Below are 56,347 nucleotides of genomic sequence, written 5' to 3'. Positions count from 1 at the left end.
CCGCTCGCGATCGCCATCGTCCGCCGCCCCTTCGCCGGGGTGATCGCCGAGGTCATCGCCTCCGTGGTGGAGGTGGTGTTCCTCGGCTCGCCGGTGGGGCCGCTGCTGTTCGTCGCCGCCGCGATCCAGGGCGCCGGCAGCGAGATCCCGTTCGCGCTGACCCGCTACCGACGGTTCGGCTGGGGCGTCTTCGCCCTCTCCGGTCTGCTCGGCGCCGGGCTGGTGTTCTTCTGGTCCGCGTTCCGTTTCGGCTGGTACGGGCAGGACATCTTCGTCCTCCGCCTGGTGATCCAGTGCCTGTCCGGCATCGTGCTCGGCGGGCTGCTCGGCAAGGTGATCGTGAACGCCCTGGCGCGCACCGGCGTCGTCGACAACTTCGCCATCGGCCGCGCGGACCGGCCGTGAGTGCCGCACGGGCGGCGGACGTCCTCGCGCAGCCCGCGCCCGCCCGTGCCGGTGCGGTCGTCGAGCTGCGCGACGTCAGCGTCTCCTTTCCCCGCCGCGCGGAGCCGGTGCTGCGCGGCGTCTCGCTCCACCTCGCGCCGGGCGAGCAGGTGGTCGTGCTCGGCGCCTCCGGCTCGGGAAAGTCCACGGTGCTCCACGCGATCACCGGCGTGGTCCCGCACACCGTCGCCGCGACCCTCGCCGGGGAGGTCCGGGTGGGGACGACGACGCACGCGACCCCCGTCGTCGACCGCTCCCGCCACCTCGGCGTGCTCGCCCAGGACCCGTCGGCAGCCGTGTGCCTGCCCGGCGTGGAGCAGGAGCTCGCCCTGCCGCTGGAGAACCACGGCGCCGACCCGGCGACCATCGGCCCGCGCATCGGCGCGGCGCTCGAGGCCGCGGGGGCAGGAGACCTGCGGGGCAGGGCCACCGCCACGCTCTCGGGCGGGGAGTCGCAGCGGGTCGCGCTCGCCGCGGCGATGGTCACCGAGCCCGACGTGCTGCTCCTGGACGAGCCGACGTCGATGCTCGACCCGGCGGGCATCGCCTCCGTCCGCGGCGCCGTGGCCGGGGCGGTGAGGGCGTACGGGCCGGCGGTGGTACTGGTGGAGCACCGCCTCGACGAGTGGGCCGGGCCCGACGGCATCGCCGGTCTGCCCTCCCGGGCGCTCGCGCTCTCCGAGACCGGCGAGGTCCTCGCCGACGGGCCCACCGCCGTCGTCCTGCGCGACCACGCCCGCGAGCTCCACGCCGCCGGGTGCTGGCTGCCGCTGGACGCCGAGCTCCTCGCGCTCACCGGCGCGGAGGGTGGCCTGGCGGCGACGGCGAACACCGCCTTCCTGCGCTCCCTCGCCTGCGCGGCACCGACGGGCGGCACGTCAGCCGACGCCGGGCCCGCGCTCGTCCCGGCACACGGCTCCGCCCCTGCCGACGAGTGCCCGGCACTGCTGACCGCCCGTGGGCTGGCCGTCGGTCGGGAGTCGCCGGCCTCGGCACGACGTCGCGCACCGTGGTGGCGGCGCCGCAGGCCGAGTGGGCGATGGGCGCCCGACGTGGCGAGCACGCCTGGGGATCACCAGGCGCTGCTCTCGGGGATCGACCTGGAGGTGCGGCCCGGTGAGGTGGTCGCGCTGCTGGGGGCGAACGGCGTCGGGAAGTCCACGCTGCTGCTCACCCTCGCGGGGCTGCTCGAGCCGCTCGCCGGGCAGGTCGAGGGCGCACGGCCCGGCCTGGTGTTCCAGAACGCCGAGCACCAGTTCGTCGCCAGCACCGTGCGGGAGGAGATCGCTCACGGGCTGCCGGCCGACGTCGCCGAGCGGGTGGCGGCACGGCAGCTGCGCCGGCACCGGCTCGAGCACCTGGCGGAGCAGAACCCCTTCCGCCTCTCCGGCGGGGAAAAACGGCGGCTCAGCCTCGCCGCCATGCTCGCGCACGACCGGCCGGTGCTCCTCGCCGACGAGCCCACCCTCGGCCTCGACCGGCGCGACACCATCGCCACCGCGGCCACCCTGGGGGAGGTTGCCGAGGCCGGGGGAGCGGTGGTGCTCGTCAGCCATGACCTGCGCACCGTGGCGGCGCTCGCGACGCGGGTGGTCGTGCTCGGGTGCCGGGGTCGGCCGGCCGCGGGGGTGCTCGCGGACGGGCCGACGGCGGAGGTGCTCGGTGACGCCGACGTCCTCACGCAGGCGGGGCTCACCCTCCCGCCCCTCGTGGCCTGGCTGCTCGAGCACGTGCCGGGCTCGGCCGTCGGGCACGTGCTGCGTGAGCTCGACGCGGCTGTGGCGGCCGGGGCCCCAGCGCGAGCGGGGGCGGACCGGTGAGGGCGCTGACGGCCGCGCCGGTCGCGGACTCCCCGCTCGCCCGGCGCAACCCCACGGTGAAGCTGGCGCTGCTGACGGCGATCTCGCTCGTCGTCGTCCTCGTCCTCGACCCGGTGACCCCGGCGGTGCTGTACCTCCTCGCGCTCACGGCGGTCGCGGCGTCGGCCCGGGTGCCTGCGCGCACGCTGCTGGTGGCGCACGTGCCCTTCGTGGCCTTCGCGCTCGGGGTGCTCGTGGTCAACGCGCTCGCCCGCCCCGGCACGGTGCTCTGGCAGGCCGGCCTCCTCCGCGTGACGGAGGAGGGGCTCGCCGTGGGCGGGGCGCTGGCGGCCCGCACCCTGCTGATCGGGGTGCTGGCCATCGGGTTCCTGCTGACCACCGACGGCGTCGCGCTGATGACGAGCCTGCACCAGAACGCCCGGCTCGGGGCACGCGTCACGTACGCGATCCTCGCCGGCTACCGGATGCTGCAGGAGATGCCGCGCGAGTGGGCGACCATCCGGCACGCCCGCACGGTGCGCGCGGATCCGCGCCACGGCCGGCCCCCGCGCGGCCCCCGGCACCTCGCCGGCGCGGTGTTCACGCTGCTCGTCGTCTCGGTGCGCAAGGGCGAGCGGATGGCGCAGGCGCTCGAGTCGCGCGGCCTGGGGCTGGAGCCGCGGACCACCTGGCGCCCGGTGCGGGTGACCCGCGGCGACTGGGCTCTCGCGGCCGGGGTGCTCGCCGTCGTCGCCTGCGTGCTCGCGGCCGGCGCGGCCCTCGGAATCCTGGAGGGGCCTAGTGCGCTCGGCGGCTGACCAGATGAGCCTCGTGGCCATGGTGCAGGCACCGACCAGCCAGTACGCGGAGAACTGGCGCCACCCGCTGGCCCGGACCGACTGGCTCGACGCAGGGTTCTACACCGATCTCGCCCGCACCCTCGAGCGGGGCTGCTTCGACATGATGTTCCTCCCCGACGCGCTCGCCGTGCCCGAGGACCACGCCGGCGACTACGCCACCACCGTCCGCACCGGCGGCAAGGGCGCCATCTACCTCGACCCCGTGGTGGTGGCGTCCGCGGCCGCGGCCGTGACGACCCACCTCGGGCTCGGGGCCACGATGTCGACGACGTTCGTGCCGCCGTACGCCATCGCGCGGACGATGCTCAGCCTCGACCACCTCTCCGGCGGTCGGACGGCGTGGAACATCGTCACCTCCACCACGGACGCGGAGGCCCGCAACCTCGGGCTGCCCGCGATGCCGCCGAAGGGCGAGCGCTACGACCACGCCGACCGCGTGGTCCGGACCGTGCTGGACCTGTGGGAGACCTGGGCGCCGGACGCCCTTGTGCTCGACGCCGACGCCCGCCTCTTCGCCGACCCGTCCAGGATCCGCCGCGTGCCCGTACCGAGTGACGGCCCCCCGCTGAGCCGCGGTCCGATCACGCTGCCCAGCAGCCCGCAGGGGCGGCCGGTGCTCATGCAGGCCGGGGCGTCGGAGCGCGGGCGGGCCTTCGCCGCGCGCTGGGCGGAGGTCGTCTTCGTCGTCGCCGACGGTCCCGAGGCGATGCGGGAGGTGCGGACGGACCTGCGCCGGCGGGCGGCCGCGCTCGGGCGGGACCCGGACGCGCTGCGCGTGCTGCCGGCCGTGCAGCCCGTGGTGGGCGCGACCGACGCCGGTGCGCGCGACCGGCTGGCCGAGCTGGAGTCCTTCCTTGACGAGGCCCAGATCCTCACCGTCCTCGGCCGGCTCCTGCACGCCGACCCGACCGGGCTCGACCCGGACGGCTCCGCCGTCGCCCTGGTCGAGGCGCATCGCGGGGCCACGGGCAGCGACGGGTTCGAGGAGATGCTGCTGCGTGCCGCACGCGCGGAGGACCTCACTGTCCGCGAGCTCGCGGCCCGCCAGGCGATGAGTCAGCTCAAGCCGCAGCCGACCGGCTCACCGGCCACCGTGGCCGACTACCTGTGCGAGCTGTTCGAGTCCGGGGCGGCAGACGGGTTCGTGGTGATGTCGGCGCTGTACCCCTCCTCGCTGGAGGAGTTCGTCGACGCCGTGGTGCCGGAGCTGCAGCGGCGCGGCCGTTTCCGGCGCGCGTACGAGCACCGCACGCTGCGGGGGCGGCTCACCGCGTCAGGGCTTTGACCCGGGCGTGCGGGCGGCTGAGCCTCTCCGTCGGGGCGTCGACGGCGGAGTGGCGCCCGCCGACCCTCTCACCAGTGGTGGTGGTACTCCGGCGGGCACGTGTGGTGGTGCGTCTGTCCGGGGGTGGACGTGCGGCGGGGATGTGGGTGCCGTGGGTGAGGATGACGTCTCCGCGACCGCCTGGAGGGCACCCGAGAAGATGATGAGCCATGCGCACGCCACCACCGGAGCCGCGGCCTGGCTGGCGGTGACCGCCACGGTGCCGTGGGCCGCCGGCTGGGTGCCGCTCCCGCCGGCCGAGGTCCTCTCCGGTGCGGTGGCCACGGCGGGCGCCGCGCTGCTGCTCGACGCCGACCACCACGCCGGCACGATCGCGCGCTCGCTGCCGCCGGTGTCGCGGTGGGTCGCGCGCGGTCTCGGCTTCCTCTCCGGCGGTCATCGGCACGCCACCCACTCCCTGCTCGGCGTGCTGGGGGCCGGCCTGATCGCCCGGGCGCTCTCGGCCCTGCGCGTCCCGGTGGCGGGGGAGGACTTCCAGCTCGGGGCGTGGCTGATGATCGTGCTGCTCGTCGCGTTCGCCGCCAAGGCGCTGCGTGTCACCCGCGGGTGGCTCTCGTCGTGGGCGGTGTCCCTGACGGTCGCGACGGCGACCACCTGGTTCGCGCCCGAGACCACGTGGTGGCTGCCTGCCGCGGTGGTCCTCGGCTGCCTGTGCCACCTGGCCGGCGACGCGCTCACCTCCCAGGGGGTGCCGCTGCTGTGGCCGCTGCGGCCGTCGCCCGCGGTGGTGACACCGCTGTGGCGCCGCAACGGTCACTTCGCCCTGCCGCTGCTCGGCAACGCCGGCTCGAGGCGCGAGCTCGTCTTCGTCGCCGTGGTGGACGTGTACATCTTCTGCGTGGCGGCCATGACGGCCGTGCAGGGCGCGTCCGGTGCGCTCACCGGCGGCGTCCCGTCCTGGCTCGCCGCGACGGTCTGATCCCGCGTCCTCGGGTGCGTGGCCCCACCGCGGCCCGGCGTCCTGGGCGAGCCCACGGCGGTTGAAAGATCAACTAACCGTTGTTACGGTGGCATGCGTCGGCCGATGCGGGTCCTGGAGCGAGCGTGGATTCCGCGGTCCGGCCCGGGGCGCGCTCACGGTGGGCGGCGGCCTCGCCGTCCGTCGTCGGTCGGCCCCCTCGGCGGTCACCTCCCGCCGACGCACATGCCGCGCCGGGACAGCCGGCTACGACAACGCGAAGGACCCCTCATGAACCTCTCCACCCTCCTCAAGCCTGCCTCCGGAACCGCGAAGGACGTCCTGCTCCTGGTGGCGCGCGTCGCCCTCGGCGTGGTCTTCCTCGCCCACGGCCTGCAGAAGTTCCTCACCTGGGGGATGGCCGGGACTGCGGCCGCCTTCGAGGGCATGGGCGTGCCCGCCCCGACGGCGTCCGCCTGGTTCGCCGCCCTCGTCGAGACCGTCGGCGGCGCGGCCCTCATCCTCGGCGCCTTCACCTCGCTGTTCGCCGCGCTCGTGACGATCAACATGCTCGGCGCGATGTTCATCGTCCACCTGCCGTTCGGCATCTGGGTCGCCGAGAACGGCTACGAGCTCGTGCTCGCCCTCGCCGCGGGCGCGCTGGCCCTCATCGCCGCCGGCCCCGGGCGCCTGAGCGTGGACGCCATGCTCACCCGCCGCTCGACGGCGCAGGCCGAGAACAAGGACGCGGTCGCCGTCGGCGCTCGCTGATCTACGGCGCGTGGTGCCGCAGCAACGCGGTACCGCACAGACCGGCACCGCAGCACGCGGTGCCACCGCACCGGCCGACGCCCCGGAGCCCGCTACGGGCCCGGGGCGTCGTCGGCGCAGGAGGCCGGTTCTGCACAGGACGACCGCCCGGGCACCGGGTGATCCCCAGGACTTTCCGTCGTCGCGGCACCACAATGGCCGGGCATGGGGACACGCACTCCGAGAACCGTCGCTGTGGTCGGTGCCGGGATGGTCGGGCTGTCGACGGCCTGGTTCCTGCAGGAGCACGGGACCGAGGTCACGGTTCTCGAGCGGAGGACCGTCGCCGCCGGGGCCTCGTGGGGGAACGCCGGCTGGATCACGCCAGGGATCAGCACGCCGCTGCCGGAGCCGGCCGTCCTGCGCTACGGCGTGCGGGCGGTGCTCAGTCCCGCCTCGCCGGTCTACGTGCCGCCCACGACCAACCCTCGCCTGATCCGGTTCCTGCTCCGGTTCGCCCGCAGCAGCACGGCACGACGCTGGCGCACCGCGATGGAGTCGCTCGTGCCGATCAACGGCCGGGCGCTGGCCGCCTTCGACCAGCTGGCCGCAGGTGGCGTCGCGGGCCGCACGCGGGAGGCGGAGTCCTTCCTCGCCGCCTACCGCACGACGGCGGAGCGCGAGGTGCTGCTGGAGGAGCTCCGGCACATCCGTGCGGCGGGCCAGGACATCGAGTTCGACGTGCTCACCGGGAGCGAGGCCCGGGCCGTCGAGCCCGCCCTGTCCGACGAGATCGGCGCCGCGATCCGGCTCCGCGGGCAGCGGTTCCTCAACCCCGGCGAGTTCGTCGCCCGCCTGGCGGAGTCCGTCCGGGCCCGCGGCGGGGTGATCCGCGAGCAGACTCGCGTCGTCCGGCTCGCCGACACCGGCGACGGCGTGGCCGTGACCGCCGCGGACGCTGGGGCTGACCGCTTCGACGCGGTCGTCGTCGCCACCGGCGCCTGGCTCGGCGACCTGGCCCGCGGCCTCGGGGTGCGCACCCCGGTGCAGGCGGGCCGCGGGTACAGCTTCAGCGTCCCGGTCGACCACCTCCCCGCCGGCCCGGTCTACCTCCCGGCGCAGCGGGTCGCCTGCACGCCGGTCGGCGACCGGCTGCGGGTAGCCGGGATGATGGAGTTCCGCGCGCCGGACGCACCGCTGGACCCGCGCCGGATCGACGCCATCGTCGCCGCCGCCCGACCGCTGCTCCGCGGCGCGGACCTCGACGACCGGCGCGACGAGTGGGTCGGGGCGCGCCCGTGCACGCCGGACGGCCTGCCGCTCGTGGGCCCGACGCGTTCACCGCGCGTGCACGTGGCCGGCGGTCACGGGATGTGGGGCATCACCCTCGGACCGGTGACCGGCCAGCTCCTGGCCGACGCGCTCGTCACCGGTCACCGGCCGCGCGAGCTCGCACCGTTCGACCCGTTGCGCTGAGCCTCGCTTCCGCCGTCGGAAAGAACAGACGGGGGCGGTTCCTGTCCGGAACCGCACCCGTCGGTCGTGCGCAGCGAGCGTGCGCTGCTGAGATCAGAGAGTGGTGACGACCTCGTCGAAGCCGAGGCGCGGCAGACGGTCGTGCCACGCGTTCTCAGCGGGCTTGCCCATGTTGATGGCGACGAGCACGCGGTGGCGGCCGTCGGGGAAGAACTCCTGGGAGATGGCGTCGGCGTCGAAGCCGGTCATGGGACCGGCCGCGAGGCCCGCGGCGCGGATGCCGAGGATCGCGTAGCCGACCTGGAGTCCGGTGTTGAGCTCGGCCGTGCGGGCGCGCGACTCCTCGTCGCCGGCGAACAGGTCGCGGGCGCCGGGGAAGTGGGGGAAGGTGCGCGGGAGCTCGTCATGGAAGTCGATGTCGGCGGCCAGGAGCGCGGTCGCGGGCGCGGCCTTCGTCTTGGCGCGGTTGCCCTCGGCCATGTGCGGCAGGAGGCGCTGCTTGGCCTCCTCCGAGCGCACGACGACGACGCGGAGCGGCTGCGTGTTCATCGACGTGGGCGCCCACTTGACGAGCTCGAAGATGGCGGCGATCTGCTCGTCGGTCACGGGCTCGTCGGTGAAGGCGTTCGCCGTCCGGGCCTCGCGGAAGAGCAGGTCCTGCGCGTGCTCGTCGAGGAGGATCGCGTCCGAGGTCTGGAGGTCAACAGCTGTGGTCATGACAAGTTGAACCGTTGAGCATATGGCGTTGTTTCCGGACGGGCAGTGGGGCCGGCCACAGACAACGCGGTTCGGGCCGACGCGCCCCGCGGTCGGCGACGTGCCGCCCGGCCGGCGACCTTCCTACGCTGGTGGGCATGACGAACCTCGAGGTCCGCCCGCAGGAGCAGGTGTGCCTGACCGGTCCCGCCCCGTCCGCCGTCGAGCTGATCGAGCCGCGGGACGTGCCGCTGGGCGGACCGCGGGCGATGACGGTGCGGCGCACGCTGCCGTCGAAGAAGCGGTCGCTGATCGGGCCGTTCTGCTTCGCCGACCACTACGGGCCCGACGACATCTCGGTCTCCGGCGGGATGGACGTCCCGCCCCACCCGCACACCGGGCTGCAGACGGTGACGTGGCTGTTCGAGGGACAGGTGCTCCACCAGGACGCGCTCGGCTCCGTGCAGACGGTCCGCCCGGGCCAGCTCAACCTCATGACCGCCGGGAACGGGATCTGTCACTCCGAGGAGGGCACGCTCAGGCGCTTCCCCACGCAGGGGCGACTGCACGGCGTGCAGCTGTGGACGGCGCTGCCCGACGCCGACCGCGCCGGCGAGCGCGCGTTCGAGCACGTGGCCGACGTGCCGACCTTCGAGGTCGACGGCGCCGAGGTCCGGGTGTTCATGGGCACGCTCGGCGGGGTGACGTCACCGGCGCGGGCGTACTCCCCGCTGGTCGCCGCACAGATCGACATCCCCGCCGGGGCCAGCGTCCGGCTGCCGGTCGAGCGGAGCTTCGAGCACGGCGTGCTGCTGGACGCCGGGGAGCTCGTGGTCGCGGGCACCGTGGTGCCCGAGGCGTGGCTGGCCTACCTCGCACCCGGTTCCGACGAGATCCTCCTCGAGGCCGGGGCGGCCCCGGTGCGCGCGGTGCTCATGGGCGGTGCCCCGTTCACGGAGCAGGTGCTCATGTGGTGGAACTTCGTGACGCGTACGCACGAGGAGGTCGTGCAGGCGCGGGCCCAGTGGCAGGCCGCGATCGCCGGCGAGCCCGAGGGGGTCGCCCGCTTCGGCGAGGTCACGGGTTACGACGGCGCACCCCTGCCCGCCCCCGAGCTCCCCCAGGTGCGGCTCAAGCCCCGGACGCGCTGACCGCCCGGACGGGCTACTCGGCCGCGGCCTCGCGCAGCATCTCGAGCTGCTCCGCCAGGAACTCCACCAGGGCGGTGGCCTGCTCGAGCGTCAGGCCGTCCTCCGTGCGTGCGTCCAGGTGGAGGCGGGGGCCGTCGCCGTCGTCGACGATGACCGTACGCACCTGGCCCGTCCCGAAACGCTCGGCCCTGATCGGCGAGCGCCGCATGCCGGCGGCGCGGTCCGCAGGGTCGGTGATCTGGGCCGGGTCGGCCCAGCTGGGAGCGGAGATCGTGGTCTGCACGGGGTGTCCTTCCGGAACTGCTCGTGGTGAGGTTACGAGCCGCACCGTACCCGTTTCCGGGGACCCCACGTAACCGAGGGTTTTCGGCGGAATTCGGCGGCAAACCGGACACCGGAGCGTCGGGTGAGGTGCGGGGCGCGGCCCCTGTCGGCCGAGGCCTGCGGCGGTGGTGCGTCTCACACCTGTGGGGTGGCCGGGCGGCCCTGCGGCGGGGTGGGCGTCGCCCCGTTGGGGGCGCCGGTGTGCGGGACGCCTGGATTCCTGCCGGCTCTTGACGGTTACCAGGTCGCTCTGACTCAATGTGACCCGCAACGCCCACCGCCTACCAAAACCGAACTGGTTCGGACATGGCGATGACGCCTGGCGGTGGTTCACGACGTCCAACGGGGGAGAAGTGTCCGTGAACATGCGATCGCGCTCAGCGCGCACCTTGAGAACCACGATGGGCGGTGCGGCCGCGATCCTTGCCGCGCTCGCCGTCGCCACGCCGGCGGTAGCGGGGCCGACCGCGCCGGCACCGAGCACCAAAGAGGGCGGGGCCGGCACGAGCACGCCCGGCGCGGCCGTCGGCGGTGCCGCCGGTGTGTCCGGCGCCGCACAGGCGCCGGAGGTCTACCCCGTGCCGCAGGAGCTCACCGCCGGCGGGGACCCGGTGCCGCTCGCCGGGAGGGTGACGCTCGTCGTCGGCGAGGAGACCGACGCCGCTGCGATCGCCGCCGCCGAGGAGATCATCGCGGGGGCCGGCGGCAAGGTGACCACCACGACGGAGGCACGGGGCAAGGGGAAGGAGGTCTACCTCGGCACCGTGGCGGACAACCCGGCGCTCGCAGAGGTGCTCGCGGGCATGGGCGTCGAGAACGCCACCGACCTCCCCGAGGAGGGGTACGTCCTGGCGAGCGGCCGGCACGAGGGCCGCCCCGTCGTCGTCCTCAACGGCGCCGACGCCCGAGGGACGTTCTACGCCACCCAGACTCTCCGCCAGGTCGTGGAAGGCAAGAAGGTGCCCGGACTGGAGATCCGCGACTGGCCGCTGATGTCCATCCGCGGCGCGATCGAGGGGTTCTACGGCATCCCGTGGTCGCACCAGTCCCGCCTGGACCACATGGAGTTCTACGGCGAGCACAAGATGAACACCTACATCTACACGCCCAAGGACGACCTGCTGCTGCGCTACCAGTGGCGCGAGCTCTACAGCGGTGACGACCTGGCCCGGATGGAGGAGCTGGTCGACGCCGCCAACGCCAACCACGTCGACTTCACGTTCGCACTCTCGCCCGGCAACGACATCTGCTACTCCTCGCAGGAGGACTTCGACGCGACCATCGCCAAGTTCGAGCAGCTGCGCGAGCTCGGCGTCGACTCGTTCTACGTGGCCCTGGACGACATCCCGCTCCGGCTGCACTGCGACGCCGACCGGGCCAAGTACCCCAACCAGGGCAACTGGTACTGGCTCGCCGACGCCCAGACCGACTACCTCAACCGCATCCAGACCGAGTACATCGAGCCGAACGGCCTCGAGCCGCTGCAGACCGTGCCGACCAACTACGCCGGGTCCGGTGAGGACCCGTACAAGGGGCGGTTCGGCGACCGCCTCGACGACGACGTCCGCGTCCAGTGGACCGGTGAGGGCGTCTTCTCCGACACCATCACCGAGGCGTCGGTGCGGCGGGCGTCGCAGTCCTACCGCACCGAGCACCTGTACATCTGGGACAACTTCCCGGTGAACGACGGTCGCCGCAGCCGCCTGTTCCTCAACCCGCTCACCGGCCGCGACCCGGGGCTGTACCAGCACATCGAGGGCTTCACCTCGAACCCGATGATCCAGCCGTACGCGTCGCTGCCGGCGCTCGGCAACTACGCGGACTACACCTGGAACGGCCCGGCCTACGACGCCGACACCTCCATGGCCGCCGTCCTCGCCGAGCTGGCCGGGGACGACCCCGTCGTGCGTGACGCGCTGGTGACCTTCGCCGACCTCAACCAGAGCTGGCCGTACCGCGACGACGTGGTCCACGCGCCGGCGCTGAGCGCGGACGTCGAGGCGTTCTGGGCGGCCTACGAGGCCGGGGACGCCTCGGGTGCGACGGCGTTGCGTGAGCGGCTGTCGGTCATCCGCTCCCTGCCGGAGGTCCTGCCCACCATGGCGGAGCCGGGCTTCGCCGCCGACGCGCAGCCCTGGGTCGACGCCGCCGCCCAGTGGGCCACCGCGCTCGAGCACGAGATCGCGATGCTCGAGGCGATCGCGGCCGACGACGGCGCCACCGCAACCGCCGAGCTGCTCGCCGCCCGTGAGTGGATCGCGAGGACCGCTGAGCCGACTCTCGACGACCAGGGTGGTGACGGCGTCCGGCGCGAGAACGTCCTCGTCCCGTCCGTCGGCGACGGTGTCTTCGAGGACTTCTCCGACCGGGCCATGGCCGCCTACGCCGACTGGCTCGGCGCCGAGCCTGCCGGGCCGGCCCAGGGCTACCCGGCTGCCCCGTCGAGCTCGATGGGGACCTACCAGAACAACACCCTCGCCAAGATGGTCGACGGCGACCCCGCCACCCTCTACTGGTCCAACGAGGCCGGGCAGGCCGGGGACTACGTGCAGGTGGACCTCGGCGAGGTTCGCGAGATCGGGTCGGTGGCCGTGCACCAGTCCGACTCCGACACCCAGTCCGGGGACATGTTCTACACCGCCACCCTGCAGTACTCGGCGGACGGCCAGACTTGGACGGACGCGGGCGAGTACATCTCGTCCCCGCTCGTCGCCCACACCTTCGACACCCCGGTGCAGGCGCGCTACGTGCGCCTGCTCGCCACGGCGGACAACTCCGGCGGCCAGTGGGTGAAGATCCGCGAGTTCGTCGTCTCCGCTCCCTCGGGGGAGTTCGAGACCAACCTCGCCAGCGTGCCCGGCGAGGGGGCCGCGCGCGCCTTCGACGGCGACGTCGCAACCTCCTACGTGGCCGCCTCCGCGCCCGTCGAGGGCTCGTTCCTCGCTCGCAACCTCGACGAGGCGACGACGGCGGCCTCGGTCGCGGTCGTCGGGTCCGGCTCCGGCGAGATCCAGGTGGCCCGCGACGGCGAGTGGGTCACGGTGGGTGAGCTGACAGGGGGTGCGGTCTTCCACGAGGCCGCGCTCGACGGCGCGGCGGTCGACGGCGTGCGGCTCCTCTTCGCCGCCGGCTCCGCGGCGCCGCGCATCTCGGAGATCGTGCTGCGGTAACCCCCTGCTTCCGCGGGGACCAGACGGCCGGCCGGTGCGAGTGCACCGGTCGGCCGTCTGGCGTCGGGGGTCCGCTTCCCGTCGGTCCTGCCCTGCCCCTTACCGCCGCGCGCGGTGACGGGTAGAGGAAAGCGAAATGATCAATGCTGATGATCAAAGGTGATTGAAGATCCGCAATTTGGATCGACTATTGACACTTTGGGTCGCGCTCGCCAAGATTTCGGCCAAACGGCACGCCACGTACGCGGCAGAACTGCCGCAGTGGGGTTCCGTCCGGGGGAAGGACGAAAACGCACTGGCGCGTCCCCCGGTACCTGAAGGACGACGACGTACCGATGGGGGAGACGCAATGGGGGAGTTTCGAGCAAGCCGCCGGTCGTTCCTGACGACGATGGGCCTTGCCGCCGGCACTGTGGCGGCGACGAGCATCGTGCCGGCGAACGCGGTGACCAGCACGGGAAAGGCGCCGGCAACGGCGCCGGGGCAGCGCACGATGATCGGGGTCCCGTTCGAGCGCCACGACGAGGTACGCATCGGTCTCGTCGGGCTGGGGAACCGCGGCAACGGGATGCTGCGGGGCTGGCTGGGCGTCCCGGGCGCTGTCATCACCGCCGTCTGCGACACGCTGCCCGACCGTGCGGCTCGCGCGGCCGACCGCATCCAGGCCGAGACGGGGAACCGGCCCACGGTGTACGCCGGCAGCGACACCGCGTACGAGGAGCTGTGCGCCGCCGACGACGTCGACCTCGTCTACGTCGCCACGCCGTGGGAGTGGCACTTCCGACAGGGCATGGCGGCGATGCAGGGCGGCAAGCACGTCGGCATCGAGCTGCCGATCGCCACCGAGCTCAAGGAGCTCTGGGACCTCGTCGACGCCTCCGAGCGCACGCAGCGCCACTGCTTCCTCATGGAGAACTGCTCGTACGGCCGCAACGAGCTCGCCATCCTCAAGATGGCGCACGACGGCGTCTTCGGTGAGCTGACGCACGGGCACGGCGGCTACCTCCACGACCTGCGCGACCTGCTGTTCAACGGGTCCTACGAGCCGGACGAGTGGCGCCGGATGTGGCACACGCACACCGACGCCAGCTTCTACGCGATGCACGGACTCGCACCGATCGCGGCCTGCATGGACATCAACCGCGGTGACCGCTTCAGCTACCTCACGGCGACGAGCTCGGCGGCCCTCGCGCTCGCGGACTACCGCGAGCGGTTCATGCCTGCGGACCATCCCTCCTGGGCCGAGACCTACGTCAAGGGCGACCGCACCACGAGCATCATCCGCACGGAGAAGGGCCGACTCGTCCGGGCGGAGCACGATGTCAGCTCCCCCAGGCCGTACAGCCGGATCAACTCGATCGCGGGCACCCGCGGCATCTTCGAGGACTACCCCGCCCGGATCTACGTCGAGCCGGACCACCGCGGGCACGCGTGGGCGTCCTTCGACCCGTACCTGCAGAAGTACGACCACTGGCTCTGGCGCAAGGTCGGCGACGACGCCGCCAACAACGGAGGCCACGGCGGTATGGACTACATCCTGCAGTGGCGCATCATCCAGCAGATGCGTGCGGGTCTCGTGCCTGACATCGACGTCTACGACTCCGCCTCCTGGTGCGCCTCCGTGCCGCTGAGCGGGGAGTCGATCCGGAAGGGCTCCCGCCCCGTCGCCGTTCCCGACTTCACGCGCGGTCGCTGGCACGAGCTCCGTCCCGGCCTCGACTCCGTGGAGACCGACATGCCGGCCGCACTGGTGGGGGCCGGACGATGAGGCGCCTCGTCGGCCTGCTCGGCGCCGGGCTGGCGCTCGGTGTCGCGCTGGTGGCGCCCGCGGCCGCCCAGCCGGCCGCCGGCGCCGCCGGGCCCACGGTCAGCGTCTCCATCGCCGAGATCGACCTCGACGGACCGCGGATCTCCCCGGTGGCGGTGACCGTCACCAACGGCGGTAGCTCCGGGATCCAGCAGCTCGAGGTCACCCTGAAGGCGCCTCTGGGGTGGGCGGTCGAGGACGCGACGGTCGCCGTCTCCGGCTCGGTCAAGCCCGGCCAGTCCGTCACCTCGAAGTTCCTCGTGCAGGTGCCCGAGCAGCGTGAGGAGTTCGTCCTCCGCACCTTCACCGCGACCGCCAGCTACAAGTCCGGCGGCACGGTCCACTCGGTGACGGGGAGCCGGACCCAGAGCACGGGGGTTGCGTACGCCGAGCTCGCCGAGGCGTACAACAACGTCGGTGTGACCGACGAGTCGAATCCCGGCCCGGGCAACTTCGACGGCGGCGGGAACAGCTTCTCGGCCCAGGCGCTGGAAGCGGCCGGCGTCGTGCCCGGGTCGCCGATCTCAGTCCTCGGGGCCGAGCTCACGTGGCCCGAGGTTCCCGCCGGCACGCCGAACAACGTCGTCGCCCGGGGGCAGACGTTCGCGGTCGACGGCAGCGGCGAGCGCCTGGTGTTCCTGGGGTCCGCGGCCGGCACCGGCGTAGGGACAGTGCGCATCACCTACACCGACGGGACGAGCGCCCAGCAGAGCCTCGGCTTCCCGAACTGGTGCTGCACGGCCCCTGACCAGTACGGCGCGACCCCCGTCATCGAGATGGACCACCGCAACACCCAGGCCGGTCCCGCGAACTACGGGATCACCTACCGGGTGTTCGCGAACTCCGTGCCCCTCGACCCGTCCCGCACGGTGGCCTACGTGACCCTGCCCACCAACGCCGCGATGCACGTCTTCGACATGGCTCTCGCCGACTGAAACGACGTCAACCTCAGTCCGCGCCCGGGTGCAGACCCGGGCGCGGATCTGTGTCCGGGTGGAGACCGGCTCAAGGACTCAGTGGAGCCGGGCCGCCGTCGTGATCGATGACGATCGAAAGTCCGCCTGTCGGATCACTATTGACTCCTACTGCGGTAGTCGGAAAGATCAGACGTCGGACGACGGGGCCCTGTGACGCGGGAAGGCGGAACGCCGCCCCGGTCGAGACGCGCCGCCCGGCGGCGGTCCCAGGTCCGACGAGAATGCGCCGACCAATGGAGATCACATGAGAAGGACCCCTCGCGTCCTCTTCGCGGCAGTGCTCAGCCTCGCCCTCGCCTGGGGCGCACCGGCCGCCGTCGAGCACGACGCCGCGCACGCCACGCCCCTCCCGACCGTCACCGACACGGGCGGTGCCGTCGCTGCCGCGCCGGCGGACGGTCTCGACCCCGAGCTCGAGCTGTTCGACATCGCGAGCAGGGGTGAGGGGGACTGGCTGCGCTACCGCATCCCCGCCCTCACCACCGCCGCGAACGGTGACCTGCTCGCCGTGTTCGACGGGCGGCCGACGATGAACGACCTCCCGTCGAACATCGCCCTCCTCATGCGCCGTTCGACGGACGGGGGTGACACGTGGGGGCCGCAGCAGGTCATCCGCAGCGAGCCGGCGCCCAACGGCTTCGGTGACCCGTCCGTCGTCGTCGACCGCGAGACCGGGGACGTCTTCGTCTTCTACGCGGCCTCGATCAACGCCGGCTTCGCCTCCTCCACCACGGGCAGCGACCCGGCAGACCCGAACGTGCTGCACGCCGACTACTCCGTCTCGCGCGACCACGGGCAGACGTGGGAGCACCACCGCATCACCGCCGACCTGAAGGCCGGGCACGCCAACTGGGCCGGCATGTTCGCGGCGAGCGGCGAGGGCATCCAGCTGCGGACGGGCGAGCACGCGGGTCGGCTGATCCAGCAGTACACGGTGCGCATCGACGGCGGGAACTACGCCGTGTCGGCCTACTCGGACGACCACGGGGCCACCTGGCAGGCCGGGAAGCCGGTCGGGCCGCGGGCCGACGAGAACAAGGTGGTCGAGCTCGCCGACGGCACCGTGCTGCTCGTCTCGCGGGCGGCGCCGTACCGGCTCGTCGCCCGCTCCGACGACGGCGGAGTGACCTACTCGCCCTTCGAGCCGGACCACGAGCTGCCGGACCCGGCCAACAACGGCAGCGTCATCCGGGCCTTCCCCGACGCGCCCGCCGACGACCCGCGCTCGCAGATCCTGCTCCACTCCAACACGGCGAACTAGAACGTCCGCCGCAACCTCACGGTCCGGATGAGCTGCGACAGCGGCGACACCTGGCCGGTCGAGCGGGTCGTGCAGTCCGGCGCCAGCGCCTACTCCACGCTCACGCCCCTGCCCGCAGGCGAGGACGGCGAGCTTGGCGGCCGCTACGGCCTGCTCTATGAGCGCGAGGGGTACCGCCACATCTCCTACACCAGCTTCGACCTCGGGTGGCTCGGGGGCGTCTGCGCCTCGCTGAGCGTCGACGAGCCGGCCGTGCAGGCGCCGGCGGTTCCCGGTGCGGTCACGGTGACGGTCGAGAACCAGAGCGGCGGGGACCTGCCCGCCGGGCGCCTCGGCCTGCCCGAGGACTCGTCCTGGACGAGCGAGGGCGCCGACGTGCCCGCGCTGGCACCGGGCGAGACGGCCACGATCGAGCTGCCGCTCACCCCTCCCGCGACCGCCGACCAGCGTACGCACACCGTGCGTGTCGAGTACCGCACGGACGGCGGCACGGCCGGTGTCCACGCGCAGATTCCCGTCGAGGGCACCCCGATCCCGGCCCCGGCGTTCGAGCTCCGTCCGGTGCTCGACGCGATCTACACCGGCGGGGACGACGGGCTCATCGGTGACCGTATCCAGCCGTGGCTCGAGGTGGTCAACACCGGGAACACCACGCTCACCGGCATCAAGGTGGTCGAGCCCGGCGGCGCGAGCGCCTGCAACTACTCCTCGCTCGCACCGGGCAAGTCGTACGTGTGCCGGAACAACAGCCCGAGCCACACGGTCACTGCGGCGGACCTCGCGGCCGGCATGTGGACGACGCGCTACCGGGCGACCGCCCAGGCCGGTGACCGCACCGTCGAGGCGCGGGCACAGCTCTTCCCCGTCGACCTCGCCGAGGGCGTCGTCGAGCAGGGCGAGCCGACCGTGAGCACGCCGGCCGGCGAGTTCGCCGCCTCGTCGTTCGCGCGGGTGCCGCGGGTGGGCGACCCGGGTGACCCGATCGGTACCGCACCGCTGACCCTGCAGGTGCCGGCCGCCGGGCGCGCGAGCGCCCAGCTCGCGGTCACCGCCGGCGACGCGATCAAGGGCCTCACCGCGACGGTGTCCGAGCCCACCTCGGGAAGCGGGGCGACGCTGGGCGAGGCGGTACGGGTGCGCTACCCCGAGTACATCCAGAACGAGGTGCAGGGCGGTCTCGTTGCGGACCCGCTGCGCGAGGTGGAGAGCGTCGACGTGCCCGCCGGGCGCAACCAGCCGCTCTGGTTCACCGTCCAGGTCCCGGCGGACGCCGCCCCCGGCGTCTACACGGCCACGGTCGACCTCGCGAGCGCGGCCGGCGCGGTCGGAAGCTGGCCGCTGGAGATCGTCGTCCCGGACGTCCAGCTGCGTCCCGTCGCCGAGCGGCCCTTCGTGCTCGACCTCTGGTCCCACCCCGACGCCGTCGCTGACCAGCTGGGGCTCGAGCCGTGGAGCGAGGAGCACTTCGAGGCGCTCGAGCCGTACTGGGCCGACCTCGCCGCGGCAGGTCAGGACGTCGTCAACGTCGCCATCACCGAGGACCCGTGGCTCGTCTCCCACGAGGGGAAGATCCGTCCGCAGACGTGGAGCCCGTACCGCTCGACCGTCGAGTGGCGGTGGGACGGCAGCGAGTGGAGCTTCGACTTCAGCGTGTTCGACCGGATCGTCACCGACTCGCGCGCGGCGGGCATCGGCACGGACATCCACGCCTTCGCGATGCTGCAGTTCCAGGGGCGTGACCGTCTGGCCTACGTCGACTCGCGCACCGGCGAGCTCGTCTCCGAGTCGGTCACCGTCGGCGACGAGCGCTACCGCGAGGCGTGGACCGCGTTCCTCACCGAGTTCACGGACCACCTGCGCGAGCGGGGCTGGTTCGAGGACACCAGGCTCGCGTTCGACGAGCAGCCGCTCAACCGGATGAACGCGGCCTTCGAGGTGCTGGAGGCCGTCAGCCCGGAGTGGCTCGACAAGATCGCGCTCGCCGCGAACTCGCTCGCCGAGGCGGACATCGCCGAGGCCATCTCGTTCAACGTGTCCTTCCTCGACGACGTCCCGCAGGACCTCATCGACCAGCGCCGGGCCGAGGGCAGGCCGACGCTGTTCTACACGTGGAACGAACCCACCGTGCCGAACACGGTCGTCCCCACGCCGCCGTACAACACCCGCACCCTCGGCTGGGTCGTCGAGCAGCGCGACCTGGACGGTTTCCTGCGGTGGACGTACAACTCGTGGCCGCAGGACGTCTGGAGCGACCCCTCGTTCCGGTACGGGCAGGGTGACGAGTACATCGTGTACCCCGGCGCGCAGGGCCCCGTGTCGTCGACGCGGTGGGAGCTCTTCCAGGACGGGCAGGACGACGCCGAGCTGCTGGACATCGCGAAGGAGAAGCTCGGGGCCGATCATCCCGTCGTCGCCGCCGCCCTCTCGGGCGTCGTGCCCGACGGTGACTCGAGCCCGGCCGCCTGGGCGGTCATGCTCGACCACCGTGCCGCGGTCATCGCCGCGCTGGCGAACCCGGACGGTGCGCGCGTGGAGGCCGTGATCGAGGGTGGTCTGGTGGCCGCCGGCGGGGTGGCCACCGTCGAGGTGACCGTCACGGCGGGCGAGGAGCGGCTGCGTGACGTGCGTGTCGACGTGCCCGGCGCGACGAAGGTCGAGGGCACGCGCGGCAACTCGCCGGTCAAGGCGGGCACGAGCCGCACCTGGGTCGCCACCGTCCCGGTGCCGCAGGACGGCTCGCTGCTCGCCGTCGACGGTGTCGTCACCTCGCGCGACGGGCGGCTGGTCCAGGCCTTCACGGCGCGGGCAGAGATCGTGGAGGCGGTCGCGCCCCTCGCGCGCATCGAGGTCGACCGGCTCAGCGTCGCCGACCCGAACCAGGTGATCACCGCGTCGGTGCCGGTGCGGAACGTGGGCGACGCCGCGGGATCGGTGACGCTCTCGGCGACCGGTCTCGAGACCTTCGCCGCCGAGCCGGTCACCGTCGAGGTCGCTCCCGGGGAGACCCGGACGGTCGCGCTCGTGCTCGATCCCGAGGGGCGCAGCGGGCTGGACGCGGTCCGGCTCGAGCTCACGGCCGGCGACGGCGTGGTGCAGTCCGTGCAGGTGGACCTCGTCGCCGGGGGTTACTTCCTCTCCGACGTGGAGTGGGTCTCGTCGACGAACGGCTGGGGACCGGTCGAACGTGACCGGTCGAACGGCGAGCAGGGCGCCGACGACGGGAACGTCCTCTCGCTGGGCGGGCGTACCTATGCCAAGGGGATCGGGGCGCACGCCCCATCCACCGTCACCGTCGACCTCGGCGGGACCTGCACCTCGCTCGCGTTCGACTACGGAGTCGACGACGAGATCGCGCAGGGCGGCTCGATCGCCTTCATCGTGCGAGGCGACGGTGCAGAGCTCTGGCGGTCACCGACGATGACGGCGACCTCGGAGACCGGCCGTGCGGCCGTGGACGTCACCGGCGTCGAGACCCTGGAGCTTGTGCTCGACCCGCTGGGGCACAACGGCCAGGACCACGGCGACTGGGCGAACATCTGGGCGCAGTGCTCCTGAGCGGCGTCCCGCCCGCCGTCTGACCGCACGACGCCCGGAGCCCTGCGCTCCGGGCGTCGTGCTGGGCAGCCCCCGCCGCGGCCGGGGGCGGACCAAGGTCCTGCCCGGCGTCGTCGCTCCGGGTCGTGTCGGGTCCGTTACGGAACCGTGACCGCCAAGCAAGTCCATTCGCTTGACGTGATCTGGCGCACGCACGAAACTGGGCGTGCTGAGCAGACATGATGCATAGGCGCATTGACCACTCACGAACAATCACACCGGCGCGCGGGTCGAGGCCACCCTCTCCCGCCGGGTGCAGACAAGGAGAACCCTCTCGTGACACGAAAGACAGGGGCTGCGGCGATCGCCGTGGCGGCAGCGCTGACGCTGGCCGCGTGCTCGTCCGGTTCTGCCGGCGGCGACTCCGGCGAGGGCGGCGACGTCGAGCTGACCATGCTGGCCGCCACGTACTCGGACAACACCAAGGTGCTGTGGGACGAGGTCATCGCCGACTTCGAGGCCGAGAACCCCGGCGTCACGGTCGAGCTCGAGATGCAGTCCTGGGAGAACATCAACGACGTCATCCGCACCCGGGTGCAGTCCAACCAGGCACCGGACATCCTCAGCATCGACGCCTTCGCCGGCTACGTGGAGGACGAGCTGCTCTACTCGGCCGACGAGGTGCTCTCCGAGGAGACGATCGCGGACTTCCAGGAGTCCTTCGTGGAGAACGCCTCCATGAACGGCAAGCAGTACGGCTTCCCGCTGATCGCCTCGGCCCGCGCGCTCTTCGTCAACGACGACGTCCTCGCCGAGGCGGGCGTCGACGCGCCCCCGACCACCTGGGACGAGCTCTACGACGCGGCCAAGAAGATCACGGACAGCACCGACGCGTACGGCTACGGCCTGCCGCTCGGGTCCGAGGAGGCCCAGGCCGAGGCCGGCATCTTCTTCTTCGGCGCCGGGGGCGGCTACGGCGACGCCGAGACGATCACCGTCGACACGCCCGAGAACCTCGAGGCCGCCGAGTTCATGAAGAAGCTCTACGACGACGGCCTCACCCAGCCGGACGCCGGCGCCACCCAGCGCACGCCGATGCTCGACCAGTTCATCCAGGGCAAGTTCGGCATGGCCATGGGCCTGCCGCCGATCGTCGGCATGATCGAGGAGAAGAACCCCGAGCTGAACTACTCGATCCACCCGATCCCGACCAAGGACGGCGAGCAGGTCACCCTCGGCGTGGCCGACCACCTGATGGCGTTCAAGAACGAGGGCGACAAGGCCGAGCAGGTCGGCGCGTTCCTCGACTTCTTCTACGACGCCGAGAACTACGTCAAGTTCGTGGACACGGAGGGCTTCCTGCCCGTCACCAAGTCCGGCGCGGAGCAGACGACCAACGAGGACATGGCGGCGTTCAACGAGCTCCTGCCGCACGCCCAGTTCTACCCGTCGACCAACCCGGCGTGGGCCGCCACCCAGGCGGCGATGCAGGGACAGATCGGTCTGCTCGCCACCGGCAGCGACCCGGCCGAGGTTCTCGCCGGGATCCAGGCCGAGGCCGACAACGCCTGACCGGAGCCACCCAGCGGCTGCGACCCGAAAGGGTCGCAGCCGCGCCCCGTCCCACCCGGCCGCAAGGCCCCAGACTCTGAGAAGGAATGCGCATGGCCCGCACCCTCACCCTCCCGGGGCGAAGCCGCGCCGCCGCCGAGGCACCGCCGGCCGTCACGCCCCCGCAGCGTCGGCGTGAGACCGGTACCGGCCTCCGCGACCTGTTGCGCGCCCTGCCGTGGATCGGTCCCGGCGTCCTGCTGATCGCCGCGATCGTGCTCTACCCGGCAGGGCTCATGATGTACAACGCCACCCGCGAGATCTCGCAGGTGGGTGTCGACCGCGGCAGCGTCGGGCTCGCGAACTTCCAGGAGCTCTTCGCGATGCCGGCCCTTCCCGGGGTCCTGCTGCGCACCGTGCTGTGGGTCGTCGTCGTGGTCGCCGGCACGGTGCTGATCTCGCTGGTGCTCGCCAACTTTCTCAACAAGGCGTTCCCCGGCCGCCAGCTCGTCCGGCTCGCCATCGTCGTCCCGTGGGCGGCCTCGGTGGTCATGACCACCACGGTCGTCTACTACGGGTTCGAGCCGAACTACGGGGTGTTCCAGCGGGTCCTCGTGGACCTCGGCCTCATCGACTCGCCCGACTTCGGGTTCACCAAGTCGATGCCCTCCGCCTTCATCGTGGCGATCGCCATCGCCATCTTCGTCTCCCTGCCCTTCACCACCTACACCCTGCTCGCCGGGATGCAGTCGGTGAGCAAGGACGTGCTCGAGGCCGCCCGCATCGACGGCGCCTCGCGCCGCGCGACCTACTTCCGGATCGTCCTGCCCCAGCTCAGGCCGGCGCTGGCGGTGGCCACGATCATCAACATCATCAACGTCTTCAACAACTTCCCGATCCTCAAGATCGTCACGGGCGCGCTGCCCGGGTACGGGTCGGACACCACCACCACGCTGATGTTCAAGATCCTCCAGGAGATGCGCGACTCGGGCGTCGCCTCCGCCCTGTCGGTGGTCAACCTCGTCATCGTCATCGTGGTCATCGCCGTCTACGTCAAGATCGTCAAGCCGATGAAGGGGATCGACGAGTGAGCGCCCTGCCCGCCGGCACGCCGGCCCCCAGCACCACCGCCCCGGGAACCTCCCCGACCACCGCGCCGAGCGGCACGGTGCCGCGCGTCACCACGCGTACGCGCCGCCGCTCCCGGTACGACGACGGCGGCCCCGGCGCCCGAGCCTCGATCCCGCTGCGCGTGGTCGCGGGCGTGGTCGTCGCGCTGCTGTTCCTCGTGCCCTACCTCGTGATGCTCGTCGGGTCGTTCAAGTCCCGGCCGGAGATCCTGCGGGTGCCGCCCACCTACCTGCCCGAGGAGTGGCACCCGGAGAACTTCGTGACCATGTGGTCCACGCCGGAGACCCCGCTGCCGATGAACCTGACCTCCACGGTCGTCATCGCGGTGTGCGCCACGTTGCTGACGCTGCTCGTGGCCATGCCGGCGGCCTACTACACGGCCCGGTTCCGGTTCCCCGGCCGGCTGACCTTCATGTTCCTCGTGCTGATCACGCAGATGCTGCAGCCGGCCGTGCTCGTGGCCGGGCTGTTCCGGCAGTTCCTCGACTGGGGCATCCAGGACACCTGGCTCGCGATGATCCTCATCAACGCGGCGTTCAACATGTCCTTCGGCACGTGGATCATGCACTCGTTCTTCGCGTCCGTGCCGAAGGAGGTCGACGAGGCCGCCCAGCTGGACGGCGCCGGCCGGCTCGCGGTGCTGTTCCGGATCAACCTGCCGCTGGTGTGGCCCGGCATCGTGACCGCGGTGATCTTCACCTTCGTGGCCGCCTGGAACGAGTTCGCCGCCTCCCTGGTCATCCTCACCTCGGCAGAGCTCCAGCCGCTGTCCGTCGCGCTGACCAAGTTCGTCGGTCAGTACGACTCGGCGTGGCAGTACGTCTTCGGTGTCTCGATCGTGGCGATCCTCCCGGTCGTCATCCTGTTCGCGTTCATCGAGAAGCGCCTGGTGGCGGGCCTGACCGCCGGAAGCATCAAGTAGGGCGCGCGATGTCCGAGCACCTGCCCCAGGCGGTCGTCGCCCTCGACGTCGGCGGCACCGCGGTGAAGTCCCTCGTCGTCGACCGCGACGGCGTCCTGCACCGCGCCAGCACGCCCACGCGCGCGTCGGACGGCCCCGAGCAGTCGTTCGCCGTCGTGCTGCAGGCGGTGGAGGCGGCGCTCGCCGCGGTCCCGCCCACCCACACCGCCGTCGGCGTCGGCCTCGCCGTCCCGGGGACGGTGGACGAGAACCGCGGGGTGTGCGTCCACTCGGAGAACCTCGGGTGGACCGACCTGCCCGTGCGCGACCTCGTCGCGGCGCGCACCGGCCTGCCGGTCGGTTTCGGTCACGACGTGCGTGCCGGCGGCCTGGCGGAGTGGCGTCTCGGTGCGGGCCGGGGCGCCGAGGACCTCGCGTACCTGTCGGTCGGCACGGGCATCGCCGCCGCGCTGGTGCTCGGCGGTCGGCCCGTCGTCGCCGGCGGCTACGTCGGCGAGGTCGGGCACGGAGGGACCACGGACGGCGACCCGTGCGCGTGCGGCGGGCGCGGGTGCCCGGAGACGTTCGCCTCGGCGGCGGCGATCGGCCGGCGCTACACCCGGCTGACCGGCACGCCGGTCGACGGCGCGCGCGGGGTCCTCGACCGGACCCTGCAGGGCGACCGGACGGCGGAGCTGGTGTGGGCGGAGGCGGTCGACGGCCTGGGGGTGCTCGTCTCGGACATCGTCCGCGTGACCGGCGCTTCCCGGGTCGTCGTAGGTGGCGGCCTGGTCCACGCCGGGGACGCCCTGCTCGACCCGCTCCGCGAGCACGTCCGCCGCCGGCTCACGGTCCACCGCCTGCCCGAGATCGTCCCGGCGGTCCTCGGGGGCACCGCCGGGGCCTGGGGCTCGGTGCTTCTCGGGTGGCGCGCCGCGGGCCGCGGTGACGCCGCCACCGTGGAGCGTTACGCCGAGCTGCACCGTGCCAGGGTGACGTCATGACCCGCCACGACCGGCTCACCCGCATCCTCGAGCTCGCCTCCGAGCGGGGGGAGATCTCCGTGCACGCGCTGGTCGAGGAGCTCGACGCCTCGCCGGCGACCGTCCGGCGCGACCTCGACGAGCTCGCGACCCAGCAGCTGATCACCCGTACCCGCGGCGGCGCACGTGCCTCCGCGATCGCCTACGACCTGCCGCTCAAGTACAAGACCGCCCGCCAGGCCGACGAGAAGCAGCGGATCGCCGCGCACGCCGTCTCGCTCGTCGGGCCCGGCCAGGTGATCGGCCTCAACGGCGGGACCACCACCACCCTCGTCGCCGAGAGCATCGCCACCGAACCCCACCTGCAGGACCTGCGGCACGGCGAACGGCTGACCGTGGTCACGAACGCGCTGAACATCGCCCACGACCTCACCGTCCGCCAGCACGTCCGCATCATCCTCACCGGCGGCACGGCGAGGACACGCTCGTACGAGCTCGTCGGCCCGCTCGCCGTCCACACGCTGACCCAGGTCACCCTCGACATCGCCTTCCTCGGCGTCAACGCCGTCGACGTCGAGCACGGCGCCATGGGGCACCACGAGGGTGAGGCGGCCATCAGCCGGCTCATGGCCGAGGCCGCCCGCCGCGTCGTCGTCGTCGCCGACTCATCCAAGCTCGGCCGCACGGCCCTCGCGCCCTTCGTCGAGCCCCGGCGCGTCGACCTCCTCATCACGACCACCGAGGCCGACCCGGCCGCCGTCGACACGTTCCGCGACGCCGGCATCGACGTCGCCGTCGTCTAGCCACTGCCAGACCTGGTGCCCCCGGGGCACCTCACCACAAAGAAAGCAGGACCCGTGAACACACCGTTCGTCTCCGCCGAGATCGCCAGCCAGCCCGAGGTGTGGCGGCAGGCCGCCGGCCTCGCCACCGCGGAGAGCCTGCCCCGGCCGGGGCAGCGTGTCGCCGTCGTCGGCTGCGGCACCAGCTGGTTCGTCGCCGAGGCGTACGCGGCCCGCCGCGAGGAGCTCGGTCAGGGCGAGACCGACGCCTTCGTGGCGAGCGAGTACCCGAGCGGGCGCCGGTACGACCTGCTCATCGCCATCTCGCGCTCGGGCACCACCACCGAGGTGCTCGACCTGCTCCGGCAGGTGCGCGGTCGCCAGCGCACGCTCGCGATCATCGGCGACGCCGACTCCCCGGGCGTGAGCGCGGCCGACGACGTGATCACCATGCCCTTCGCCGACGAGCGGTCCGTGGTCCAGACCCGGTTCGCGACGGCGGCGCTCACGCTGCTGCGCGCGGGCCTCGGCGAGGACATCGAGCCGCTGGCCGCGGCGGCCGAGGAGATCGTCAACTGGCAGGTGCCGGCCGAGGTCCTCGGGCGCACCCAGTTCACCTTCCTGGGCCGGGGTCTCGGCGTCGGGCTGGCCCACGAGGCGGCGCTGAAGATGCGGGAGGCGTCGATCGCCTGGGCCGAGGCCTACCCCGCGATGGACTACCGCCACGGTCCGAAGGCGATCACGGACGACACGTCCGCCGTCGTCTTCCTCGGCGACCGGCCCGAGGGGCTCGTCGAGGAGGTCGAGGCGCTCGGCGCCCTCGCGCTGGCGTTCGACGAGGACCCGCAGCTCACCGTGGTGCGCTGCCAGCTCCTCGCGGTGGCGAACGCCCTCCACAAGGGCATGAACCCGGACACACCGCGCAACCTGACCCGCTCGATCATCCTGAGCCAGGGCTGACCGTGATCGTCGCCGTCACGCCCAACCCGGCCTGGGACGTCACGTACCGGGTGGCCGAGCTCGTGCCCGGTACCTCGCACCGCGTCCCGGACGTGACCGGGCGTGCCGGCGGCAAGGGCGTCAACGTGGCCCGCGTCGTCCGGGACCTCGGCGGCGACGCCCTGGTGGTGGCCCCGGTCGGCGGGCTGCACGGTCAGGCGTTCACCGCCTCGCTGGCGGACGACGGCGTGGCGGCGCGTCTCGTGGCGACGGGGGTCGAGCTCCGCCAGTCCGTCGCCGTGGTCCCGGAACAAGCGTCCGGGTGGGACGGGGGCCATCCCACCCTCTTCAACGAGAGCGGCGAGCCGCTGCCGGACGGCGTGTGGGACGGCCTGGTCGCCACCGTGGCCGAGGCAGTCGGTGAGCTGGGCCCGGAGGTCGTGACGATCTCCGGGTCCCTGCCGCCGGGGACGACCGAGAACCAGCTCGCGGAGCTGATCGGCGCAGGTCGCCGCGGTGGCGCCGCCGTGCTGGTGGACACGTCCGGGGACGCGCTGGTGTGGGCCGCACGCGCTCGCGCGGATCTCGTCAAGCCCAACCGGACCGAGGCGCTCGGAGCCACCGGCACCGGCAACGTGCACGACGCCGCGGCGGCCCTGCGTGAGCTCGGCGCGGGCGCCGTCGTCATCACGGACGGCGGGGACGGCATGCGCTACGACGACGGCGCTACCCGGCTGACCGCCCGCCTGGACACCGAGCTCGCAGGGAACCCCACCGGGGCGGGGGACGCGGCGCTGGCGGCGCTGGCCCTGGGCTGGACGCTGCCGTGGCCGGAGCGGCTGCGCCGCGCCGTAGCCACCTCCGCCGCCTCTGTCACCGAGCCCGTCGCGGGCCGCGTGGACGCGGACCTCGCCGCGTCCCTCCTCGCACGCACCGACCTGAAGGAAGAGACCCTCGCATGACCATCGTGACCGAGCCCGTGGACCTGCTGCGGCGGGCGCGAACCGACCGCCGTGGCGTGGGGGCGTTCAACGTCATCCAGCTGGAGCACGCCGAGGCGTACGCCGCGGCCGCCGAACGCACCGGGTGCGCGGTGATCATGCAGATCAGCCAGAACGCCGTGAAGTACCACGGGGGGCTCGCCCCGATCGCGCGGGCGACCCTCGCCGTCGCCGAGGAGTCGGCGGGAAGCCTCGTCGTCCACCTGGACCACGCCGAGGACCGCGAGCTGGTCAGCGAGGCGATCGCCCTGGGCTTCACCTCCGTGATGTTCGACGGTTCTGCGCTGCCGTACGAGGAGAACGTCGCCCAGACCGCCGACGTGGTCGCCGAGGCCCACGCCGCGGGCGTGCTCGTCGAGGCGGAGCTCGGGAAGGTCGGCGGCAAGGACGGCGTGCACGCGCCCGGGGTGCGCACCGACCCGGACGAGGCGGTGGCGTTCGTGCAGGCCACCGGGGTGGATGCTCTGGCCGTCGCCGTCGGCTCCTCGCACGCGATGACGGAACGCACCGCGGCGCTCGACCTCGAACGGATCGCGGAGCTGCGGGCGGCGCTCGACGTGCCGCTGGTGCTGCACGGCTCGTCGGGCGTGCCGGACGAGACGCTGGGCGCCGCCGTCGCGGCCGGGATGACGAAGATCAACATCGCGACCCACCTCAACCACGCCCTCACCGACGAGGTGCGCCGGTTCCTCGCGGAGAACCCGTCGGTCGTGGACCCCCGCAAGTACCTCGGCGCCGGCCGGCGCGCGGTGGAGGACGAGGTCGTCCGGCTGCTGGGTGTCATCGACGCGCTGTAGCGGCCAGTCGTTCATTCGCGAGTGGTGGAGCTGCCTACGCTCGGGGCGTCGACCAGGCGACGCACCCCGGCGCGTGCCAGCAGCAGCGCAAGGATCAGGAGGGTGACGGGGACGAACCCGCCGAGGCTGACCCGGTCGCCGAACACGAGGTCGACGACCTCGAGGACGACGAACTTGCTGCCGACAAGCAGGACCCAGAGCATCGCGACGGCGATCGCCTTGCCCCCGACGGTCGACGCCGCGCGGAGCCGTCCCCTCAGCCGGCTCTTGATCCCGACGACCACCTCGAGGACGACCTTGAGGAGCACCGCGGTGAGCAGCGAGACCGTGAAGGTCTCCGAGATCACCGAGGGCACGTACTCGATCGCGAGATTCAGCACCACGACGTACACGAAGACGTCGACCACATCGGCCGCTGCCAGCCGCCGTCGTGGCCGCGCGAGACCCGTCATGGCGGTTGCCACCTCCTCACGGTAGCCCGAGCGGTCCCGACATCTGCGGCCTTCGGCCCCGGTCGAGCGAAGCGCCGGCCGCCACTACTGGACGGTCTGTGGCACTTCGAGCCTCCGCAAACCGGCCAGAAGACGTGCAAACCGTCCAGGAGTCATCGCGGAGCCGCACGAACCGTCCAGGAGTCGTCGCTGCACGCGGCGGGCAGAAACCCTGACACCCGCACGCCGACCCTCAGGGGCGAAATCAGGCCCTTCCCCGATCCGCAGACTGCGCGGTCCGAATTGACTGGGTCCCGACATCACCGGTGCGGGTGCAGCGGGCACGACGCCGCCGCGGACCGGTCGACCACGACTAGAGGGCTCACCATGATCGAGGCACGCAACCTCACCAAGCGCTACGGCTCCAAGACCGCCGTCAACGGCATCAGCTTCACCATCCCGCCCGGCACCGTCACCGGGTTCCTCGGACCCAACGGCGCGGGCAAGTCCACGACCATGCGGATGATCGTCGGCCTCGACCGGCCGACCTCCGGCACCGTGACCGTCAACGGCAGGCCGTACGCCCAGCACCGCTCCCCGCTGAAGGAGGTGGGTGCGCTTCTGGACGCCAAGGCCGTGCACAGCGGCCGCAGCGCCCGCTCCCACCTGCGCACCATGGCCGCCACCCACGGGATCCCCGTCCGGCGCGTGGACGAGGTCATCGAGATGACCGGCCTCTCCGCCGTCGCCGGCAAGCGCGTCGGCGGGTTCTCCCTCGGCATGGGGCAGCGCCTCGGCATCGCGTCGGCCCTGCTCGGCGACCCCCGCACCCTGATCCTGGACGAGCCCGTCAACGGCCTGGACCCCGAAGGCGTGAAGTGGGTCCGCACCCTGGTCCGGCAGCTCGCGGCGGAAGGCCGCACCGTGTTCCTCTCCTCGCACCTCATGAGCGAGATGGCGCAGACCGCCGACCAGCTCGTGGTCATCGGCCGCGGCGAGATCATCGCCACCGGCGCCGTCCAGGACGTCATCGACTCCGCCACCGGAGCCGTCGTCAGGGTCCGCACCCCGCAGGCCGCGGAGTTCGCCGGTCTGGTCCGCGCGGCGGGCGCCGTCGTCGATCCCACGGACGACGGCGGGCTCGCGGTCCGCGGCGTCACCCCCGAGCTGGTCGGCGAGACCGCCGCCCGGCACCGCATCGTCCTGCACGAGCTTTCCCTCCAGCGCGCGAGCCTGGAGGAGGCCTACATGACCCTCACCCAGAACGCCGTCGAGTACCGCTCCGAGACCACCCACGAGGCCATGGAGGCCGCCCGATGAGCACCACCGCCACCACTCCCGCCAGCCCTGGCAGCCCCGGCACCGCCGGATCGACCACCGCGGGGTCGCCCACCGCCGAGTCGCCGGCAGCCGGCCCCGGCGCCCGGGCGACCGGTCCAGGCCGCGCCGTCGTCCCTCTCGACGGCTCGGCGCGCCTCACCTTCCTCGGCGTGATGAAGGGAGAGTGGATCAAGCTGCTCTCGCTGCGATCGACGTGGTGGACCATGGGCATCACGGTCGCGGTCATGACGCTGCTCGGCCTCGCGCAGGCCTCCTCGCTTCAGTACTTCGCCGAGGACGCGGCCGCGGCGGGTGCCACCCTGTACGGCGCCGAGGTCGTCATCGGCGGCTACCAGTTCGCCACGGTCACGATCGCGGTGCTCGGCGCTCTCCTCATGACCGGTGAGTACTCCACGGGCATGATCCGCTCCACGTTCGCGGCCGTCCCGTCCCGGCTGCCGGTCCTCGCGGCCAAGGGGCTCGCGCTGGTGGTCGTGACCGTCGTCGTCAGCGCGGCGAGCATCGTCGGGGCGTACCTGGTCGCCCGTCCCGCCCTCGGGAACTACGACCTCGTGCCGTCCCTGAGCGACGCGACCACCTGGCAGGCGTTCGGCGGCATGACGTTCTTCTTCGTCGCGGCCGCCTTCATGGCGCTCGGCCTGGGCGCGGTCGTGCGGCACACCGCCGGCACGATCACCGCCGTCCTCGGCCTCCTGCTCCTGCTGCCCGGCGTGCTGCAGTTCGTCCAGATCGACTGGGTGCAGGACCTGGTCGCCGTCCTGCCGCTGCCGGCCGCCGTGTCCTTCCTCAGCCTCGGCGCGCTGCTCGGCACCAACGAGCTCCTCAGCCCGTGGCAGGGCGTGGCGGTCGTCAGTGCATGGGCGGTCGCGGCCCTCGTGGCGGGGGCGGTCAGCCTGCGTCGTCGGGACGCCTGAGGAACGGCGCGCTACACCCGGGCGGCGTCCCGGCGCAGGCGCCACCAGGCCATCGCGGTGTTTCCCAGCCCGTCGACCGCCAGGAGCACGCAGGACAGGATCCGCAGCCACGACGGCTGGTCGCTCCAGAACCCGAGCAGGCTCGCGCCGACCATCACCGCCGCGAACAGCTCGAACAGGCCGACCGTCAGGTGCAGACGCGGCCGGCGGTGCAGGTACCGGCGCAGCCGGCTGAACGGGTCGTTTCCCGACGGCGCCCGGACCAGGTCGTCCCGCAGCGCGGCTCCCATCAGCCGGGCGGTGCCGGTGGCCTCGATCCGCTCGCCCGGCCCGAGCAGGGACACCGCGTCGGGACCCGGTCCGCGCGTCGTCGGACCGGCAACCTCGGCCGTCGCTCCGGCAACCTCGGCCGTTGCACCGGGAGCCTCGGCCGTCCGCCCGGGAGCCTCAACCACCCGTGCGATCTCGGCGGGGAGCCCCAGGGCGGCCGCCACGGCGGCCAGGAAGTGGTCGCCGTCGGGCGCCTGCGCGGCGGCGACCAGCGCCCTCCCGACGCCGGGGTCGAGGTCGGGGTGCTCGGGGAGGTCGCCCTCGCCGAGCCGGGCGGTCCGCAGCCGCTGCGCGAGCCGCTCGGCGGCGGACCCCTCCGGCACCGACGCGGGGACGACGGCGGCCATCGGGGGCGCCCAGGAGAGCTCGAGGTACAGCGCCCTGCGGCCCTTCCCGGCCACGTACGTGACGGCCCGAAGCTCCCCGCTGCGGCTCATGGCCACGTACGGGAACCCGAAGGACCACCTCCCCGGCGGCTCCGGCTCGAGGTAGGTGCCGTCGTCGGCGACCGCCAGCATCCAGGGGCCGAGCCGGTGCGCGGTGAGGGGCAGCCGGGCGCCGGCGACCAGCGCGCGGGCACCCACGAGGCCCTCACCGCGCCAGGCGTGCACCGACCGCACCCGTCCGGGGGCTTCGTCGAGCTCCGGCTCGACCGGCTCCGCCGGGGTGCCGTCCGGCCCGACGGCGAGCACGGGCCCGCCGCCCGGACCCACGGTGGTCGGGGCGTCCACCAGGACCGTCGCGCGGAGGTGCCGCGCCAGCGCCACCACCAGCGCGTCGACGTCGGTGCCCGGCCGGGGCACGCCGTCGGCCCCGGCGGTCGCGACCCGGGCGTCGTCGTCGACCGCGACACGCACGAGAACCCGGCCCGGCAGGGCCGCGACGTCACCGTCGACGACGGCACCGAGCACGCCCCGGGCGTGCAGCACGGCGGCGACGTCGGACTCGCGGGTCGGGGCGTCCTCGCGGCGGACGGTGAGCGTGAACGGCTCCCACGGAGCGAGCGCGTGCGGCGAGGGGGACGGCTGGTCCATGGGGCTCCTGATCGGGGGAGTGCGGGCGCCCGATCGTACCGACGCGTCAGCGCACCTCTGCGGCGGCCCGCGCGTCCGTCGCCTGCCGACGGCGGTGCCAGCCTGCCGCCAGGGGCATGAGGGCCGCCAGGACGACGAGCCCGGCACCGATCGCGGCCAGCAGCGAGATCGACTCGCCGAACACCGCGGCGCCGAGCAGGAGGGCGACCACGACCTCCCAGTAGGACAGCGCCGAGAGCTCGGCGGAGCGCAGGTGCTTGCCCGCGACCACCAGCAGACCCAGCGCGAAGAGGCCGCAGACGAGGAAGAACGTGACCGCCCAGGCCCAGTTGGTCGCCGTCATGCCGGACAGGTCGGGGCGCGTCACGGCGACCATCGCCGCGGCACCGACGCTGCCGAAGAGGAAGTTCCAGAAGTTGCGGACGTCGGCGGGCATGTCCGCGCGGTAGCGGTAGCACAGCAGGGCCGCGCCGTAGAGGACGCCGGAGGCCGCAGCGAGCACGATCCCGAGGATCTGCTCGTCCGAGCCCGGCGGCCTGGTCCCGCCGATCAGGCCGGCCGCGAGCATCATCCCGACGACGCTCGTGGTCAGGGTGGCGACGGCCAGCTCGGTGACGTGCTCCTTGAGCAGCACGCGCGCCAGCACCGTCGCGATCACGGGCCCGAGAAGGTGCAGGACGACGGCGAGCGAGAGGCTCGTCAGCACGGTCGCCGAAAGATAGGTCGCCAGCGACAGCCCGAGGAAGATGCCGCCCAGCACCACCGACCAGGACAGCCGGGTGCGGCGCAGCACGCCGAGCCGACGGGTGGCGGCGAGGATCACGAGCATGCCCAGCGCGCCGGCCAGCATGCGTCCGAGGGTGAGGGCCTCGCCGATGACGGCCCCGGGGGGAGACGCCATGCGGCCGAAGACGCCGGCCGCACCCATGGCGGTGGTGGAGACGATGATCGCGACGATGCCGAGGCTGCGGTTGCGCCCGTGCGCTGCGGGAGCGTCGCTCGGGCGTGGCTGCCCGCGGGCGGGCGTGGCGGTGGACGGCGCGGAGGTGTCGGTAGAGACGGCCACGGAACTCCTCGTGACAGGGCGCGCGAAAGGCGCGCACGAGCGGGTGCGGTCTTCCCCGCTCTGTCATCGGACCTGAGAGCTTTCGCGGGCCAGGGCCCGCTTGCACCATCGGTGAGCCCGTCAGGGCTGCTTTCCAGAGGAGCCTCGCCGGCGGCGGTTCTGGGGCCTGAGAGATTCCCGGGGAGGTTGCTCCTTCGGCGCCCGCTGATGCGGGACTCTCCCGCCGCGGTTCGGTGGCTGTTCAGTTGTGGACGTTTCAAGTATGCCTTACCGGACGGCACTGTCCGGTGACTGCGACGCCCCGGGCGCGGGTGGGGTTCGTCATAGGGCGATCGCGGGCGCCGGCCAGGCCCGGGGCGAGATGCGCCGCCTGTGCGGCCAGAGCATGCTGAGTGAGGCATCAACCCTTCCCGGCGAGGCCTGCGGGGCCGGCCGGCAGGGGACACGGCGTGGCGGAAGGACGAGCGAGATGAGCGCAGCATCGGCCGCCGAGGCCGTTCTCGACGGCGCGGCCGGCATCCGGCAGTGGCAGGAGGACCTGTACCGGGACCTGCACGCGAACCCCGAGCTGGGGCACCAGGAGACGCGCACCGCGGGGATCGTCGCCCAGGAGCTGAGGTCGCTGGGGTTCGACGTGCACGAGCACGTCGGCACCACTGGCGTGGTGGGGGTCCTCACCAACGGCGACGGGCCGGTGGTGCTGGCCCGCGCGGACATGGACGCGCTGCCCGTGGCCGAGGCGACCGGCCTGCCGTACGCGAGCACGGTGCGCGCGGTCGGCACGGACGGCAAGGAGGTGCCCGTCATGCACGCCTGCGGGCACGACGTCCACGTCGCCTGCCTGCTCGGGGCGGCACGCCTGATGGCCGGCGCGAGGTCGTCCTGGTCCGGCACGTTCGTGGCGCTGTTCCAGCCCGCCGAGGAGCTCGCCGAAGGAGCCAGCCGCATGGTCGACGGCGGCCTGGCGCAGCTGGTGCCCAAGCCCGACGCGGTCCTCGGCCAGCACGTCCTGACCTACCCGGCCGGCACCGTCGGCACCCACGCCGGCCCCTTCCTCTCGCTGGGCCAGAGCATGCGGGTGACGGTGCACGGGCAGGGCAGCCACGGGTCGATGCCCCACCTCTCCGTGGACCCGGCGGTGCTGGCGGCGATGATCGTCGTCCGGCTGCAGACCGTCGTCTCCCGGGAGATCAACCCGGACGAGTTCGCCGTGCTGACGGTGGGGAGGATCGCCGTCGGCACGAAGAGCAACATCATCGGCGACCACGCCGTGCTCGAGCTGAACCTGCGTGCCTACAGCGAGGAGACGCACAAGAAGATGGTCTCCGCCATCGAACGGATCGTGCGCGCCGAGTGCGCCGCGTCGGGCTCGCCCAAGGAGCCGGAGTTCGAGACCTACGACAACTACCCGCTGACCGACAACGACCCGGACGTCACGGCCCGGGTGGCTGCGGCGTTCCGCTCGCACTTCGGTGACGCCGCCACCGCGGTGGGCCGGCAGACCGCCAGCGAGGACTTCTCCATCGTGCCGCGGGCGCTGGGCGCCCCCTACACGTACTGGGCGCTCGGCGGCACCGACCCCGAGCTCTACCGCAGCGCGGCCGAGCGCGGCGCCCTGGCGACAGAGGTCCCCGGCAACCACTCGCCCCGCTTCGCGCCGGTGATCCAGCCGACCCTGCAGACGGGCACGGCCGCCGTCGTGGTGGCCGCGCTGGCGTGGCTCGCGGCCTAGCCGCCGGCGAGGGGGATCGTCCGACGTGGCGGCAGACGTGACGGAGCAGCTCAACACCGTCCTCCCGGACGTGTTCCGGGCGCTCGACCTCACCGGAGTCTTCCTCAACGGCGTCCTCGGGGGCACGATCGCCCGCCAGCGGCGGTTCGACCTCGCCGGCTTCGTCATCCTCGCCATCGTCTCGGCGCTCGGCGGCGGCATGCTGCGCGACACCCTGCTCCAGGCCGGGACCCCGGTGGCCCTCACCGACCCGTACTACCTGGGCACCGCGATGTCCGGCGCGCTCGTCGCGTTCGTCATCCCGCTCGGTGGGCGGTGGTGGTCGCGCACCTTCCTCGTCGGTGACGCCCTCGTGCTCGGGTGCTGGGCCGCGACCGGCTCGACCAAGGCGCTCGCCGCCGGTCTCGGGGTGCTGCCGGCCGTGATGCTCGGCGTCATCACGGCCGTGGGCGGCGGGATGATCCGCGACGTCGTCGTCGGGCAGCCGCCCGTGATCTTCGGCGGGAACACGCTGTACGCGACGTCGGCCGTGCTCGCCTCGCTCGTGGTCATCGGCATGAACGGGCTCGGTGAGCAGACCCTCGGGATGGGACTGGCGATCGTCGTCGGCGCCGGCCTGAGCATCCTGGCCCACTGGCGCCAGTGGTCCCTGCCCTACGCGCCCACCGTGCAGCTCCCGAACCTGCGACCGCGATGGCGCCGCGAGGGTTCCGCCCCGGGCGAGGACGGTCCCGCGCCGGGCCGCGACTAGCCTGCGGGCCGCCGCGCACGGACGGCGTCGATCACGAGCCGCGCGGCCTCGGCGGGGTCGTCGTGCTCCCACACCCGCACCACCGACCAGCCGACGGCCTCGAGCAGGGCGGTGGTGTCGGCGTCGCGCGCCTGGTTCGCGGCCAGCTTCTGCGACCACCACGCGGCGTTGGCGCGCGGCTGGGTCCCGTGCTCCGGGCAGCCGTGCCAGAAGCAGCCGTCGACGAACACCGCGACCCGCGCGCGGGTGAACGCGATGTCGATGGTCCGGCGCCGGTTGCCGGGGACCGGGTAGTTCACCCGGTACCGCATCCCCGCCGCATGGAGACGGCGGCGCAGCAGCAGCTCGCACCCGGTGTCCCGCCGCGCGGCGACGGACATCCGCCGCGAGACCGCGGCCGAGGACGCCCCCGGGTGGGGCGGGACGCGTGTGCTCGTCATGGGGCCTCCGTGCCCCCCAGCGTAGGCCGGCGTCCCTCGTCGCCCTGGGCCTCGCGTCAGCGCCCGACCGGACGGACCGCCGCGTCCGCGAGCCAGTCCGTCGCCGCGGCCGCGCCGACGACGACGGCGAGCAGCCCTCCGTAGAGCGCGACCGTGACGCCCAGGGCCACGGGGGACAGCACCGAGAGCCGCTGCCAGTCCTGCGCGGCGGCGCCGGCGGTCGCGACGACGACGCTCCCGGCCGCGAGGAGCGCCCGGCCGGTCCGCCGTCGTCCCAGGGCGGTCGCCACGGCCCCCGGGAGCAGGGCGGCGACGAAGGTGACGACCGCGACGAGCATCCCGGTGGTCCCGGCGTCGGGGCGCTCCCCGGCCGCCAGCGCGGCGAGGCGCAGGAGCCACACGCACACCCCGCCCGCGACCCCGCCGACGCCGAGCGTGACGACGACGCCGGCAAGCACGCGGGCGGCGCCGGGCATCAGTCCGGGTCGGCCGGCTGGCGGCCGGGCCGCTGCCGCGCGAGCAGCGCGGCGCCGACACCGCCCACCGAGAAGGTGAGCGTGGTGACCGTGACCAGGAGCAGCGGGGCGGTCCAGCCGCCGGTGGCCGAGTTGAGGGCCCCCGCCAGCGGAGCGGCGAAGGTCGCCGCCACGTAGCCGCCGGCCTGGACGCGCGCGGACACGGAGGCGGCCTCACGGTCGGTGCGGGCGACCCGGGCGATGATCGACAGGATCGCGGTGAAGCCACCTCCCTGGGCGATGCCACCGACGATCGCCCACGTCGTGAAGGCCTCGGGCGCGACGAGGAGGCCCAGCGGCAGCGCCACCCAGAAGCCGCCGATCACGGCGACGGGGACCCAGGCAGGGGCGCGGGTGGCGATGAGCGGCACGCCGAACGACCCGGCGATGGCGGCGATCTGGAACAGCGAGGCGGTGGCGCCGGAGGCGGCGGGGTCGAGGCCGCGGGTGTCGGCGAGCAGCGTCGGGAGCCAGGCGGTGACGGCGTAGTAGGAGAACGACTGGCCGCAGAAGGCCACGAGCAGGAGCCAGCCGATCCGGTTCACCCGCTGGGACGTCCGTGCCGTGATCGCGGCCGGCGGCTGCTCGGCCCGGCCGGTGGGTGCCTTCCCGTCTGCGCCGGCCGTGCCGGTCGCTCGGGCCGGGGCGGCGGTGGCGGCCGCAGCGTCGGCGGCTGCCGCGGCGGCGGTCCGCCGGCGGGCGAGCCACATCCAGTACGCGGCGCCGAGGGCCGCGAAGATCCCCCAGGTGGCCAGCGCCCCGCGCCACCCGACCATCGCGGCGAGCGGCGCCGTGCCGAGGGAGGTGATCATCGAGCCGACGTTGAGGGCCGCGGTGTACACGGCCGTCACCGTCGAGGTGCGCCGCCAGTGCACGTCCCGGCGGATCACCACCGGCACGACGATGTTCCCGATGGTGATCGCCGCCCCGATGACCACCGTGCCGAGGAACACCGCCCACGCCGGGCCGGCGGAGCGGACGATCGTCCCCGCAAGCACCCCGAGGAGGCACGCGACGACGGCGAGCTCCGCTCCCGCGCGCCGGATCACGCGCGTCGCGAGCGGGGTGGCGAGGGCGAAGCAGAGCACCGGCAGGCTCGTGAGCAGCCCGGCGGTGGTGGCGGAGAGGCCGAGGTCGGCGCGGATGTCGCCGATCACCGGGGCGGGTGCCACGATCGGCCCCCGCAGGCTCAGTGCCACGAGCACGACTCCGGCGACGACGGCCCAGGGCATCACTCCCCGTGCCGGGGACGGCAGATCGGTCGACATTTGCTCTCGATCGTAAGCCGGGTCGCGCGGCGGTCCGGCCGCGGTCCGGCTGCCGGCCCCGGAGGCCGGCGGCAGCCGTCCGGCCGGTCCGGCGGGTGGTGCCTCAGCGGCGAGGCCCGGCTCCGTCGTCGGGAAGGAGCCGCGCCAGGGAGTCCAGGACGACGTCGAGGCCGAACTCGAACTCGTCCCCGAAGTCGTAGCCGGGCTGCAGGACGCGCTGCGTGGCGTACTCCACCAGGTGCGGGTACTCGCCGGGGTCGAACTGCGCGGCGATCGAGCTCGCCACCTCCGGCGGCGTCTCCGTGCCGGTGAAGGGCAGGCCGGCCTCCTGGACCGCGAAGCCGTAGAGGAAGGCGTCGAGCAGGGCGTAGGCGTGCCCGGTCATCTCCACCGAGAAGCCGGCCGACCGCAGCGTGGCGAGCACGGCCTCGTGGTGGCGCAGCGTGGCGGGCCCCGGGGTCGCGCGTGACTCGAGCAGCGCGATCGCCCAGGAGTGCCGCCGGAGCACGAGCCGGGCCGACGACGTGCGGCGCCGCAGCTCCTCGCGCCAGTCCCCGTCGGGCGAGGGGAGCTCCATCTCGCCGAAGACCACGTCGACGACGCCGTCCAGGATCGCGCTCTTGCTGGCGACGTGGTGGTACAGCGACATCGGCCGGACGTCCAGCGCGGTCGCCAGGGAGCGCATGGTGAGAGCCTCGAGTCCGCGCTCGTCGGCGATGGTCATCGCCTGCCGGAGCACCCGCTCGCGGCTCAGCGGTGCTCGTGCGCTCCCGGCGGGTTCCGGCTGGGCCAATGTTGCGCTCCTCGTTCTCTGGACGTTCTCTGGACGACCGTACTTTGTAAGGGTACGCTCCCGTACTAAGTAAGGCAGACCGCCCGGGGCTGCCCGACGATGCGAGGAGCCGAAGATGGCCGCGAAGCAGGACGTCGCTGAGAACACGGACGGCGGGACGGTGACCGCGGGCACGCTGCGCGCGGTCGTGCACGAGGAGTACGGCCCCGCGGAGGTGCTCCGGCTGGCGCAGGTCCCGCGCCCGCAGCCCGCGGACGGCGAGGTGCTCGTCCAGGTCCGCGCCGCCGGTCTCGACCGGGGCGCGTGGCACGTGATGACCGGGGAGCCGTACCTCGGCCGCCTCGCCTTCGGGCTCCGCCGGCCGAAGAACCCGGTCCTCGGGATGGAGCTGGCCGGCACGGTGGTCGCGCTCGGGCGGGGCGTGAGCCGGTTCGCCGTCGGCGACGAGGTGTACGGCGTGGGGAGGGGGAGCTTCGCCGAGCTCGCCGTGGCCAAGGAGGGGCAGCTGGCCCGCAAGCCCCAGACGCTGAGCTTCGAGGAGGCGGCCGTCGTCCCGGTCTCGGCCGCCACGGCGCTGCAGGGCCTGGTCGAGGTGGGCCGTGTCCGCGCCGGGCAGCACGTTCTCGTCACCGGGGCCTCCGGCGGCGTGGGCAGCTACGCCGTGCAGATCGCCAAGGCCCTGGGCGCCGAGGTCACGGGCGTGGCCGGCCCCGCGAAGCAGGACTACGTGCGCGGGCTCGGTGCCGACCACGTCCTCGACCGCACCCGCGAGGACCCCGCCGACGGCACGCGCCGGTACGACCTCGTCCTCGACATCGCCGGCCGGCCGCCCCTCCGGGCGCTGCGCCGGGCCCTGGCACCGCGGGGCACGGCCGTGCTGGTCGGCGGCGAGGGCGGCGGGAAGCTGACCGGCGGCATGAACCGTCAGCTGCGGGCGGTGCTCCTGTCGATGTTCGTGCGTCAGCGGCTGGCGATGTTCGTCAGCATCGTGCGCGCCCCGGCGCTCGAGCGGCTGAGCGAGCTCGTCGAGAGCGGGCTCGTGATGCCCTCGCTCACCGGGACCTACCCGCTGGACCGGGCGCCGGAGGCGATGCGGGACCTCGTCGCCGGGCGCGTGCGGGGCAAGGTGGCGATCGTCCCGGGCGACGGAGGGCTGTAGCGCCTCGGGGTGACGAATCGCCTGGCGGGGCCTCGCCCGGGCGGGAAGACTCGTGCCATGAGCGACGGCGCCAGACCATGGGTGCTGCACGTGGACCTCGACCAGTTCATCGCCGCGGTGGAGATCCTGCGCAGGCCCGAGCTTGCCGGCTTGCCCGTCATCGTCGGGGGCCGGGGCGACCCCACGGAACGTGCGGTCGTCTCCACGGCGTCGTACGAGGCGCGGGAGTTCGGCGTGGGGTCCGGGATGCCGCTGAAGACGGCGGTCCGCAAGGTGCCGGACGCCGTGTTCCTGCCGGTCGACGCCCCGGCCTACGAGGCCGCGTCCGAGCAGGTGATGGCGGCGCTGCGGGACCTCGGCGGCGTCGTCGTCGAGGTCCTCGGCTGGGACGAGGCGTTCCTCGGGGTGCGCACCGCGGACCCCGAGGCGCTGGCGCGGCGTGCGCAGGCGGCGGTCCTCGCCGCCACGGAGCTGCACTGCTCCGTGGGGATCGGCGACAACAAGGTGCGCGCGAAGATCGCTACGGGGTTCGGCAAGCCGCGCGGGATCTTCCGGCTCACCGCGGAGAACTGGTTCGAGGTGATGGGGGACCGGCCCACGCGGGAGCTGTGGGGCGTGGGCGCGAAGGTCTCCAAGCGTCTGGCGGACCACGGCATCCGCACGGTGGCGGAGCTGGCGGCGGCCCCGCGCGAGGAGCTCGTCGGGGAGTTCGGTCCGCGCATGGGGCTCTGGTACAGCGAGCTCGGGCACGGCGTCGGGCCGGCAGTGGTCGACGACAGCCCGTGGGTCGCCCGCGCCCACAGCCGTGAGACCACGTACCAGCACAACCTCACGACGCGGGAGCAGGTGAGCGCGGCGGTCCGCGAGCTCGCCGAGCAGGTCTTCGAGGACACCGCACGCGAGGGCCGGCCGGTCTTTCGTGTGACGCTGAAGGTCCGCTACGCACCTTTTGTGACGAAGGTGGTCGGGAAGAAGCTGCCCGAGCCGACGAGCCGCCGCGAGGACGTCCTCGCCGCGGCCGCGGCGCTCGCGGACCGCCTCGACGGCGACCGCGAGGTCCGGCTGCTCGGCGTCCGGGCCGAGATGGTGATGCCGGAGGAGGACCACGTCGAGCGCACCCCGGTGCGGGGGCGTCTGTAGCGACGGCGGCTGCTTCCCGGGCGCCCGCCGGCTTCGTGGGTGCCCACCGGCTTCTCGGCCGCCCGCCGGTTCTTGGACCCGCCGATTTCGCAGGCGCCCACCGACCTAAGGTTCGCGCGTGCCTCGTCGCGGTCCGCCGCCCTCGAGCGGCACGCCGGACCGATCCGGACCCCGCCGTGCGGCGGGCGTCCTGCGGTCGGCCGCCGTGGCCGCCGCCACGAGGATCCACAGCGCCGCGCCGAGGATGAGGTTGTAGACCACGTCGGGTACGCCGACCATCGCCGGGGAGGCGAGGATGAACCCGCTGGCGGTGATCGGCACGTGCATGAGGATCGCCAGCAGCACGCTCCGGGTGTGGGTGTAGACCCACACCATGAGCACCCGGTAGGCCAGGAACCAGGGGACGATCGCGGCGACGGAGAGAGCCCGCGGGACGGTCCCGGTGTCGGCCGGTACCCAGAGCGGCAGGTGCAGCACGAACCACGGCAGGGCCACGAGGAGGCCGGTCACCAGCACCCCGTGCCGCCGGCCGATCTCGTGCGCCGCGAACCCCGTCCAGGCGATCTCCTCGAAGAAGCCGGCGAGCAGGCCTGCCACCAGTCCGGCCACCAGCAGGCTCGCCCGGTCCTCCGGCGTGATGATGCCGGGGAGGAAGGCGTTCGAGGTGAGCGACAACGCCAGGAGCGTCGTCGTCATGAGGACCGGCGCGGTCAGCAGGGCGGCCGCGTACCAGCGGACGCCCACCCGCCACCGGATCAGCCGAGCGCCCAGGTCGCGCAGGCCGGCGGCGCCGAAGGCGAGGGTGGTCGTCAGGACGGCCGCGAGGGTGTAGCTCGCGGGACCTGCCAGGACCGCGACGCCGTACATGGCCGGCGACAGGTCTGCGGGGGTCGAGGGTGCAGTGCCGGTGCCGGTTACGCCGAGGAAGGCGTTGACGAGTACTCCGAGGAGGAGCACGAGCGCGAGTACCAGGACGTAGAAGAGCAGCACCGCGTGCCTCGCGAAGAAAGGACGGACGGAATTTTCTGGCCCTGTCTCCATGGCGGCGGCCGCCTTTCCGAGCTCCACGCGTGAGAGCCGGGCGGTCGCCGTCGATGTTTCCTGCGCCCGCCGTCCAGTTCTGTGCGACCGGGGTTCCCGCGCGACCTCATTGTCCGTACCGCTGGGTATCGCCCACGCTACCTCTGCTCGCACCCGTCTCGCCTTGTTACGGCGGTCCGACGTGCCGGGGCCAATCTCCTGGCGGTCGGCCGTCGGTCGGCGGGCGGAATGTGAATGGCGGCACTTTAAATTTCCGCTGAGCGCGCTCCCGGTGACCTTGTCGATGCTTGACCCAAGAAGAATATCGGCTAAACTTGAGAGACCTCCACGGGAATTCCTCGTCACGCCTTTGTGCGGACGCTCACGAATTTCGCCGCGGAGGTTTTTCACATCTTTCGAGAGGAGATACGTGCGGCTCAAGAAGAGCATGTTGCCGGCGCCTCCGCCCGGCACCGAGTGGTCCCTGCGGCAGCGCGGGGACAGCGTCCGACTGAGGTTGCGGACCAAGGGCTTGTTCGGGACCGAGATCGGGAGGTGGAGCACCGAGGCTTTCTCCCGTCTGGCCCCGGATCCGGTCACCGCGCTCACTGACGTGGCGACCCAGATGGTCGCCGCCGCGCAGGTGGAGATCGAGGTCGCCGCCTGAGCGGGCGCGCCCCACGGACCACCCAGGACGAGAGGAGCCCTCACATGTTGCAGCTCGACACGCCGGCCCGGAAGCACCGAACCGCCGCCCGCACCCCGCTTTACGTCGGGCCCAGGACCGCCGCAGCCGCCGCCGCCCCGGCGGCCACCGCACCGGCCACCCCCGCCCCGGCGGCACCCGCCGCGATCGACATCGTCGACCAGTGGGGCGCGCACTCGTTCCCCGCGAGCGACCCGCCGGCGAACTGGTGATCGGCAGGCGCCCGGAACGGTCCGGGCGCCTGCTGGCCCCGTGACAGCTGCCTCAGGCGCCGGCGAAGAAGGCCCCGGTGGCGGCGGTCAACGCAGCCACGTCGTCCACGTGCGCGAGCTCGCGGGCCGAGTGCATCGACAGCAGCGGCACCCCGACGTCGACCGTGCGGATGCCGAGTCGCGTGGCCGTGAGCGGCCCGATCGTCGACCCGCACGGGACGGCGTTGTTCGACACGAACTCCTGCCACGGCACCCCGGCCGCCTCGCACGCGCGCGCCCACAGCGCCGCGCCGTGCGCGTCCGTGGCGTAGCGCTGCTTGGCGTTGATCTTCAGCAGCGGCCCGCCACCCAGCGTCGGGCGGTTCACCGGGTCGTGGCGCTCGGGGTAGTTCGGGTGAATCCCGTGGCCGGTGTCGGCCGAGAGGCACCACGAACCCGCGTAGGCGCGGCGCAGCTCCTCCTGCGTGCCGCCCGAGAGGCGGGTGAGGACGTCGTCGAGGAACGGGCCGGAGGCCCCGGACCGTGACTCCGAACCCAGCTCCTCGTGGTCGAACGCGGCCAGCACGCTGACGTGCGCGGCGTCGTCGGGCGCCCCGACGAGCGCGACCAGGCCCGCGTGCACGGAGAGGAGGTTGTCCATGCGCCCCGCCGCGAGCAGGGAGTCGTCGAGCCCGAAGCGGCGCGGCGCCTGCGTGTCGGCGGTGAGGATGTCGTACCCGGCGACGTCCTCGGCGCGTAGGCCGGCGTCCTCGGCCAGCCGGGCGAGGACGTCCCCCTGCGGCCCGACCCCGAAGACCGGGGCGGTGTGCCGCTGCGGGTCGAGGGCGAGGCCCTTGTCGTTGACCGTCCGGTCGAGATGGATCGCCAGCTGCGGGATGCGCAGGAACGGGCCGGTCCTCGTCAGGTGCTCGCGGCCGTGACGGTCCACGAGGCGCCCCGCCAGCTCGAGCTCCCGGTCGAGCCAGGAGTTGAGCAGGGGCCCGCCGTAGACCTCGACGCCGGCCTGCAGCCAGCCGTGCGCGGTGATCGTCGGGTGCGGCTTGAGCTTGAAGCCGGGGGAGTCGGTGTGCGCGCCGAGGATCCGGAAGGGCGTGGTGGGCCCCGCCGTCCTCGGCCTCACCCACGCGACGACGGCGCCGTCGCGCACGACGTAGCTGCGCCCGGACGGCTCCCACCCGGCCGCCTCGTCGAGACGCGTGAACCCGGCCGCGTCGAGGCGCCGCGCCACCTCCGCGGCCGCGTGGTACGAGGACGGGGAGGCGGTGATGAAGTCGGCGAGATCGGCGATGTGGTCAGCAGGATCTGGCATCGGACCATCCAAGCACGCGGTTGGAGCCCGGACCGTCCCGCCGAACGTGGACGGCGGGCAGAACGGCGGCCGCCGGCACTACCGGGCAGCGCCGCACGGTGGGAAAATCTCACCCATCCCGGAACTGAGCTGCGGGGGGTGGCTCATCGGCGGACGGTTCAGCGGCGAGGCAGGACGGGGCCTGCACCGGCCCCGGCGTGCGGGTACGCCATACCCGCCCAGACCAACGGGATGACCCACCATGATGACGATGGACGAGCGCACCGAGATGTTCCGGCGCGCGATGGATGCGCTGTGGAACGGGGGAGACCTCGACGCCTGTGACGAGCTCTTCGCGGAGCACTGCATGTTCCACGACCCCACGTTCCCGCACGACGGCGTGACGGGTCTGAAGGAGTTCGTGCGCGACCTGAGGGTCGCCCAGCCGGACCTGCACCTCGACGTGCAGGACGTCGTGACCACCGAGGACAAGACGGCCTACCGGTTCACGTGCGCCGCGACCGCGTCGAACGAGTTCCGCGGGCTGCCGGCGACCGGCCGCACGTACGTCATGAACGGCATGGGCATGAGCAAGTGGGAGGGGGACCGCATCGTCGAGGACTGGTCGGTCTACGACATGCTCGGCGTCCTCCAGCAGATCGGCCTCGTGCCCGAGAGGATCACGCACGAGGCGAGCGCCGGCGGCGCCTAGTGCGAGCGGGCCGCCCGCCGCCGTCGTCACGGCGACGGGTGGTCGCCCTCGAGGTAGTACCAACGACCGCCCTCGCGCACGAACCGGCTGACCTCGTGCAGCCGCTCGCGCCCGAGGGCGGAGCGGTGGTGGGCGACGAACTCGACCAAGCCCGTGTCGTCGAACGGGCCGCCGCCCTCGGTGCGGAGGACGTCCAGGCGGTTCCAGGTGACGCCGTCGTCGAGGTCGAGGCTGTCCGGCCGGGTGCTGGGGTGCCACGTCGCGAGCAGGTAGGCGGCGTCGCCGGTCGCGAACGCGCTGTAGCGCGAGCGCATGAGCGCCTCCGCCGTCGGGGCGAACGGGCCGCCGGCGACGAGGCCGGTGTGGAGGCGGCCGCAGCACTCCCCGTAGGTCTCGCCGGACAGGCACGGGCAGCGGGTGTCGTCGGCAGGGAGAGGCACGCCCGCCATTGTGCCGTCCGGCCGACGGTCGGTCCCACTGGGTGGGCGGCGCCTCGTTATCGCTGGACGTGTCGGTGCCAGCACGTAGTCTCGGACGCATGAGGCAGCGAAACGCCGTCGTCGCGCTCGTCGCCGCCGCCTGCCTCCTGACCGCAGGATGCGCTGCGGACCGCGAGGCGCCGGTCCCTGGGGGCGGGCCGTCCCCGGCGCCGACGGCGCAGCCGTCGCCGACGACCGAGACGCCCCCGACGGCGGAGCCCGAGCCGTCCGAGACACCGGCCGGTCCGCCGTCGTCATCGCCAGACTCGCCTGCCACGCCCCCGCCCACGGAAGCGGGGCCGGACGGGTTCGCCGACCCGCCCTACCGGCGACCGCTGCCCCGGCCCGGCGATCCGGCCCCCACCACGCCGGGCCCGTCGCCCTCGGGACCCACGACGTCGGAGCCGCCTTCGGAGCGGCCGTCCCGCCCGACCAGGCCCCCCACGGCGCCGCCGACACCGCAGGAGGTCGGCGGTCCGTCGGGGACCCTGGCCTTCGGGCAGACCTACGTGTGGGACAACGGGCTCACGGTCACCGCCGGACGGCCGGTCGAGCTCGCGACGAAGGAGGGGGGCGAGGAGGACCCCGGCGCGGCGACCACCGACTCCGCGGCGGCCGACGCCGTCGCCACCGACTCCACGGCGCCGCAGGCGGCCGGCGCCGTCGCCACCGACTCCACGGCGCCGCAGGCGGCCGGCGGGGCGGCCGCGCAAGCACCGAGGGTCGCTGCCGCGGAAGCCTCGGCGACCGACGCGGCGGAGCTCGCCGGCACCGCGCCCCCGGATGCCGGCGGGAACGACCCCGTCGCAGGAGTGCGGCCCGGGTCCCCCGCGCCGTCCGCCGCCGCCACGGTCGTGACCGTCGACTTCGTCATCGTCAACGGCACCGAGAAGCCGGTCAACACGTCCTTCTTCGTGGCCGTGACGAGCGGCGGGGCGGACGCGCCGGCGGTCTACGACCCCGAAGCGGGCCTCGCTGGCCCGCCCGAGACCATGCTCCGACCGGGCGGGACGGCGCGCTTCACCATGGGCTTCGAGGTGAAGGACCCCGCCGACCTGACGATGGAGGTCAGGCCGGCGTACCACTACGTCTCCGCGCTCTTCGTCCGTCCGGCCGGCGCCCAGGGCTGAGAATCGAGTCATGACCGACACCGCCCGCCTCGTCGAGGACGTCCTGACCACCACCCCGCTCGTCGACGGCCACAACGACCTGCCGTACGCGCTTCGCACGGTCGCCGGGTACTCGGTCGAGGGGCTGGACGGGCCGCGCGACGGCCTGCACACCGACATCCCGCGGCTGCGGGCCGGCCGGGTGGGCGCACAGTTCTGGTCGGTGTTCGTGCCCTCCACGCTCCGCGGCGCCGACGCCGTGCTGGGGACGCTGGAGCAGATCGACGCCGCGCACCGGCTGATCGCCCGCTACCCCGACACCTTCGAGCTCGTCTGCACAGCCGACGGTGTGCGCAGCGCCTTCGCCCGCGGCCGGATCGCCTCGCTCCTGGGTGCGGAGGGCGGGCACTCGATCGGCGAGTCGCTCGGCGCCCTGCGCGCGTTCGCCCGCCTCGGGGTGCGGTACATGACCCTGACCCACAACGACAACGTCTCCTGGGCCGACTCCGCCACCGACGCCCCGGCGGCCGGCGGGCTCACCGAGGTCGGGCGCGCCGTCGTCGCCGAGATGAACCGGATCGGCATGCTCGTCGACCTCTCCCACACCGCGGAGTCCACCCAGCTCGACGCGCTCGCCCTCACCAGCGCGCCGGTGATCTTCTCGCACTCCTCCTGCCGCGCCGTGTGCGACCACCCCCGCAACGCCTCCGACGCCGTGCTCGAGAAACTCGCCGCGAACGGGGGCGTCCTCCAGGTGACGTTCGTGCCGAAGTTCGTCTCGTCCGCGGCGGCCGCCTGGGACGCCGAGGCGAGGGCGGCGCTCGACGGCGGTGACTGGCACTGGCCCCGGGCGCCGCGTCCGGGCGAGGACGCCGCGGTGGTGACGGAGGAGAACGTCCGGCTCGACCCGGAGAACGCCTGGCGGCAGCGGCTCGCCGAGTGGGAGTCCGGGCACCCGCGGCCCCGGGTCGGCATCGACGAGGTCGTCGCCCACCTCGAGCACGCCCGCGAGGTTGCCGGGATCGAGCACATCGGCCTCGGCGGCGACTACGACGGTGTCGACCGGCTCCCCGAGGGGCTCGAGGACGTCTCCGGCTACCCGCGCCTGTTCGAGGCCCTCGCCGAGCGGGGCTGGTCCCGCTCCGACCTCGCGGCGCTCGCGGGCGAGAACGTGCTGCGGGTCCTGCGTGACGCCGATGAGGCGGCGTCGGAGGTCCTCTGGCCCACCATGGCCTGAGAGGCCCCGTCTGCCCGCTGCCTCAGGTGCAGCGGCCCGAGCCGAGGGCGGCGAGGCCCTGACGGTCGCCGGGGCCCAGCTGGGTGGTCCCGACGTTCTCCGCGTACATCAGCTCGTTCGGGTCGTCGACGTGGTCGAGGCCGACGAGGTGCCCGAGCTCGTGGACCATGATCGCGCGGACCTGGGCCTGGCCGTCGGCGCGCCGGAGGATCCCGGAGAACTCGGCGGCGTCCAGGTAGACGATGCCGCTGACGTAGCGCATCGCGCTCCCGCCGACGCCCTCGGCGACGCTGCCGCCGATACCGACGACGCTCCCGGCCAGCTCGGGCACCTGCTCGGGGGTGGCCCAGGCGATGAGCACGGGGGAGGGGGCGGAGCCGTAGCGGAGGACGTCGCGGGCGGGCCGGTCGGGGTCCGGTCTCTCGTCGGTGCGGCCGAGGCTCTCGAAGACCAGTCCGGTGGCGTCCGAGACGGTCCCCACGGCCTCGGTCAGCAGCGCCGTGCCGCCGTCGGGGGCGAGCTCGTCGTTGACGACGTAGCGGATCGGCTCGCACGGGTTGTAGGTGACCGGCTCGCCGTGCTGCTCCTGCATGAACGCGAAGGAGCCGGTGCCGGGCGTGACGGCCGGTGCGGCGGCGAGTCGCTCGCCGCCGGGCGCCACGAGCACCATCGCGCCGGCACCCGCGGCGAGAACGGCGAAGGCGGCGACGACGAGAGAACCACGCCGTCGGGGGCGCAGCTCGGGAACCGGATCGGACGGGTACGGCGAGGCGCCGGCCCAGGGACGGTCCGACGGGAACGAGGGTGCCGGCGGGTACGGGCCGCCGGAGACGTACGGCGATGTCGGTGAGTACGGGCCGCTGGGGTGTGGGGCGCCGGAGTACGAGGCGGCCGACAGGTACGGGTCACCGGGCGTGTAGGAGCCGTAGAGGCTGCCGGCGCCGACGCCGTCGCGGCGGTCAGACCGGTCGAGCGCACGCAGCTGCCGATGCATGCGGCGACGCCGCCGCGAGGGACCGAGCGTGAGGCTGTCCCACAGATTCGCTCCCACGACGAGAGTCTGGCAGCGAGCGCGCGGTCGTGCCGGTGGTTTCGGTCAGACGAGGTGGTCGTGATCCCGTGCGCCGCAGCTGTCGCAGAACCCGTCCATCAGCTGGGCGGGCCCGTCACAGTCGGTGCACCAGACCTTGACGCAGTCGGCGTAGATGTCGACGTCCGGCTCGACCTCGGCGATGGTGGCGACGGCCATGGCAGCTCCTCTCGTGCGGTACCTCTGCTGACCGTTCCATCGTCACCCCGACCACTGACATCCGGATGGAGCGACTCACCTTTGTCGACGGTGACACGCATCCCCGCCCGCCCTAACCTGTCAACCGTCGGCGCAACGGGGTCGCACCCCCATGCCCGACGAGCCGGTGACGGTCGCCGCGACGGCCGACGACGCCGCGGCCCTGCTCCGCGCGCTCGGCATCCCGCAGGCGCACGTCGCCGGGTACTCGGGCGGCAGCCTCTTCCTGACGAGCAGGCGCCCGAGAACGTGTTCGCGCACCTCGACGCCTCCACCGCGTACGAACCTGGGGACCGCCTCTCCGGGATCACGGCACCCACCCTCGTGAGTGGAACGCGCTCGTGGACCGGTTCTGGCGGGCCGTGCAGGTCTCGTAGAGATCAGCCGATCGTGGCGAGCCGTGGGAGCAGCGGCGTCATCGCCTCGACGGCGTCGGCGCGCACCACGTACCGGGTGATGCCCCACCGGCGGTGGTGCTCGGCGACCGCGTCGACGATCTCGTCCTCCGTTCCGACGAGCACGTACGGCACGGCCAGCAGCTCACGCGGCGAGACCCCGGCATGGGCGGCGAACTCGGCGGCTGCCGTCTCGGCGTCGTCGGTCACGCTCACCAGCTGCACCAGCGCCTCCAGCACGGGCGGCGCCGTACGCCCTGCCGCACCGCCGGCGACGAGGGCGACCTGCTGGTCCACGACGTCGGTGGTCCAGCGGACCTCGTGCATGTGCCCGTCCGGCAGGGTGCGTCCCAGGCCGCTGAGCCCGACCACGTCCGCGTGCTCGCCGGCGAACCGCAGCAACCGCGAGTTCGAGGTGCCGACGGTGAGCGGGATCCGGTCCTGCACCGGCCGTGGCGACTCGAGCCGCGCGCCTCGGACGGACAGGTACGGGCTCTCGACGCTCACCTCCTCGCCGGCGAGCAGCTCCTGCACGGCGAGCACCACGGCCATGCACCGCTCCACGCGCGCAGCGACCCCAGGCCGCTCCCGGCCGACCGCCCGCCACTCGGCCGGGGTGTGGCCGGCGCCGAGGCCGAGGCGGGCGCGGCCGCCGGAGACGACGTCGAGCGTCGCCACGTCGGCCGCGATGTGCTGCGGCTCCCGCACGCCGGCGTTGCTGACGTAGGAGCCCAGCCCGATGCGCGAGGTGACGGCACCGGCCGCGGCGAGCGCGACGAACGGCGCGGGGACCGCTCCCGGATGGTCCGCCGTCGTCAGACCGGCGAAGCCGCGCGCCTCCACCTCCCGGGCGAGCTCGAGCCACGAGGTGGCGTCCTTGGGAAGGGCCTGGACCGAGACGGAGACCATGGCACAGCGTTGCGGACGCGGAGCGGTCGGTGCCACCTGTTTGTGAAGTGCTGCTCTGCCTCCCGAAAGTGCTGCCCTTTCGGGCCCGTCCCGCGTACGGTGCGGGCATGTCGGAGTTCTTCGCGATCTTCGAGCCGGGGCTGCGCCACCTCATCGAGGAGCGTGAGCGCCTTGAGATGGACGTCCGGCGCCCCGGGGACGGCGCGCCGCCGTTCGGTCCGCTCGACCTGGACTCCGGCGTCGCTTACATCGAGCGGGACCCGAGACCCCGACGCTCCGACGACGAGGAGCCCGACGAGCGCTAGCCGGGAGGCTGCGAGCGGGCCCAGCGCCCGTCGTCGCGGCGGACCCAGTCCTGCGACGACGAGTTGTCGGAGGCCACGTCGGTGAACCAGTAGGTCTGATCCGGGTCCCAGCCCGCGAGCACGGAGCTCAGCCCCTCCCCGACGGCGATCGCCCGGCCGGCCGTGGTGAGGTAACCGGCCACGGTGAGATGGACGCCGTCGAGATCCTCGGCGGCCCGCGCCCAGTCGGGGATCACCCACCTGCCGTCCCTGCCTGTCACGCGGTACCAGTCGTGCCGCCGTGACGCCGTGACCTCCAACGGGTACCGCGCGCACAGCTCGGCCCACGCCTCGGGGCCGTCCACCTCGTAGACGGCCGCGTCGGTGGGCGGCGTCACCGGTACCGCGGTCGCGTGGTCCCAGTCGCCGGCGTCCTCCACGAGCCACAGGCCGGCGGGTCCGAGACCTTCGAGTTGGCGGGTCGACCGGGGCAGCAGCCGGACCGGCGGGATCGACCACCACGAGCCGCTCCACATGGCCCGAGGGTCCGCCGGGCGTTCCCGGCGGGCGACGGCCTCCTCGCGCACCGCCGCGTCGTGCCACCGCGCGAGGCGGCCGGCGATCGAGCCCGCGGACGGGCCGTCCCCGAACGTCACGCTCCACTGCGCGGCGAGATCGACCGGCGTCGTCCACCACGCCGCGGGTGCGGCGTCGGCGACCTGGCGGGCGATGCGTGAGAGCGCGGCGCGCACCTGCGGGGTCGAGGCGAGGACGTCCTCACCGTCGGGCTCCTGCCAGTAGCGGGCGAAGTCGACAGCGTGCGCGAGTGCGGCGAGCAGCGTGCGGTCGTCGAGGTCGGGCGGCGGTAGCTCGTCGATCTGACGAGCGACGTCGGCAGGGGAGCTCCCGGCAAGGTCGGCCGGCCCGCCGGCTGTCATGGTGAGCATGACCCGGGACGTGCCCTTGCCGGGATCGAGGTCGTACGCGGCGCTCATGATCGCCGAACGCAGTGCGAGGCGGACCTGCTCGTCCCCGTGCTCGGCCCCGGCCAGGGAGAGGCACAGGCGGCGGCCGCGGGGACCGGCCAGGAGCGCATCCGGGGCAAGAGCCACGCCGCCCACCCTAGAGGCCGGCGGTGGGTGGAAATGGCTGTCGCGGTCGCCGGGCCGGTGGATATGGTCGCCGCTCGGGTGCGGGGCGGGCAGACGGGCAGGCGGGACGGCGGGACGGACGGGCGGTCGAGGGCGATGGTCGAGGTCAGACGCGGGGACGAGCTCGGGGAGACGTACCGCCGCCGCATCACCGAGGTGTACGTGCGCGCCTTCGCGGACGACTTCGTCGCGTTCTCGCGCGACACCGGCACGCTCGCCGACGCCTTCGAGCACATGCTGCTCCTGGACCGGTTCCACGTGGCGCTCGTGGACGGTGAGCCCGCGGGTCTCGCCTCGCTCACCGAGGGCGACGAGACGCTGTTCGCGCCGCGGTGGCGGGAGCTTCGGCATCATCTCGGGCTGGCGCGCGGGCTGCTCGCCCTCGTGGTGATCCGCCGGTGGTTCATGCGCCCCTCCGCGGGCGCCCGGCCCGGCCTCGCCGAGATCGGGTTCGTCGCCACCGAGCCGGGGCACCAGGGTCGCGGCGTCGGGACGGCACTGCTGCGTCACCTGCTGGCTCTCCCGGGCTACCGCGAGTACGTGCTCGAGGACATCAAGGACACCAACGAACCCGCCCTCGGCCTCTACGCCAAGCTCGGCTTCACGGTCTACCGGCGCCAGAAGGTGCGCCTCGCCCGGCGCGCCGGGTTCACGGAACTCGTGTCGATGAAGCTGGTGCAGGAGCCCGCCCGGCCCGGGTGAGAGGGAGCGAGGACGGCAGGCTTCCCGGGTCGGCGGTCGTGAGGCTCCCCGGGCCGACGGCCGGAGGCTCTACGTTGAGCGCATGGCCCTGTCCCTGCGAGTCGCCGCCGCGCCCCTGGTGCTGCTTCTCGGCGGCTGCGCCACCTGGCCGCCCGGCGGCTCGGAGGAGGAGCTCGTGCCGCCGGTGATCGAGGTGGTCAACGATCGTTCCACGTTCGAGCTCGTGCCCTGGTCGGGCTGCATCTCGGGGAGCACGGTCGGTATGTGCTGGGACGGCTCCCCGGAGCACCCCGTCGATGTCGGCGTCGTCGCGGGGGAGCTGGAAGTGGCGCTGGAGGTGGCGTCCCCTCTCGACGGGTGGCGCTGGGAGGCGGTGGCACGCGACCCCGCTGCGGAACCAGGGGTTGGGGCGAATGACGGTCGCCAGGCGCTCACCGTGGAGCACGACGACAGCGCCCGCCGCCTCGTCCTCACCGTCCCGCCAGGCGGACCCTTCGCGGTGGACCTGTGGGGGCGGGGCGAGAGCGGCGACGCGTCCTACACCTTCATCGCCGTCGGCGTGTCGTAGCTCCTGGCTACGCTGGAGCATGGCCCCTCTGCCGGAGAAGCTCCGCCTGACCCTCGCCCGCGGCAGCACCGGGGACGGTGCGCCCGACTGGGTCGTGCTCGACCTCCACGGCAGCTACCCGACGTACCGCCGCAGCGCCCCCGTCCAGGAGCTGCTGCAGCGCACCGAGTCCTTCGAGGCCCTCACGGCCCGCCTGGACCGCCTCGCGAAGGCTGACTGGGTCCGCGGCGTCCTCGTCCGCGTCGGCGACCTCAAGGTCGGCCTCGCCACCGCACACGCGATCGGTCTCGCGCTCGGGCGTCTGGCGCGGAAGAAGCGTGTGGTCGGGTACGTCCCCCAGGTCTCCATGCGCAGCCTCCTGGCGACGGCGCCTCTCACCGAGGTCGTCGCCCCGGAGTCGGCCGAGGTCTCCCTGCCGGGCTTCGCCGCCGAGCAGGTCTTCTACGGCGCCTTCCTCGGCCGCCACGGCATCAGCTTCGAGAACCTGCGCATCCGCGAGTACAAGTCCGCACTGACCCGGTTCTCGCAGGACCGCATGGACGAGTACGACCGCGAGCAGCTCACCGCCTACGTCACCTCCGCCGAGCGCAGCTGGCAGGCGGACGTCCCCCGGGCACGCGGCGCCGACCCCGACGCCCTGTTCGACACCCCGCTCACCAACGCGCAGCAGCTCCTCGACCTCGGTCTGATCACCCGCATCGCCTACGACGACGAGATCGTCGCCCCCGTCGACCAGCACTGGGGCCGCACGGTCGAGCTGATGATGCCGGACCTCGCCGCGCGGAAGATGGGCCGGAAGGCCGACGGCGTCGCCGTCGTTCCCGTCATCGGCCCCATCGTCACCGGGCACTCCCGCCGCACCCCGCCCCTGCCGTTCCTCCCCGGACCGATGTCGGGCTCCGAGTCCGTCGTCGCCGCCCTCCGCAAGGCCGAGCGGGACGAGCACACGAAGGCGGTCGTGCTGTACGTGGACTCGCCCGGCGGCTCCGCCCTCGCCTCCGACGTCGTCTGCCGCGCCGTCGCCCGGTGCGCCAAGCCGGTCGTCGCCGTCATGGGGGAGGTCGCCGGCTCCGGCGGCTACTACGTCCTGGCCCAGGCCGACCACGTGGTCGCCGACCCGTACACGCTCACCGGCAGCATCGGCGTCGTCGTGGGCAAGCCCGTCCTCACCCAGTTCGACGACCGGCACGGCCTCAACCCCGAGACCGTCGGGCGCGACCGGGCCCTGTTCGCCAGCCCGCACCGCCCCTTCTCCGACGACGAGCGCGCGTGGGCCGAGCAGATGATGGACGAGGTCTACGAGCGGTTCGTCGGCCGCGTGTCCGCCGGGCGCCGCCTCAGCCGCGAACGGGTCGACGAGATCGGGCGCGGCCGCATCTGGAGCGGGCAGGACGCCCAGGAGATCGGTCTCGTCGACGAGCTCGGCGACCTCGACGCCGGACTCGCAGCGGCCCGCCGCCTCGCCGGCCTGCCCGACGACGCACCTGCCCGCACCGTCTCCGCCGGCCCGACCCTGCCGGGCGTGCCGACGTTCGGGAAGGAGGCGGCCGGGGCGCTCGCGGGCCTGTGGCCGTTCGGGTCGGAGAAGGTGCTGACCTGGTTCGACCGCACCGTCACGATCCGCTGACCGCGCCTTGTCCGGCCCTGGACCCGGGGCGCGCCGGGGGACCATCCGTCCGGTGCTGCCGCGCGCTGCCGGACATCACTCGTCCGGTGCCGTCACGCACTTCTGGACGGTCTGTGGAACTACAAGCCGTTGCGAAACGGCCAGCAGCGGCATAGTCCGTCCAGAAGTGGGGACACACCGGTCAGAAGACGTGCCACAGACCGGTGAGCAGTGCCCGTCCGTCGCAGGCCGACCTCATCCCTGAAGACTGATCCGCCGCGTGGGTGCCCGCGGCTAGCGTCTGGCCCACCGCCGCTGCGCTGACGAGGCGGCGCCGTCGAGGGGAGCGGACATGTCTGGAACGGTGCTGCGCCGAGGCCGGGTCCTCGCGCTGCTGGCCATGGCTCTCGCGCTGGTCGCGGCGCTCGTCGTCGGGGCGAGCCCCGCCGGGGCCGAGGGCGGGGACGGGAAGCGCGACGGTAACCACGGGGTACCGCACCCGCCTCGCAAGGAGGCCACCGCCACCGGTTACGGCGGTGCGGTGACGTCGCTCGACCCCTACGCCACGCGCGCGGGCATGGAGATCCTCGAGAAGGGCGGCAACGCCGTCGACGCCGCGATCGCCACGTCCGCCATGCTGGGCGTGACCCGGCCCTACGACGGCAGCATCGGCGGTGGCGGGTTCTTCCTCATCTACGACGCCGAGAACGACGAGGTCACCTCCATCGACGCGCGTGAGACGGCGCCCCTGGCCACGCCCCGCGACGTCTTCCTCGAGAACGGCAAGGAGATCCCGTTCGACGAACGGCGCGTCTCCGGACTCTCGCAGGGCGTGCCCGGCGTCGTCGCCGGCTGGGAGCTGGCCCTCGAGGAGTACGGCACCATGCCGCTCCACAAGCTGCTGCAGCCGGCCCGCGTGGTGGCCGAGCGCGGCTTCGTCGTCGACGAGGAGTACGTGGACCGCACCACCGACAACCTCGAGATCTTCCGGGACTTCACGTCCAGCCGCGAGACGTTCCTCGTCGACGGCAAGGTGCCCGCCGTCGGGAGCATCTTCCGCAACCCCGACCTCGCCAGGACGTACAAGCTCATCGGTCGCGACGGCGCGGACGCGTTCTACGAGGGCGAGGTCGCCGAGGCGATCGTGGACACGGTCCAGCACCCGCCGGTCGTCGCGGGCGCCGAGCGCA

At 73.3% G+C, this 56,347-nt stretch carries 53 protein-coding genes and 1 riboswitch (2 of these 54 cut by a window edge); of the genes, 37 read left to right on the top strand and 16 right to left on the bottom strand.

Annotated features, from left to right (window positions below):
- The 7 genes from ATJ97_RS09805 to ATJ97_RS09775 form a co-directional block, all read left to right on the top strand.
- Positions 1-405 carry the 3' portion of an ECF transporter S component gene (locus ATJ97_RS09805; protein ID WP_245862340.1) on the top strand. Its footprint begins 225 nt before the window's first position, so 405 of the gene's 630 nt are visible here — the last part of the coding sequence; its start codon lies beyond the left edge, outside the window; the stop codon is at positions 403-405.
- Complete coding sequence (locus tag ATJ97_RS09800; protein WP_170037345.1) at positions 402-2,264, top strand: ABC transporter ATP-binding protein; 1,863 nt, start codon at positions 402-404, stop codon at positions 2,262-2,264. Before ATJ97_RS09805 ends, ATJ97_RS09800 begins: the two co-directional genes overlap by 4 nt.
- Entirely contained in the window at positions 2,261-3,061 is an 801-nt protein-coding gene (locus ATJ97_RS09795) for an energy-coupling factor transporter transmembrane component T family protein (protein ID WP_098483596.1), read from the top strand. Before ATJ97_RS09800 ends, ATJ97_RS09795 begins: the two co-directional genes overlap by 4 nt.
- 19 nt (positions 3,062-3,080) lie before the next feature.
- Positions 3,081-4,388 carry an NtaA/DmoA family FMN-dependent monooxygenase gene (locus ATJ97_RS09790; RefSeq protein ID WP_245862337.1) on the top strand — a complete coding sequence of 436 codons (1,308 nt, stop codon included), beginning with the start codon at positions 3,081-3,083 and terminating at the stop codon, positions 4,386-4,388.
- Positions 4,389-4,539: 151 nt separating this feature from the next.
- Positions 4,540-5,367: a metal-dependent hydrolase gene (locus ATJ97_RS09785; RefSeq protein WP_143426973.1), complete on the top strand. Its 828-nt coding sequence runs from the start codon at positions 4,540-4,542 to the stop codon at positions 5,365-5,367.
- Positions 5,368-5,637: 270 nt separating this feature from the next.
- The gene (locus ATJ97_RS09780; protein WP_098483594.1) at positions 5,638-6,117 is read left to right on the top strand and encodes a DoxX family protein; all 480 of its coding nucleotides are present in this window, start codon (positions 5,638-5,640) and stop codon (positions 6,115-6,117) included.
- Between the two features lie 204 nt (positions 6,118-6,321).
- Positions 6,322-7,572 (top strand): NAD(P)/FAD-dependent oxidoreductase, encoded by a 1,251-nt coding sequence (locus ATJ97_RS09775; RefSeq protein ID WP_098483593.1) that lies wholly within the window; start codon positions 6,322-6,324, stop codon positions 7,570-7,572.
- 93 nt (positions 7,573-7,665) lie between these two features.
- Here the strand turns inward: ATJ97_RS09775 and ATJ97_RS09770 are convergent, their stop codons facing one another.
- Positions 7,666-8,289, bottom strand: coding sequence for a malonic semialdehyde reductase (locus tag ATJ97_RS09770; protein WP_098483592.1), 624 nt, complete (start codon positions 8,287-8,289; stop codon positions 7,666-7,668).
- A gap of 137 nt (positions 8,290-8,426) precedes the next feature.
- Between ATJ97_RS09770 and ATJ97_RS09765 the strand changes: the two genes are divergently transcribed.
- A complete protein-coding gene (locus ATJ97_RS09765) occupies positions 8,427-9,419 on the top strand; it encodes a pirin family protein (protein WP_098485358.1) in 993 nt (330 codons plus the stop codon).
- Between the two features lie 13 nt (positions 9,420-9,432).
- On the opposite strand, the gene ATJ97_RS09760 is transcribed toward ATJ97_RS09765, so the two are convergent.
- Positions 9,433-9,702: a hypothetical protein gene (locus ATJ97_RS09760; protein WP_098483591.1), complete on the bottom strand. Its 270-nt coding sequence runs from the start codon at positions 9,700-9,702 to the stop codon at positions 9,433-9,435.
- Between the two features lie 430 nt (positions 9,703-10,132).
- Between ATJ97_RS09760 and ATJ97_RS09755 the strand changes: the two genes are divergently transcribed.
- The 13 genes from ATJ97_RS09755 (at position 10,133) to ATJ97_RS09700 (ending at position 28,577) form a co-directional block, all read left to right on the top strand.
- Positions 10,133-12,913 (top strand): glycoside hydrolase family 84 protein, encoded by a 2,781-nt coding sequence (locus ATJ97_RS09755; protein WP_143426971.1) that lies wholly within the window; start codon positions 10,133-10,135, stop codon positions 12,911-12,913.
- Positions 12,914-13,262: 349 nt separating this feature from the next.
- Entirely contained in the window at positions 13,263-14,681 is a 1,419-nt protein-coding gene (locus ATJ97_RS09750; RefSeq protein WP_098483589.1) for a Gfo/Idh/MocA family protein, read from the top strand.
- The gene (locus tag ATJ97_RS09745; RefSeq protein WP_098483588.1) at positions 14,678-15,655 is read left to right on the top strand and encodes an NEW3 domain-containing protein; all 978 of its coding nucleotides are present in this window, start codon (positions 14,678-14,680) and stop codon (positions 15,653-15,655) included. The genes ATJ97_RS09750 and ATJ97_RS09745 overlap by 4 nt, the downstream gene beginning before the upstream one ends.
- A gap of 286 nt (positions 15,656-15,941) precedes the next feature.
- Complete coding sequence (locus ATJ97_RS20035) at positions 15,942-16,958, top strand: sialidase family protein (protein ID WP_211287147.1); 1,017 nt, start codon at positions 15,942-15,944, stop codon at positions 16,956-16,958.
- Between the two features lie 27 nt (positions 16,959-16,985).
- The gene (locus ATJ97_RS09740; protein ID WP_211287145.1) at positions 16,986-20,513 is read left to right on the top strand and encodes a glycoside hydrolase domain-containing protein; all 3,528 of its coding nucleotides are present in this window, start codon (positions 16,986-16,988) and stop codon (positions 20,511-20,513) included.
- A 315-nt stretch (positions 20,514-20,828) separates the two neighbouring features.
- Positions 20,829-22,064 carry an extracellular solute-binding protein gene (locus tag ATJ97_RS09735; RefSeq protein WP_098483587.1) on the top strand — a complete coding sequence of 412 codons (1,236 nt, stop codon included), beginning with the start codon at positions 20,829-20,831 and terminating at the stop codon, positions 22,062-22,064.
- 92 nt (positions 22,065-22,156) lie between these two features.
- Positions 22,157-23,134 carry a carbohydrate ABC transporter permease gene (locus ATJ97_RS09730; protein ID WP_098483586.1) on the top strand — a complete coding sequence of 326 codons (978 nt, stop codon included), beginning with the start codon at positions 22,157-22,159 and terminating at the stop codon, positions 23,132-23,134.
- Positions 23,131-24,096 (top strand): carbohydrate ABC transporter permease, encoded by a 966-nt coding sequence (locus tag ATJ97_RS09725; protein ID WP_245862331.1) that lies wholly within the window; start codon positions 23,131-23,133, stop codon positions 24,094-24,096. Before ATJ97_RS09730 ends, ATJ97_RS09725 begins: the two co-directional genes overlap by 4 nt.
- A gap of 8 nt (positions 24,097-24,104) precedes the next feature.
- Complete coding sequence (locus ATJ97_RS09720; protein WP_098483585.1) at positions 24,105-25,079, top strand: ROK family protein; 975 nt, start codon at positions 24,105-24,107, stop codon at positions 25,077-25,079.
- Positions 25,076-25,861: a DeoR/GlpR family DNA-binding transcription regulator gene (locus ATJ97_RS09715; protein WP_098483584.1), complete on the top strand. Its 786-nt coding sequence runs from the start codon at positions 25,076-25,078 to the stop codon at positions 25,859-25,861. Before ATJ97_RS09720 ends, ATJ97_RS09715 begins: the two co-directional genes overlap by 4 nt.
- A gap of 54 nt (positions 25,862-25,915) precedes the next feature.
- Complete coding sequence (locus tag ATJ97_RS09710; protein ID WP_098483583.1) at positions 25,916-26,800, top strand: SIS domain-containing protein; 885 nt, start codon at positions 25,916-25,918, stop codon at positions 26,798-26,800.
- 2 nt (positions 26,801-26,802) lie between these two features.
- Positions 26,803-27,741, top strand: a complete 939-nt coding sequence (locus ATJ97_RS09705) for a 1-phosphofructokinase family hexose kinase (protein ID WP_170037342.1) — start codon at positions 26,803-26,805, stop codon at positions 27,739-27,741.
- Positions 27,738-28,577, top strand: coding sequence for a class II fructose-bisphosphate aldolase (locus tag ATJ97_RS09700; RefSeq protein ID WP_098483582.1), 840 nt, complete (start codon positions 27,738-27,740; stop codon positions 28,575-28,577). The genes ATJ97_RS09705 and ATJ97_RS09700 overlap by 4 nt, the downstream gene beginning before the upstream one ends.
- 11 nt (positions 28,578-28,588) lie before the next feature.
- Here the strand turns inward: ATJ97_RS09700 and ATJ97_RS09695 are convergent, their stop codons facing one another.
- A complete protein-coding gene (locus ATJ97_RS09695) occupies positions 28,589-29,041 on the bottom strand; it encodes a hypothetical protein (protein WP_245862328.1) in 453 nt (150 codons plus the stop codon).
- A gap of 354 nt (positions 29,042-29,395) precedes the next feature.
- Between ATJ97_RS09695 and ATJ97_RS09690 the strand changes: the two genes are divergently transcribed.
- Positions 29,396-30,328 (top strand): ABC transporter ATP-binding protein, encoded by a 933-nt coding sequence (locus ATJ97_RS09690; protein WP_098483580.1) that lies wholly within the window; start codon positions 29,396-29,398, stop codon positions 30,326-30,328.
- Positions 30,325-31,263, top strand: coding sequence for an ABC transporter permease subunit (locus ATJ97_RS09685; protein ID WP_098483579.1), 939 nt, complete (start codon positions 30,325-30,327; stop codon positions 31,261-31,263). The genes ATJ97_RS09690 and ATJ97_RS09685 overlap by 4 nt, the downstream gene beginning before the upstream one ends.
- 11 nt (positions 31,264-31,274) lie before the next feature.
- On the opposite strand, the gene ATJ97_RS09680 is transcribed toward ATJ97_RS09685, so the two are convergent.
- Together ATJ97_RS09680 and ATJ97_RS09675 are read right to left on the bottom strand one after the other, a co-directional pair.
- Positions 31,275-32,627, bottom strand: coding sequence for a hypothetical protein (locus tag ATJ97_RS09680; protein ID WP_098483578.1), 1,353 nt, complete (start codon positions 32,625-32,627; stop codon positions 31,275-31,277).
- Positions 32,628-32,673: 46 nt separating this feature from the next.
- Positions 32,674-33,693 carry a DMT family transporter gene (locus tag ATJ97_RS09675; protein WP_211287143.1) on the bottom strand — a complete coding sequence of 340 codons (1,020 nt, stop codon included), beginning with the start codon at positions 33,691-33,693 and terminating at the stop codon, positions 32,674-32,676.
- Between the two features lie 144 nt (positions 33,694-33,837).
- Positions 33,838-33,926: riboswitch (glycine riboswitch) on the bottom strand.
- 236 nt (positions 33,927-34,162) lie between these two features.
- Here ATJ97_RS09675 and ATJ97_RS09670 point away from each other — a divergent pair.
- Both ATJ97_RS09670 and ATJ97_RS09665 read left to right on the top strand, forming a co-directional pair.
- A complete protein-coding gene (locus ATJ97_RS09670) occupies positions 34,163-35,425 on the top strand; it encodes an amidohydrolase (protein ID WP_098483577.1) in 1,263 nt (420 codons plus the stop codon).
- Positions 35,426-35,450: 25 nt separating this feature from the next.
- Positions 35,451-36,176 (top strand): trimeric intracellular cation channel family protein, encoded by a 726-nt coding sequence (locus tag ATJ97_RS09665; RefSeq protein WP_211287141.1) that lies wholly within the window; start codon positions 35,451-35,453, stop codon positions 36,174-36,176.
- Here the strand turns inward: ATJ97_RS09665 and ATJ97_RS09660 are convergent.
- From ATJ97_RS09660 to ATJ97_RS09645, 4 genes are all read right to left on the bottom strand, one after another.
- Positions 36,173-36,616 carry a very short patch repair endonuclease gene (locus ATJ97_RS09660; protein WP_098483575.1) on the bottom strand — a complete coding sequence of 148 codons (444 nt, stop codon included), beginning with the start codon at positions 36,614-36,616 and terminating at the stop codon, positions 36,173-36,175. The genes ATJ97_RS09665 and ATJ97_RS09660 overlap by 4 nt on opposite strands.
- A 56-nt stretch (positions 36,617-36,672) precedes the next feature.
- Complete coding sequence (locus tag ATJ97_RS09655) at positions 36,673-37,092, bottom strand: hypothetical protein (RefSeq protein ID WP_098483574.1); 420 nt, start codon at positions 37,090-37,092, stop codon at positions 36,673-36,675.
- Positions 37,092-38,399 carry an MFS transporter gene (locus tag ATJ97_RS09650; RefSeq protein ID WP_245862326.1) on the bottom strand — a complete coding sequence of 436 codons (1,308 nt, stop codon included), beginning with the start codon at positions 38,397-38,399 and terminating at the stop codon, positions 37,092-37,094. The genes ATJ97_RS09655 and ATJ97_RS09650 overlap by 1 nt, the downstream gene beginning before the upstream one ends.
- 103 nt (positions 38,400-38,502) lie before the next feature.
- Positions 38,503-39,192, bottom strand: a complete 690-nt coding sequence (locus ATJ97_RS09645) for a TetR/AcrR family transcriptional regulator (RefSeq protein ID WP_245862324.1) — start codon at positions 39,190-39,192, stop codon at positions 38,503-38,505.
- A 115-nt stretch (positions 39,193-39,307) separates the two neighbouring features.
- On the opposite strand from ATJ97_RS09645, the gene ATJ97_RS09640 reads away from it, so the two are divergent.
- Complete coding sequence (locus ATJ97_RS09640; RefSeq protein ID WP_098483572.1) at positions 39,308-40,351, top strand: NAD(P)-dependent alcohol dehydrogenase; 1,044 nt, start codon at positions 39,308-39,310, stop codon at positions 40,349-40,351.
- A gap of 57 nt (positions 40,352-40,408) precedes the next feature.
- Positions 40,409-41,491, top strand: a complete 1,083-nt coding sequence (locus tag ATJ97_RS09635; protein ID WP_211287139.1) for a DNA polymerase IV — start codon at positions 40,409-40,411, stop codon at positions 41,489-41,491.
- A 105-nt stretch (positions 41,492-41,596) separates the two neighbouring features.
- On the opposite strand, the gene ATJ97_RS09630 is transcribed toward ATJ97_RS09635, so the two are convergent.
- Positions 41,597-42,559: a CPBP family intramembrane glutamic endopeptidase gene (locus ATJ97_RS09630; protein WP_170037339.1), complete on the bottom strand. Its 963-nt coding sequence runs from the start codon at positions 42,557-42,559 to the stop codon at positions 41,597-41,599.
- 382 nt (positions 42,560-42,941) lie between these two features.
- Between ATJ97_RS09630 and ATJ97_RS09625 the strand changes: the two genes are divergently transcribed.
- Both ATJ97_RS09625 and ATJ97_RS20030 read left to right on the top strand, forming a co-directional pair.
- Complete coding sequence (locus tag ATJ97_RS09625; RefSeq protein ID WP_170037336.1) at positions 42,942-43,178, top strand: hypothetical protein; 237 nt, start codon at positions 42,942-42,944, stop codon at positions 43,176-43,178.
- Positions 43,179-43,222: 44 nt separating this feature from the next.
- Complete coding sequence (locus ATJ97_RS20030) at positions 43,223-43,429, top strand: hypothetical protein (RefSeq protein WP_098483568.1); 207 nt, start codon at positions 43,223-43,225, stop codon at positions 43,427-43,429.
- Positions 43,430-43,481: 52 nt separating this feature from the next.
- On the opposite strand, the gene ATJ97_RS09615 is transcribed toward ATJ97_RS20030, so the two are convergent.
- A complete protein-coding gene (locus ATJ97_RS09615) occupies positions 43,482-44,738 on the bottom strand; it encodes a M18 family aminopeptidase (protein ID WP_098483567.1) in 1,257 nt (418 codons plus the stop codon).
- A 250-nt stretch (positions 44,739-44,988) separates the two neighbouring features.
- Here ATJ97_RS09615 and ATJ97_RS09610 point away from each other — a divergent pair, with 250 nt between their 5' ends.
- Positions 44,989-45,429: an ester cyclase gene (locus tag ATJ97_RS09610; protein WP_211287137.1), complete on the top strand. Its 441-nt coding sequence runs from the start codon at positions 44,989-44,991 to the stop codon at positions 45,427-45,429.
- Between the two features lie 26 nt (positions 45,430-45,455).
- Here the strand turns inward: ATJ97_RS09610 and ATJ97_RS09605 are convergent, their stop codons facing one another.
- Positions 45,456-45,878, bottom strand: a complete 423-nt coding sequence (locus tag ATJ97_RS09605; RefSeq protein WP_098483566.1) for a YchJ family protein — start codon at positions 45,876-45,878, stop codon at positions 45,456-45,458.
- A gap of 539 nt (positions 45,879-46,417) precedes the next feature.
- Between ATJ97_RS09605 and ATJ97_RS09600 the strand changes: the two genes are divergently transcribed.
- Both ATJ97_RS09600 and ATJ97_RS09595 read left to right on the top strand, forming a co-directional pair.
- Complete coding sequence (locus tag ATJ97_RS09600) at positions 46,418-47,038, top strand: hypothetical protein (RefSeq protein ID WP_098483565.1); 621 nt, start codon at positions 46,418-46,420, stop codon at positions 47,036-47,038.
- A 10-nt stretch (positions 47,039-47,048) separates the two neighbouring features.
- Positions 47,049-48,254, top strand: coding sequence for a dipeptidase (locus tag ATJ97_RS09595; RefSeq protein WP_098483564.1), 1,206 nt, complete (start codon positions 47,049-47,051; stop codon positions 48,252-48,254).
- Positions 48,255-48,276: 22 nt separating this feature from the next.
- On the opposite strand, the gene ATJ97_RS09590 is transcribed toward ATJ97_RS09595, so the two are convergent.
- From ATJ97_RS09590 to ATJ97_RS09580, 3 genes are all read right to left on the bottom strand, one after another.
- Positions 48,277-49,305, bottom strand: coding sequence for a matrixin family metalloprotease (locus tag ATJ97_RS09590; RefSeq protein WP_098483563.1), 1,029 nt, complete (start codon positions 49,303-49,305; stop codon positions 48,277-48,279).
- 45 nt (positions 49,306-49,350) lie between these two features.
- Complete coding sequence (locus tag ATJ97_RS19780) at positions 49,351-49,503, bottom strand: hypothetical protein (protein WP_170037333.1); 153 nt, start codon at positions 49,501-49,503, stop codon at positions 49,351-49,353.
- Between the two features lie 419 nt (positions 49,504-49,922).
- Entirely contained in the window at positions 49,923-50,846 is a 924-nt protein-coding gene (locus ATJ97_RS09580) for an LLM class flavin-dependent oxidoreductase (RefSeq protein WP_098483562.1), read from the bottom strand.
- Between the two features lie 107 nt (positions 50,847-50,953).
- Here ATJ97_RS09580 and ATJ97_RS09575 point away from each other — a divergent pair, with 107 nt between their 5' ends.
- Positions 50,954-51,151: a DUF6191 domain-containing protein gene (locus tag ATJ97_RS09575; protein WP_098483561.1), complete on the top strand. Its 198-nt coding sequence runs from the start codon at positions 50,954-50,956 to the stop codon at positions 51,149-51,151.
- On the opposite strand, the gene ATJ97_RS09570 is transcribed toward ATJ97_RS09575, so the two are convergent.
- Positions 51,148-52,242, bottom strand: coding sequence for a hypothetical protein (locus ATJ97_RS09570; RefSeq protein WP_098483560.1), 1,095 nt, complete (start codon positions 52,240-52,242; stop codon positions 51,148-51,150). The two genes, ATJ97_RS09575 and ATJ97_RS09570, sit on opposite strands and share 4 nt — an antisense overlap.
- 135 nt (positions 52,243-52,377) lie before the next feature.
- On the opposite strand from ATJ97_RS09570, the gene ATJ97_RS09565 reads away from it, so the two are divergent.
- From ATJ97_RS09565 to ggt, 4 genes are all read left to right on the top strand, one after another.
- The gene (locus ATJ97_RS09565; protein ID WP_098483559.1) at positions 52,378-52,983 is read left to right on the top strand and encodes a GNAT family N-acetyltransferase; all 606 of its coding nucleotides are present in this window, start codon (positions 52,378-52,380) and stop codon (positions 52,981-52,983) included.
- An 82-nt stretch (positions 52,984-53,065) separates the two neighbouring features.
- A complete protein-coding gene (locus tag ATJ97_RS09560; RefSeq protein WP_098483558.1) occupies positions 53,066-53,551 on the top strand; it encodes a hypothetical protein in 486 nt (161 codons plus the stop codon).
- 19 nt (positions 53,552-53,570) lie between these two features.
- Positions 53,571-55,178 carry a S49 family peptidase gene (locus tag ATJ97_RS09555; protein WP_098483557.1) on the top strand — a complete coding sequence of 536 codons (1,608 nt, stop codon included), beginning with the start codon at positions 53,571-53,573 and terminating at the stop codon, positions 55,176-55,178.
- A 331-nt stretch (positions 55,179-55,509) separates the two neighbouring features.
- Positions 55,510-56,347 carry the 5' end (the start) of a gamma-glutamyltransferase gene (gene ggt, locus ATJ97_RS09550; RefSeq protein WP_211287135.1) on the top strand. The gene runs 1,001 nt beyond the window's last position, so 838 of the gene's 1,839 nt are visible here — the first part of the coding sequence; it begins with the start codon at positions 55,510-55,512; the stop codon falls past the right edge of the window.

The sequence above is a fragment of the Georgenia soli genome, assembly GCF_002563695.1.
GTDB lineage: Bacteria > Actinomycetota > Actinomycetes > Actinomycetales > Actinomycetaceae > Georgenia > Georgenia soli.
The sequence above is the reverse complement of the archived record's forward strand: the minus strand, read 5'-3'. Positions and strand labels throughout refer to the sequence as shown.

What these genes read in the sequence shown, in the direction of transcription:
- ATJ97_RS09715 (WP_098483584.1), top strand. Translation starts at nt 25,076, where the DNA reads ATGACCCGCCACGACCGGCTCACCCGCATCCTCGAGCTCGCCTCCGAG.
- ATJ97_RS09740 (WP_211287145.1), top strand. Translation starts at nt 16,986, where the DNA reads ATGAGCTGCGACAGCGGCGACACCTGGCCGGTCGAGCGGGTCGTGCAG.
- ATJ97_RS09650 (WP_245862326.1), bottom strand. Translation starts at nt 38,399, where the DNA reads ATGTCGACCGATCTGCCGTCCCCGGCACGGGGAGTGATGCCCTGGGCC.
- ATJ97_RS09555 (WP_098483557.1), top strand. Translation starts at nt 53,571, where the DNA reads ATGGCCCCTCTGCCGGAGAAGCTCCGCCTGACCCTCGCCCGCGGCAGC.
- ATJ97_RS19780 (WP_170037333.1), bottom strand. Translation starts at nt 49,503, where the DNA reads ATGGCCGTCGCCACCATCGCCGAGGTCGAGCCGGACGTCGACATCTAC.
- ATJ97_RS09775 (WP_098483593.1), top strand. Translation starts at nt 6,322, where the DNA reads ATGGGGACACGCACTCCGAGAACCGTCGCTGTGGTCGGTGCCGGGATG.
- ATJ97_RS09595 (WP_098483564.1), top strand. Translation starts at nt 47,049, where the DNA reads ATGACCGACACCGCCCGCCTCGTCGAGGACGTCCTGACCACCACCCCG.
- ATJ97_RS09680 (WP_098483578.1), bottom strand. Translation starts at nt 32,627, where the DNA reads ATGGACCAGCCGTCCCCCTCGCCGCACGCGCTCGCTCCGTGGGAGCCG.
- ATJ97_RS09720 (WP_098483585.1), top strand. Translation starts at nt 24,105, where the DNA reads ATGTCCGAGCACCTGCCCCAGGCGGTCGTCGCCCTCGACGTCGGCGGC.
- ATJ97_RS20030 (WP_098483568.1), top strand. Translation starts at nt 43,223, where the DNA reads ATGTTGCAGCTCGACACGCCGGCCCGGAAGCACCGAACCGCCGCCCGC.
- ATJ97_RS09635 (WP_211287139.1), top strand. Translation starts at nt 40,409, where the DNA reads ATGAGCGACGGCGCCAGACCATGGGTGCTGCACGTGGACCTCGACCAG.
- ATJ97_RS09700 (WP_098483582.1), top strand. Translation starts at nt 27,738, where the DNA reads ATGACCATCGTGACCGAGCCCGTGGACCTGCTGCGGCGGGCGCGAACC.
- ATJ97_RS09780 (WP_098483594.1), top strand. Translation starts at nt 5,638, where the DNA reads ATGAACCTCTCCACCCTCCTCAAGCCTGCCTCCGGAACCGCGAAGGAC.
- ATJ97_RS09690 (WP_098483580.1), top strand. Translation starts at nt 29,396, where the DNA reads ATGATCGAGGCACGCAACCTCACCAAGCGCTACGGCTCCAAGACCGCC.
- ATJ97_RS09670 (WP_098483577.1), top strand. Translation starts at nt 34,163, where the DNA reads ATGAGCGCAGCATCGGCCGCCGAGGCCGTTCTCGACGGCGCGGCCGGC.
- ATJ97_RS09560 (WP_098483558.1), top strand. Translation starts at nt 53,066, where the DNA reads ATGGCCCTGTCCCTGCGAGTCGCCGCCGCGCCCCTGGTGCTGCTTCTC.
- ATJ97_RS09610 (WP_211287137.1), top strand. Translation starts at nt 44,989, where the DNA reads ATGGACGAGCGCACCGAGATGTTCCGGCGCGCGATGGATGCGCTGTGG.
- ATJ97_RS09660 (WP_098483575.1), bottom strand. Translation starts at nt 36,616, where the DNA reads ATGACGAGCACACGCGTCCCGCCCCACCCGGGGGCGTCCTCGGCCGCG.
- ATJ97_RS09615 (WP_098483567.1), bottom strand. Translation starts at nt 44,738, where the DNA reads ATGCCAGATCCTGCTGACCACATCGCCGATCTCGCCGACTTCATCACC.
- ATJ97_RS09765 (WP_098485358.1), top strand. Translation starts at nt 8,427, where the DNA reads ATGACGAACCTCGAGGTCCGCCCGCAGGAGCAGGTGTGCCTGACCGGT.
- ATJ97_RS09605 (WP_098483566.1), bottom strand. Translation starts at nt 45,878, where the DNA reads ATGGCGGGCGTGCCTCTCCCTGCCGACGACACCCGCTGCCCGTGCCTG.
- ATJ97_RS09565 (WP_098483559.1), top strand. Translation starts at nt 52,378, where the DNA reads ATGGTCGAGGTCAGACGCGGGGACGAGCTCGGGGAGACGTACCGCCGC.
- ATJ97_RS09580 (WP_098483562.1), bottom strand. Translation starts at nt 50,846, where the DNA reads ATGGTCTCCGTCTCGGTCCAGGCCCTTCCCAAGGACGCCACCTCGTGG.
- ATJ97_RS09730 (WP_098483586.1), top strand. Translation starts at nt 22,157, where the DNA reads ATGGCCCGCACCCTCACCCTCCCGGGGCGAAGCCGCGCCGCCGCCGAG.
- ATJ97_RS09685 (WP_098483579.1), top strand. Translation starts at nt 30,325, where the DNA reads ATGAGCACCACCGCCACCACTCCCGCCAGCCCTGGCAGCCCCGGCACC.
- ATJ97_RS09640 (WP_098483572.1), top strand. Translation starts at nt 39,308, where the DNA reads ATGGCCGCGAAGCAGGACGTCGCTGAGAACACGGACGGCGGGACGGTG.
- ATJ97_RS09575 (WP_098483561.1), top strand. Translation starts at nt 50,954, where the DNA reads ATGTCGGAGTTCTTCGCGATCTTCGAGCCGGGGCTGCGCCACCTCATC.
- ATJ97_RS09655 (WP_098483574.1), bottom strand. Translation starts at nt 37,092, where the DNA reads ATGCCCGGCGCCGCCCGCGTGCTTGCCGGCGTCGTCGTCACGCTCGGC.
- ATJ97_RS09745 (WP_098483588.1), top strand. Translation starts at nt 14,678, where the DNA reads ATGAGGCGCCTCGTCGGCCTGCTCGGCGCCGGGCTGGCGCTCGGTGTC.
- ATJ97_RS09750 (WP_098483589.1), top strand. Translation starts at nt 13,263, where the DNA reads ATGGGGGAGTTTCGAGCAAGCCGCCGGTCGTTCCTGACGACGATGGGC.
- ATJ97_RS09790 (WP_245862337.1), top strand. Translation starts at nt 3,081, where the DNA reads ATGGTGCAGGCACCGACCAGCCAGTACGCGGAGAACTGGCGCCACCCG.
- ATJ97_RS20035 (WP_211287147.1), top strand. Translation starts at nt 15,942, where the DNA reads ATGAGAAGGACCCCTCGCGTCCTCTTCGCGGCAGTGCTCAGCCTCGCC.
- ATJ97_RS09770 (WP_098483592.1), bottom strand. Translation starts at nt 8,289, where the DNA reads ATGACCACAGCTGTTGACCTCCAGACCTCGGACGCGATCCTCCTCGAC.